The 57,671-nt window shown below is 67.1% G+C and carries 49 protein-coding genes (1 of these 49 running past the window's edge); 33 read left to right on the forward strand and 16 right to left on the reverse strand.

The window, feature by feature from the left end; genetic code table 11:
- The 23 genes from SX243_03165 to SX243_03275 form a co-directional block, all read left to right on the forward strand.
- The coding region (locus tag SX243_03165; GenBank protein MDY7091948.1) for a sugar nucleotide-binding protein at positions 1-328 on the forward strand (328 nt) is incomplete at its 5' end.
- 3 nt (positions 329-331) lie between these two features.
- Positions 332-1,303 (forward strand): GDP-mannose 4,6-dehydratase, encoded by a 972-nt coding sequence (locus tag SX243_03170; GenBank protein ID MDY7091949.1) that lies wholly within the window; start codon positions 332-334, stop codon positions 1,301-1,303.
- Between the two features lie 62 nt (positions 1,304-1,365).
- Positions 1,366-2,298 (forward strand): GDP-mannose 4,6-dehydratase, encoded by a 933-nt coding sequence (locus tag SX243_03175; protein MDY7091950.1) that lies wholly within the window; start codon positions 1,366-1,368, stop codon positions 2,296-2,298.
- Positions 2,295-3,683, forward strand: coding sequence for a TIGR00297 family protein (locus SX243_03180; protein MDY7091951.1), 1,389 nt, complete (start codon positions 2,295-2,297; stop codon positions 3,681-3,683). Before SX243_03175 ends, SX243_03180 begins: the two co-directional genes overlap by 4 nt.
- Positions 3,684-3,777: 94 nt before the next feature.
- Positions 3,778-4,764 carry a UbiA family prenyltransferase gene (locus SX243_03185; GenBank protein ID MDY7091952.1) on the forward strand — a complete coding sequence of 329 codons (987 nt, stop codon included), beginning with the start codon at positions 3,778-3,780 and terminating at the stop codon, positions 4,762-4,764.
- A 105-nt stretch (positions 4,765-4,869) separates the two neighbouring features.
- Positions 4,870-5,460, forward strand: coding sequence for a YkvA family protein (locus SX243_03190; protein MDY7091953.1), 591 nt, complete (start codon positions 4,870-4,872; stop codon positions 5,458-5,460).
- A gap of 264 nt (positions 5,461-5,724) precedes the next feature.
- Positions 5,725-6,381: a cytochrome c3 family protein gene (locus SX243_03195; protein MDY7091954.1), complete on the forward strand. Its 657-nt coding sequence runs from the start codon at positions 5,725-5,727 to the stop codon at positions 6,379-6,381.
- Positions 6,382-6,397: 16 nt separating this feature from the next.
- A complete protein-coding gene (locus SX243_03200) occupies positions 6,398-9,625 on the forward strand; it encodes a TAT-variant-translocated molybdopterin oxidoreductase (protein ID MDY7091955.1) in 3,228 nt (1,075 codons plus the stop codon).
- On the forward strand, positions 9,612-10,991 hold the full coding sequence (nrfD, locus tag SX243_03205) for an NrfD/PsrC family molybdoenzyme membrane anchor subunit (GenBank protein ID MDY7091956.1): 1,380 nt from the start codon (positions 9,612-9,614) through the stop codon (positions 10,989-10,991). Before SX243_03200 ends, nrfD begins: the two co-directional genes overlap by 14 nt.
- Positions 10,991-11,539, forward strand: coding sequence for a DUF3341 domain-containing protein (locus tag SX243_03210; GenBank protein MDY7091957.1), 549 nt, complete (start codon positions 10,991-10,993; stop codon positions 11,537-11,539). The genes nrfD and SX243_03210 overlap by 1 nt, the downstream gene beginning before the upstream one ends.
- Positions 11,529-12,368, forward strand: coding sequence for a cytochrome c (locus SX243_03215; GenBank protein MDY7091958.1), 840 nt, complete (start codon positions 11,529-11,531; stop codon positions 12,366-12,368). Before SX243_03210 ends, SX243_03215 begins: the two co-directional genes overlap by 11 nt.
- Positions 12,368-13,561, forward strand: a complete 1,194-nt coding sequence (locus SX243_03220) for a hypothetical protein (GenBank protein MDY7091959.1) — start codon at positions 12,368-12,370, stop codon at positions 13,559-13,561. The genes SX243_03215 and SX243_03220 overlap by 1 nt, the downstream gene beginning before the upstream one ends.
- Positions 13,554-14,066, forward strand: coding sequence for a hypothetical protein (locus SX243_03225; protein MDY7091960.1), 513 nt, complete (start codon positions 13,554-13,556; stop codon positions 14,064-14,066). Before SX243_03220 ends, SX243_03225 begins: the two co-directional genes overlap by 8 nt.
- Positions 14,063-14,962: an SCO family protein gene (locus SX243_03230; GenBank protein MDY7091961.1), complete on the forward strand. Its 900-nt coding sequence runs from the start codon at positions 14,063-14,065 to the stop codon at positions 14,960-14,962. Before SX243_03225 ends, SX243_03230 begins: the two co-directional genes overlap by 4 nt.
- 1 nt (position 14,963) lies before the next feature.
- Positions 14,964-15,965: a cytochrome c oxidase subunit II gene (gene coxB, locus SX243_03235; GenBank protein MDY7091962.1), complete on the forward strand. Its 1,002-nt coding sequence runs from the start codon at positions 14,964-14,966 to the stop codon at positions 15,963-15,965.
- A 4-nt stretch (positions 15,966-15,969) separates the two neighbouring features.
- Complete coding sequence (ctaD, locus tag SX243_03240; protein ID MDY7091963.1) at positions 15,970-17,595, forward strand: cytochrome c oxidase subunit I; 1,626 nt, start codon at positions 15,970-15,972, stop codon at positions 17,593-17,595.
- Positions 17,588-18,310 carry a cytochrome c oxidase subunit 3 family protein gene (locus SX243_03245; protein MDY7091964.1) on the forward strand — a complete coding sequence of 241 codons (723 nt, stop codon included), beginning with the start codon at positions 17,588-17,590 and terminating at the stop codon, positions 18,308-18,310. Before ctaD ends, SX243_03245 begins: the two co-directional genes overlap by 8 nt.
- Before the next feature lie 64 nt (positions 18,311-18,374).
- The gene (locus SX243_03250; protein ID MDY7091965.1) at positions 18,375-18,677 is read left to right on the forward strand and encodes a cytochrome C oxidase subunit IV family protein; all 303 of its coding nucleotides are present in this window, start codon (positions 18,375-18,377) and stop codon (positions 18,675-18,677) included.
- 141 nt (positions 18,678-18,818) lie between these two features.
- Entirely contained in the window at positions 18,819-19,376 is a 558-nt protein-coding gene (locus SX243_03255; GenBank protein MDY7091966.1) for an HD domain-containing protein, read from the forward strand.
- A 100-nt stretch (positions 19,377-19,476) separates the two neighbouring features.
- The gene (cyoE, locus tag SX243_03260; protein ID MDY7091967.1) at positions 19,477-20,412 is read left to right on the forward strand and encodes a heme o synthase; all 936 of its coding nucleotides are present in this window, start codon (positions 19,477-19,479) and stop codon (positions 20,410-20,412) included.
- 5 nt (positions 20,413-20,417) lie between these two features.
- The gene (locus tag SX243_03265; GenBank protein MDY7091968.1) at positions 20,418-21,095 is read left to right on the forward strand and encodes an SCO family protein; all 678 of its coding nucleotides are present in this window, start codon (positions 20,418-20,420) and stop codon (positions 21,093-21,095) included.
- 111 nt (positions 21,096-21,206) lie between these two features.
- Positions 21,207-21,950: an alpha/beta hydrolase-fold protein gene (locus SX243_03270; protein ID MDY7091969.1), complete on the forward strand. Its 744-nt coding sequence runs from the start codon at positions 21,207-21,209 to the stop codon at positions 21,948-21,950.
- Positions 21,951-22,444: 494 nt separating this feature from the next.
- The gene (locus SX243_03275) at positions 22,445-23,998 is read left to right on the forward strand and encodes a di-heme oxidoredictase family protein (protein ID MDY7091970.1); all 1,554 of its coding nucleotides are present in this window, start codon (positions 22,445-22,447) and stop codon (positions 23,996-23,998) included.
- Positions 23,999-24,129: 131 nt separating this feature from the next.
- Here SX243_03275 and SX243_03280 read toward each other — a convergent pair whose 3' ends face one another.
- A complete protein-coding gene (locus tag SX243_03280; protein ID MDY7091971.1) occupies positions 24,130-24,873 on the reverse strand; it encodes a DUF1499 domain-containing protein in 744 nt (247 codons plus the stop codon).
- Between the two features lie 242 nt (positions 24,874-25,115).
- Here SX243_03280 and SX243_03285 point away from each other — a divergent pair, with 242 nt between their 5' ends.
- Together SX243_03285 and SX243_03290 are read left to right on the forward strand one after the other, a co-directional pair.
- Positions 25,116-26,033, forward strand: a complete 918-nt coding sequence (locus tag SX243_03285) for an alpha/beta hydrolase (protein ID MDY7091972.1) — start codon at positions 25,116-25,118, stop codon at positions 26,031-26,033.
- A 68-nt stretch (positions 26,034-26,101) separates the two neighbouring features.
- A complete protein-coding gene (locus tag SX243_03290; GenBank protein MDY7091973.1) occupies positions 26,102-26,575 on the forward strand; it encodes a methylated-DNA--[protein]-cysteine S-methyltransferase in 474 nt (157 codons plus the stop codon).
- 20 nt (positions 26,576-26,595) lie between these two features.
- Here the strand turns inward: SX243_03290 and SX243_03295 are convergent, their stop codons facing one another.
- Positions 26,596-27,672, reverse strand: a complete 1,077-nt coding sequence (locus SX243_03295) for an HD domain-containing protein (protein MDY7091974.1) — start codon at positions 27,670-27,672, stop codon at positions 26,596-26,598.
- Between the two features lie 196 nt (positions 27,673-27,868).
- Here SX243_03295 and SX243_03300 point away from each other — a divergent pair, with 196 nt between their 5' ends.
- Both SX243_03300 and SX243_03305 read left to right on the forward strand, forming a co-directional pair.
- A complete protein-coding gene (locus SX243_03300; protein ID MDY7091975.1) occupies positions 27,869-30,424 on the forward strand; it encodes a VWA domain-containing protein in 2,556 nt (851 codons plus the stop codon).
- 67 nt (positions 30,425-30,491) lie between these two features.
- The gene (locus SX243_03305) at positions 30,492-31,142 is read left to right on the forward strand and encodes a hypothetical protein (protein MDY7091976.1); all 651 of its coding nucleotides are present in this window, start codon (positions 30,492-30,494) and stop codon (positions 31,140-31,142) included.
- 6 nt (positions 31,143-31,148) lie between these two features.
- On the opposite strand, the gene SX243_03310 is transcribed toward SX243_03305, so the two are convergent.
- Positions 31,149-34,280: a tetratricopeptide repeat protein gene (locus tag SX243_03310; protein MDY7091977.1), complete on the reverse strand. Its 3,132-nt coding sequence runs from the start codon at positions 34,278-34,280 to the stop codon at positions 31,149-31,151.
- A gap of 479 nt (positions 34,281-34,759) precedes the next feature.
- Between SX243_03310 and SX243_03315 the strand changes: the two genes are divergently transcribed.
- The 6 genes from SX243_03315 (at position 34,760) to SX243_03340 (ending at position 39,742) form a co-directional block, all read left to right on the forward strand.
- Positions 34,760-35,308 carry a hypothetical protein gene (locus tag SX243_03315; protein MDY7091978.1) on the forward strand — a complete coding sequence of 183 codons (549 nt, stop codon included), beginning with the start codon at positions 34,760-34,762 and terminating at the stop codon, positions 35,306-35,308.
- Between the two features lie 245 nt (positions 35,309-35,553).
- Positions 35,554-36,924 (forward strand): exodeoxyribonuclease VII large subunit, encoded by a 1,371-nt coding sequence (gene xseA, locus SX243_03320; GenBank protein MDY7091979.1) that lies wholly within the window; start codon positions 35,554-35,556, stop codon positions 36,922-36,924.
- The gene (gene xseB / locus SX243_03325) at positions 36,921-37,181 is read left to right on the forward strand and encodes an exodeoxyribonuclease VII small subunit (GenBank protein ID MDY7091980.1); all 261 of its coding nucleotides are present in this window, start codon (positions 36,921-36,923) and stop codon (positions 37,179-37,181) included. The genes xseA and xseB overlap by 4 nt, the downstream gene beginning before the upstream one ends.
- A 319-nt stretch (positions 37,182-37,500) precedes the next feature.
- Positions 37,501-37,983, forward strand: a complete 483-nt coding sequence (locus SX243_03330) for a DUF427 domain-containing protein (GenBank protein MDY7091981.1) — start codon at positions 37,501-37,503, stop codon at positions 37,981-37,983.
- Between the two features lie 39 nt (positions 37,984-38,022).
- Complete coding sequence (locus SX243_03335; GenBank protein ID MDY7091982.1) at positions 38,023-38,931, forward strand: DMT family transporter; 909 nt, start codon at positions 38,023-38,025, stop codon at positions 38,929-38,931.
- A gap of 25 nt (positions 38,932-38,956) precedes the next feature.
- Positions 38,957-39,742, forward strand: coding sequence for an exodeoxyribonuclease III (locus SX243_03340; GenBank protein MDY7091983.1), 786 nt, complete (start codon positions 38,957-38,959; stop codon positions 39,740-39,742).
- A gap of 57 nt (positions 39,743-39,799) precedes the next feature.
- On the opposite strand, the gene SX243_03345 is transcribed toward SX243_03340, so the two are convergent.
- The 13 genes from SX243_03345 to SX243_03405 form a co-directional block, all read right to left on the reverse strand.
- A complete protein-coding gene (locus SX243_03345; GenBank protein MDY7091984.1) occupies positions 39,800-40,303 on the reverse strand; it encodes a hypothetical protein in 504 nt (167 codons plus the stop codon).
- Positions 40,304-40,320: 17 nt separating this feature from the next.
- The gene (locus tag SX243_03350; protein ID MDY7091985.1) at positions 40,321-43,653 is read right to left on the reverse strand and encodes a DUF6519 domain-containing protein; all 3,333 of its coding nucleotides are present in this window, start codon (positions 43,651-43,653) and stop codon (positions 40,321-40,323) included.
- Between the two features lie 11 nt (positions 43,654-43,664).
- Positions 43,665-45,698, reverse strand: a complete 2,034-nt coding sequence (locus SX243_03355; protein ID MDY7091986.1) for a phage tail protein — start codon at positions 45,696-45,698, stop codon at positions 43,665-43,667.
- Complete coding sequence (locus SX243_03360) at positions 45,695-48,442, reverse strand: putative baseplate assembly protein (protein ID MDY7091987.1); 2,748 nt, start codon at positions 48,440-48,442, stop codon at positions 45,695-45,697. Before SX243_03360 ends, SX243_03355 begins: the two co-directional genes overlap by 4 nt.
- Positions 48,439-51,081 carry a putative baseplate assembly protein gene (locus SX243_03365; protein MDY7091988.1) on the reverse strand — a complete coding sequence of 881 codons (2,643 nt, stop codon included), beginning with the start codon at positions 51,079-51,081 and terminating at the stop codon, positions 48,439-48,441. Before SX243_03365 ends, SX243_03360 begins: the two co-directional genes overlap by 4 nt.
- A 3-nt stretch (positions 51,082-51,084) precedes the next feature.
- Positions 51,085-51,441 (reverse strand): GPW/gp25 family protein, encoded by a 357-nt coding sequence (locus SX243_03370; GenBank protein ID MDY7091989.1) that lies wholly within the window; start codon positions 51,439-51,441, stop codon positions 51,085-51,087.
- A 25-nt stretch (positions 51,442-51,466) separates the two neighbouring features.
- Positions 51,467-51,790: a hypothetical protein gene (locus tag SX243_03375; protein ID MDY7091990.1), complete on the reverse strand. Its 324-nt coding sequence runs from the start codon at positions 51,788-51,790 to the stop codon at positions 51,467-51,469.
- Between the two features lie 40 nt (positions 51,791-51,830).
- On the reverse strand, positions 51,831-52,346 hold the full coding sequence (locus tag SX243_03380; GenBank protein ID MDY7091991.1) for a phage baseplate assembly protein V: 516 nt from the start codon (positions 52,344-52,346) through the stop codon (positions 51,831-51,833).
- Positions 52,343-53,470 carry a hypothetical protein gene (locus SX243_03385; GenBank protein ID MDY7091992.1) on the reverse strand — a complete coding sequence of 376 codons (1,128 nt, stop codon included), beginning with the start codon at positions 53,468-53,470 and terminating at the stop codon, positions 52,343-52,345. The genes SX243_03380 and SX243_03385 overlap by 4 nt, the downstream gene beginning before the upstream one ends.
- Positions 53,471-53,476: 6 nt before the next feature.
- Positions 53,477-53,875, reverse strand: a complete 399-nt coding sequence (locus SX243_03390) for a LysM domain-containing protein (GenBank protein ID MDY7091993.1) — start codon at positions 53,873-53,875, stop codon at positions 53,477-53,479.
- Positions 53,872-54,528 carry a hypothetical protein gene (locus SX243_03395; GenBank protein ID MDY7091994.1) on the reverse strand — a complete coding sequence of 219 codons (657 nt, stop codon included), beginning with the start codon at positions 54,526-54,528 and terminating at the stop codon, positions 53,872-53,874. The genes SX243_03390 and SX243_03395 overlap by 4 nt, the downstream gene beginning before the upstream one ends.
- Positions 54,525-55,997: a DUF4157 domain-containing protein gene (locus SX243_03400; GenBank protein MDY7091995.1), complete on the reverse strand. Its 1,473-nt coding sequence runs from the start codon at positions 55,995-55,997 to the stop codon at positions 54,525-54,527. Before SX243_03400 ends, SX243_03395 begins: the two co-directional genes overlap by 4 nt.
- Positions 55,998-56,278: 281 nt before the next feature.
- A protein-coding gene (locus tag SX243_03405; protein ID MDY7091996.1) for a DUF4157 domain-containing protein crosses the window boundary here: on the reverse strand, positions 56,279-57,671 show its 3' portion. It continues 350 nt past the right edge of the window; the window shows 1,393 of its 1,743 coding nt (coding positions 351-1,743); its start codon lies beyond the right edge, outside the window — the gene reads right to left on this strand; the stop codon is at positions 56,279-56,281.

Here is a 57,671-nt window from a genome sequence, read left to right on the forward strand (position 1 = left end):
GGACGATCAGGTGGGTGGCCCCACCTACACCGTCTATCTGGCCCGCGCCCTGGCGGATCTGGCGGCCACCGACGCCGCCGGCATCGTGCACTATCAGAATCAGCCGCCGGTTTCGTGGTTCGGCTTCACCCGGGAGATCGTCCGTCTGTGGAATCCGGAAGTGGAGGTGGTGCCCGTGACCAGCAACGAATTTCCCCGCCCGGCGCCCCGTCCGGCGTACTCCGTGCTCGACATCAGCCGCTTTGAACAGCTGCTGGGGCGGCCGGCGGAGTCCTGGAGTGCCGGTTTGGCCGAATACCTCGCGACCCTGCGGGCAAGGAGCAATTGACCGATGAAAGCCTTGATCACCGGGATCACCGGTTTCGCCGGCTCCCATCTCGCGGAGCTGCTACTCGCCGAGCATCCGGAAGTGGAGCTCTATGGCATCTACCGCTGGCGCAGCCGCACCGAGAACATCGACCACCTGATGGACCAGGTCGACATGACCGAGACCGATCTGCGCGATTATTCGTCGGTGCACAAGGTGCTGGCGGCGGTGCGGCCGGACGTCATCTTCCATCTGGCGGCGCAGAGCTACGTGCCGTCCAGCTGGTCGGCGCCCACCGAAACCCTGACCACCAACATTACCGGCCAGACCCACCTCTTCGAGGCCATCCGGGCTCTACAGCTGGATCCGGTGGTGCAGATCGCCTGCTCCAGCGAAGAGTACGGTCTGGTCAAGCCAGAGGAGACGCCGATCCGGGAGACCAACCCGCTGCGGCCCCTGTCTCCCTACGCCGTCTCCAAGGTGGGTCAGGACTTGCTGGCGTACCAGTATTTTCAGAGCTATGGCCTGAAGGTGATCCGCACCCGCGGCTTCAACCACACCGGTCCCCGGCGGGGGGAGGTCTTCGTCACCTCTAATTTCGCCAAGCAGATCGCTTCCATCGAGGCCGGCCTCCGGGAACCGGTGATCCGGGTGGGCAATCTGGAGGCGGTGCGCGACTTCACCGACGTGCGGGACATGGTGCGCGCCTACTGGCTGGCGGTGACCCGTGGCAAGCCCGGCGAGGTCTACAACATCGCCACCGGCGACGGCATCACCATCCGCGAGCTCCTCGACCGCCTGCTCGCTCTGAGCACGGCGGAGGTGCGCATCGAGGTGGATCCGGAGCGTCTGCGGCCTTCGGACGTGGAGATCCTCATCGGAGACAGCTCGAAATTCCGGGCTGACACCGGCTGGGAGCCCAAGATACCCTTGGATCAGACCCTGCAGGACATCCTGAACTATTGGCGCGAGCGCCTGGCGAAAGAGGCTCAGTAAATGCTCCTACGGAGCGGATCGGGATTGACCCAGTCTGGAATGAGCCCGTCGAGAGTCGGCCAATGGAGCATGGGCTCGCCATGCGCTTCCTGATCACCGGCATCAGCGGCTTCGTCGGCTGCCACCTGGCTCGTCATCTCGTCGATAGCGGGGCGGAGGTGGTGGGCACCTGCTTGGGGGCGTGCCCGGAGCTGCCCGGGGTGAAGGTCTACGATGCGGATCTCCTCGATCCGTCGGAGCTCGCCCGGGTGGTGGAGGAGGCGAACCCGGAGGTGGTGGTGCACCTGGGGGGGCGAAGCCACGTCGGGGAGTCCTGGAAGAAGATGGCGGAGCATTTCCAGGTCAACGTGCTGGGTACCGAGAACCTGCTCAAGGCCGCCGCCGGCCGGCGGGTGGTGTTGGCGTCCAGCGCCGAGGTCTATGGCCGAGTGCCGGAGGCTCAGCAGCCCATCGGGGAGGAGCAGCCGCTGGCGCCGCGCACCCCGTACGCTCTCACCAAAGCCGCTGCCGAGCGCCTGGCCCTGGGGGCCGGTGCGGTGGTGGTGCGCTCGTTCAATGTCGTCGGTCCCGGGCAGGCGCCGCAATTCGCCCTGCCGGCCTTCACCGCTCAGCTGGCGGCCATCGAAGCCGGGCGTCAGGAGCCGGTGCTGAAGGTGGGCAACCTGGGAGCGCGGCGCGATTTCGTCCACATCGCCGACGCCGTCAGAGGCTATCGCCTGGCGGCGGAGCGGGGCGAGAGCGGCGGTGTTTACAACCTGGCCACCGGCGTTGACCACAGCGTGCGGGAAGTGCTCGAGAAGCTCATCCAGGTCTCCGGTCTGAAGGTCGACGTGGAGCAGGATTCGCGGCGGGTGCGGCCGGTGGATGTGGCGCTGCTGCGCGGTGACAGTCGCCGCCTGGAAGCTTTGGGATGGTCGGTGGAGTTTGATCTGGACCGAGCGCTGGAAGATTTGTGGGCGGCGCGAACGCTGCCGGTGCTGGAGGTGCCGCCATGAACGCTGACGGTGGAAGCGCGGACGTGGCGAGCTTGGGCCGCGCTAGCTCGGGCCTGAGCCGGGGCGAGGTGCTGCGCAAGCTGGTGCATATGTCGGTGGGTTTCATCGCCTTCGCCGTGCGCCCTCTGGGGCCGATGCTGGCCGCCCTCTGCGCCCTGGCAGCGCTGCTCTTCAACCTGCTGATCCTGCCGCGCATCGGCGGCCGGAGCCTGTGGCGGGAGGCTGAGACGGCGCGGGGCATGTCCTTGGGCATCGTGTTCTACCCGCTGACGGTGCTGATCCTGATCCTCGCCTTCCACCAGCGGCTGGAGGTGGCTGCAGGGGTTTGGGGCATCCTCGCTTTCGGCGACGGTATGGCCTCGCTGGTGGGCATGGCCCTGGGGCGCCACAAGCTGCCCTGGAATCCCGGCAAGAGCTGGCTCGGCTCGCTGGCCTACGTCTTCTTCGGCACCCTCGCCTGCGCGGTGTTGGTGCAGTGGACCGCTCCCGACCGCTACTCCCTCGTCTTTGCGCTGGCGATTTCCTTCGGTGCCGCTCTCTTCGCGGCCATCCTCGAGTCCCAGCCCCAAGGCCTGGACGACAATATCGGGGTCCCGCTGCTCACCGGCTTGTGGCTCTACTGCTTGTTGCTGGCGGAGAATACCTGGGCGAATCTGCTGCAGCCGGACATGGCCTCGCAGCTGGCCATCGCGGCGGCGGTCAATCTGGTGCTGGCGCTGGCGGGCTACGCTGCCCGCTCGGTCAACCTGTCGGGAATGATCGGCGGCTTCCTCATCGGCACCGCCATCTACGCCTGCCTCGGCTGGCAGGGCTATCTACTGCTCTTGACCTTCTTCATCCTCGGCACCGCCTGCACCAAGCTCGGCTATCGGCGCAAGGCGGAGCGCGGTCTGGCCCAGGAGGGCGGAGGCCGCCGCGGTGCTCGCCATGCGGTGGCCAATACCGGGGTCGCCGCCGCCTGTGCTCTCTTCGCCCTGATCACCCCCAACACCGAGATCTTCGCCATCGCTTTTGCGGCGGCTTTCGCCACCGCATCGGCGGATACGGTGTCCAGCGAGATCGGCCAGCTGTGGGGCCGCCGCACCTTCCTCATCACCAATCTGCGGCCGGTGCCGCCGGGCACCGAGGGGGCGGTGTCGTTGGAGGGTACCCTGGCGGGGCTCGCCGGGGCGGCGCTGGTGGCGGTCTTGGGGGCGGTGCTGGGGCTCTTCGGCCCCGGCGCGGTCTTGGTGGTCACGGTGGCGGCCTTCGTCGGCACCACTCTGGAGAGTCTCGCTGGCGCGACCCTGGAGCGGCGCGGCCTGCTGGACAACGAGGCGATCAATTTTCTGAACACCCTGGTGGGGGCCCTGACCGCGGCGGCGCTCGTCCCGCTGTTACCGTAAGGCCGCTGCTACCCTGAGGCCGCTGCCGCCTTGAGGCCTTTGCCGCCTTGAGCCTGCAACCCCGCCCGCTGATTCGAGACTTCGAGGATTCGTCGTGAGCAAACTCCAGAGCTATCTCCGCTTGGCCCGGCCGTTCACCCTCTTGCCGCCGCTGCTGGGCATCGTGTCCGGCGCCGTCTGCGCCTTCGGCTCGGTGCACAACCCCGACCCCCAGAGCCGCCTGACTCTGTCGGTGGTGCTGACGGTGGCGCTGGGCTCGCTGTGCGCCAGTTTTCTCAACGCTGCCTCCAACGCCATCAACCAAATCTACGACCTGGAGATCGACCGCCTCAACAAGCCCGACCGGCCGCTGGTCACCGGCGCCCTGAGTCTGCGGGAGGGGTGGATTTTCACCTGGGTGATGTATGTGTTGGCGCTGGTGCCCACCTGGCTGGTGGTGGTTTACCCCTACAACACCTGGTCGGAGAAGCTCGGCGCTCCCCTGGCCTACCACGAGACCTTCTTCATCTACCTGGCGGGGCTGGTCTTCACCTTCGTCTACTCCGCCCCGGTGGCGGGCCGCACCAAGGCGCGAGGAGTGTGGGCGAATCTCACCATCGCCATTCCCCGGGGGGTGCTGCTGAAGGTGGCGGGGTGGGCCATGGTGGCGCACATCTTCCACTGGGAGCCCTGGTTCATCGGCGCCATCTTCGGCATCTACCTCATCGGCGCCTCGGCGACCAAGGATTTCGCCGACATGGAGGGGGATCTGGCCGGCGGCTGCAAGACCCTGCCCATTCTCTATGGGGTGCGCAAGGCGGCGTGGATGATCAGCCCGTTCTTCGTTCTGCCCTGGCTGCTGTTGCCGGTCGGAGCCTATATGCCCGATCCCCAGAACCCGGAGCATCCCATCCTCACCGGCAACGCGCCTTTCCTGGTGATGTTGGGGCTGTTGCTCACTGTGTGGGGGGCCTACACGGTGTACTTGCTGGTGCGCGATCCGGATTCGCTGGCGCGCACCGAAAATCACCCCTCCTGGACCCATATGTACTTGATGATGATGGCGGCCCAGGTCGGTTTCGCCGTTGCCTACCTGCTCTGAGCCCAAGGCTCTAAGCCCGAGGCTGCAGGGTCACTACCTCGCCCCCGTTGGGTGTCGACGGCGAGGGTTGGGTACAATGTCGGCGCCAAGAAGGGAATTACCGAGATGAGTCAGCAAGACGGGAGCCAGTGGCAGGAGGGCGCGCCGGAGGCGCGACTGGAAGGCGAGCTGGTGGATCCGGAGGTCCGAGGCCTGCCGGAATCGGAGCGCCTGTTGAGCTTCTACGACCGCCTGCGCCAACGCATGCTCGACGCCGCCGAGGGCCGCGCCGGCGAGAAGGGCCAGCGGGCGGCGGATTTGCTACTGGTGGTTCCGGATGTTTTCCTGCTCCTGGTACGCATGGTCCTCGACCGGGAAGTGCCGCGGGGCACCCGCAACCTCATTGGCGGGGCGCTGCTCTACTTCCTCGTGCCCATGGATCTGTTGCCCGAGGCCTTCATGGGGCCTTTGGGGTTCACCGACGATCTGTTGCTGGCGGCGGCGGTGCTCAGCGCTGCCATGGGGCCGGCCCTCGAACCCATCGCTGAGCGCCATTGGAGCGGTCGCCCGGGGGTGCGTAGAGCCCTCGGGGATGCCGCGGTTTCCGCCCGGGCGCTACTCGGCGAGCCCATCCTCAAGCGCATCGGTCGGCTCCTCGAGCGCCGAGGCATCGATCTCGATGAGACGGTCGACAGAAAGAAGGCCGAGGTGCGGTGAGGGTGGCTTAGCGACAGCCGGACGCCTTTTTCCGGCCGGTGCGGGTTTCGGCGGACGGCCGGATGCTCTACAATTCACCGGACCGCTGTTGAAGGCTGCCCCCGCCCGATGCTGGTCCGGGGGGCATAGGCTCTCGAGGAGGCTGGAAATCCTCAGGGTTTGTGCTAGAGTGCCGGCTTGTGAAACTTTTCACAAGGTCTTCGGCTCGGCCTGTGGCCCGAGTTCGGGAGACCGAGATCAACGAGAAATAAAGGCAGAGCAGTTATGGCCCAGATCTTCAAGCGCAGCGCCAATGCGTTGGCCCTGGCGAGCATCATCCTTGGCGGGACGCTGGTCGTCGGCACCCTGCTGTTGGTGTTCAAGCTGGCCCAGTCGCCGTTCATGACCGATCAGGGAGTGGTGATCAACCAGCCGGTGCCCTTTAGTCACGACCACCACACGGCGGTCTTGGGCATTCACTGTGGGTACTGTCACACCTCGGTGGAGAAGTCGGCCTTCGCCGGCATCCCGCCCACCGAAACGTGCATGAACTGCCACAAGCTCATCTGGAACGACAGCCCCATGCTCGAGCCGATCCGCGCCAGCTATCGCGACAACGAGCCCATCCGCTGGGAGCGGGTCAACGACCTGCCCGACTTCGTGTACTTCAACCACAGCATTCACGTCGCCAAGGGCATGGGCTGCAACACCTGCCACGGACAGATCAACGAAATGCCTCTGGTCTTCCAAGCGGAAACCCTCCAGATGAATTGGTGCCTCGACTGCCACCGCAACCCTGAGAAGTACGTACGGCCACGGGAAGAGGTTTACAACATGGACTGGGAATTGCCGGCGGGAGTCACTCAGGCGGAGCTGGGAGCCGAGCTGGTGGCGGAATACAACATTCAGCCGCAGGACACCTGCTCCACGTGCCATCGATGATTGCGGGGAGATGACCTTGAACGATCAGGAACAGAAATACGGCGAGCCGGCGGCCCCCGGCCGCGAACCGCGCAAGGCCTCACCCCTGCGCATCCTGCCCGAAGAGGCCCGTCCGGAATCGCCCGCCGCGGATGCGGCGCCGCGGCTGAGCTCCGCCACCGTGCGTGAGAGCCTCAAGGGAAAGAGCGGTCGCAACTACTGGCGCAGCCTCGACGAGCTGGCGCAGAGCGACGATTTCCAGGAGATGCTGCACCGGGAGTTTCCCCGGCAGGCCTCCGAGTGGGACGAGGGCGTCAGCCGGCGCCGCTTCCTTCAGCTCTCCGCCGCCAGCCTGTCGCTGGCCGGTCTCACCGCCTGCACCCGCCAGCCGTCGGAACGCATCGTTCCCTACGTCAAGCAGCCCGAGGAGATCGTTCCCGGACGTAGCCTGCACTTCGCCACCGCCTCCGTCGGGGGCGGCGGCTATGCCGTCGGCGCGTTGGTGGAGAATCATCAGGGCCGCCCCATCAAGGTGGAGGGCAACCCCGACCACCCGGCGAGCCTGGGCGCCGCCGGCGCCACCGACCAAGCGAGCATTCTCGATCTCTACGATCCGGATCGCTCGCGCAACGTTTTGCACCTGGGCCGGGCCAGCCAGTGGGCCACTCTCACCGCCGCCCTCGAGCCGCTGCTCGGGGCTCAGCAGGCGGTCGGCGGTGAAGATCTGCGGATTCTCACCGGCGGGGTCACCTCGCCGACCCTGGCGGCACAAATGGAGGCCGTGCAGCAGCGCTTCCCCTCCGCCCGCTGGCATCAGTGGGATCCCGCCGTCGGCGTTGCGCGGGAAGGCGACCGCCAGGCCTTCGGGGACGGCGTCGAGACCCACTACGACGTCAGCAAGGCGCAGGTCATTCTGTCTCTGGATTCGGACTTTCTGAGCGAGGGGCCTGGGCACCTACGCTACGCTCGGGACTTCGCCGCCAGCCGCAAGGTTCACGAGAACGACGGCAAGATGAGCCGGCTGTATGCCGTGGAGAGCACGCCCACCTCCACCGGCGCCGCCGCTGACCATCGTCTGCCGCTATCCGCTGCCGAGGTGGGGCGCTTCGCCCTGGCGCTCGCCGCCGAGCTCGGCGTGGCCGGAGCTCGCCAGCCAGCCGGCGGCTTCTCGTCGCCGGAGGCGGAGGCCTGGGTCCAGGCTGTGGCGGAGGACCTCCGCGCTCACGGTGGCAGCAGCCTGGTGGTGCCCGGCGCCTACGCTTCGCCGGCGCTCCACGTCATGGCCCACGCCATCAACCAGGCTCTGGGCAATGTCGGCACCACGGTGGTGGTCACCGAGGCGGTGGCGGCCCAGCCCGCGGGGGGTGCCGGAACCCTGGAAGAGCTCGTCGCGGACATGAACGCCGGCAAGGTCTCTCTGCTCTTCATCCTCGACACCAATCCCCTGTTCACTGCCCCGGCGGGCCTCGGCTTCGCCGACGCCGTGCAGAAGGTGGGGATGCGGGTGCACCTGGGGGCCTATGCGGACGAGACCGCCGAGTACTGCCAGTGGCATGTCCCCATGTCCCACTGGCTGGAGGCCTGGAGCGACGCTCGGGCCTACGACGGCACCGCGAGCATCGTTCAGCCCCTCATCGAGCCGCTCTATGAGAGCAAGTCCATCCACGAAATGACCGCGCTGCTCACCGGTGAGACCGGCTACTCCGGCTACGAGACCGTGCAGCGCTACTGGCAGGCCCAGGGCATGAGCGAAGCCGCCTGGCGCAAGGCGCTCCACGACGGCATCGTCGAGGGCAGCGCACTGTCGCCGCGGGGAGCCGCGGTGCAAGGAGCTGCCGTGTCCCGCGCCGCCGCCCAGCTGGAAGAGGCCTCGCCCGCCGGGGAGGGGAGCCTGGAGCTCACCTTCCGGCCCGATCCCTCGATCGTCGATGGCCGCTACGCCAATAACGGCTGGCTGCAGGAGGTGCCCAAGCCGCTGACCAAGCTAACCTGGGACAACGCCCTGATGATCAGCCCGGCGGATGTGGACCGTCTGGGGCTGGCGGGGGAGATGGACGAGTTCCACGTTCTTCCCCAACAGCTCCACGGCGATGAGAAGAAGGCCCAGCACCTGCTGGAGGCCAGTGGCAAGATGGTGCGGGTGAGCGTCGGCGACCAAAGCCTCGAGGTACCCCTGTGGGTGCTGCCGGGGCAGGCCGCGGGCACCGTCACCCTGCACCTCGGCTACGGCCGCCGCCGCGCCGGCGCTGTCGGCACCGGCACCGGCTTCGACGCCTATCAGCTGCAGGGAGGCGAGTCCCCCTGGCACCGCTCCGGGGTCACCCTCGAAGCCGCCGGCGGCACCTACGACCTGGCCTCCACCCAGCGGCACAGCAACATCCCGGTGGAGAGCGAGGAAGCTCACGACCGGCACCTGGTGCGCACCGCCTCCCTGGCGGACTTCCTCGAACATCCGGAGATCATCGAGGAGATGGGCCACGCCGAGATGGCCAAGCACAGCTTCTACGAGGGCTTTGAATACAACGACTACCGCTGGGGCATGATCATCGATCTCAACTCCTGCCTCGGCTGCAACGCCTGTGTGGTGGCCTGCCAGGCGGAGAACAACATCCCGGTGGTGGGCAAGGAGCAGGTGGCCCGGGGCCGCGAGATGCATTGGATGCGCATCGACCGCTACTACGAAGGCGGGGTCGACAATCCGAAAATGCACCAGCAGCCGGTGACCTGCATGCAATGCGAGCAGGCGCCCTGCGAGCTGGTCTGCCCGGTGGCGGCGACGGTGCACAACCAGCACGGCCTCAACGACATGGTCTACAACCGCTGTGTCGGCACCCGCTACTGCTCCAACAACTGCCCCTACAAGGTGCGCCGCTTCAACTTCCTGCTGTACAACAAGTCCAAGGATCCGGTCACGGCCATGGCCCGCAATCCGGAGGTCACGGTGCGTTCCCGCGGCGTGATGGAGAAGTGCACTTACTGCGTGCAGCGCATCACCAACGCGCGGATCGACGCCGAGGTGGAGGGCCGCCGGGTCGGCGGGGACGAGATCAAGACCGCCTGCCAGCAGAGCTGCGCGGCGGACGCCATCGTTTTCGGCGATCTCAACCAGGACGACTCCCGGGTCGCCCAATGGAAGGGGTCACCGCTCAACTACAGCTTGCTCGAGGAGCTGGGCACGCGGCCGAGGACCACCTATCTGGCCAAGCTGCGCAATCCCAACCCAGCGTTGGAATCGGAGGAGGGGAGCCACGATGTCCGTCACTGATCAGACGCTCGCGGCCCGGCCGGCGGAAGAGCCGCTGCTGGGGCCGGGGCACGACGCCGGCACCGTCACCGACGGCATCGCCGGCGTAGTCTTCGGCCGCACCCCTCTGTGGTGGCTCGGCGGCTTCCTCATCGCCGGCGCGGTGATGATGATGATGCTCTACGCCATCGTCTACCTGCTGCTGGTGGGTACCGGGGTTTGGGGCCTGAACATCCCGGTGGGTTGGGGCTTCGCCATCATCAACTTCGTCTGGTGGATCGGCATCGGCCACGCCGGTACCTTGATCTCGGCGATTCTGCTGCTGCTCAACCAGAAGTGGCGCATGTCCATCAACCGCTTCGCCGAGGCGATGACGCTCTTCGCCGTGGCCTGTGCCGGCATGTTCCCCATCCTGCACACCGGCCGTCCGTGGCTGGCGGTGTACTGGCTGCTGCCCTACCCCAACAGCATGGGCCTGTGGCCGCAGTTCCGCAGCCCGCTGATGTGGGACGTCTTCGCCGTCAGCACCTACCTGACCATCTCGCTGCTCTTTTGGTACATCGGCCTGATCCCCGATCTGGCGACCATGCGCGACAGCGCCAAGAACAGCATCCAGCAGCGCATCTACGGCCTCTTCGCCATGGGCTGGCGCGGTTCCGCCCGGCACTGGCACAACTACGAGTCGGCCTACCTGCTCCTCGCCGGCCTGTCCACTCCGCTGGTGCTCTCGGTGCACACGGTGGTGAGCTTCGACTTCGCCGTCGGCCAGCTCCCCGGCTGGCACGCCACCATCTTCCCGCCGTACTTCGTCGCCGGCGCCATCTACGCCGGCTTCGCCATGGTGCTGATCCTCGCGATCCCGCTGCGCAAGCTCTTCCACCTGGAAGACTTCATCACCATCCGGCATCTGGAGAATATGGGCAAGGTCACCTTGGCCACGGGCCTGATCGTGGTCTACGGCTACATGGTCGAGCTGTTCATGGCCTTCTACAGCGGCAACCAATACGAAGAGTTCATGATGCTCAACCGCATCACCGGCCCCTATCAGGTGCAGTGGTGGTCGCTGTTGCTGTGCAACGCCTTGGCCCCGCAGCTGCTTTGGGTGAAGAAGTTCCGCACCTCGCCGCTGATGCTCTTCATCGTCTCTCTCTTCGTCAGCGTCGGCATGTGGCTGGAGCGCTTCATCATCGTCGCCACCAGCCTGCACCGTGACTTCCTGCCTTCGTCCTGGGACCTGTACGCCGGGACGCGCTGGGATTGGGCCCTGTATATCGGGACCATCGGCTTCTTCCTGGCGCTCTTCTTCCTGTTCATCCGATTCGTCCCGGCCATCTCGATCTTCGAGATGCGAACCTTGCTGCCCAAGACCGAAAAAGGAGACGCCTGATGCACGCGGCTCAGGAGATCCCCAGGGTCTACGGCCTGATGGCGGAGTTCGACACCGCCGACGAGCTGGTCGAGGCCTGTCACCAAAGTCATGAGGCCGGCTACCGCAAGCTGGACGCCTACTCGCCGTTCCCGGTGGAGGAGGCCTCCCACGCCCTCGGTCATGACAAGAGCCCGATGCCCCTGTTGGTGCTGTTGGGCGGAATCGTGGGCTTTTTCACCGGCTTCGGCCTGCAGTACATCACCTCGGTGTTCGTCTACCCGATGAATATCGGCGGCCGGCCGTTCAACAGCTGGCCGGCGTTCATTCCGGTGACCTTCGAGGTGACCATCCTCATCGCCGGTGTCACGGCGGTGGTGGGAATGCTGGCGGTCAACGGCCTGCCCCGGCCTTACCATCCGGTGTTCAACCTCGAGGCTTTCAAGCGGGCGTCGCGGGATCGCTTCTTCCTCTGCATCGAAGCCGAGGATCCGCAGTACGACCGCCAGGGGACCGAGGAGTTCCTGCGCAGCCTGAATCCCAGGGAGGTTTCAGAAGTTGAGAACTAGAAACACCAACGCCCGCGTCCGGCTTTCCCGGCGCCTGGGTGTCGTGGGCCTGGCTCTGTGTCTGACGGCGGCGGTGGGCTGTCGTCAGGACATGCACGATCAGGCCAAATACGAGGCTCTGGAGGCCAGCACCTTCTACGCCGACGGCAAAGCCGCCCGCGATCTGGTGCCCAACACCGTGCCCCGCGGCTTCCTGCGCGCCGATCAGGCCTATTACACCGGCCTCGATGCCTCCGGCCAGGGGATTCCCGGCTTTCCCATGGACACCCTCAAGGCCAATTGGGGTGGCAATGCGGACGAGCTCAGCGATCAGGAGTTCACCCGCGTCGTGCTGCGCCGCGGCCAGCAGCGCTACGGCATGTTCTGCACCCCCTGTCACGGACGGGTGGGGGCCGGAAACGGCATGATCGTCCAGCGCGGATTCAAAGTGCCCACGTCGTTCCATGACGAGCGGCTCCGTACCTCGCCGCCGGGCTACTTCTACAACGTGATGACCGAAGGCTTCGGGCAGATGTCCAGCTATGCCCGGCAGATCACGCCGGAAGACCGCTGGGCCATCGCGGCCTATGTGCGGACGCTGCAATTCAGCCAGTCGGTGCGCACGGCGGATCTCAATCCCTCGGACCTGCAGCGGCTGGATGAGCCGCCCGCCGCCGACGACCACGGCGCCGGTGGCCATGGTGCCGCCGGCTCTGATTCCGGGGGGCACGGTGCCGCCGGGGGTGATCATGGCGCGGCGGGGGATCCTGCCGCCGAGGACCCGACCGCCGGTAATCACGGTGGCGACCACCAAACTGATGCCCAGGCGGGCGTTCCTGCGGGGGAGTAATGAGCCAGTCAAGCATCGATCTGACCGCGGAGAACTTCCAGGCGCCCAAATCCCTGGACCGGATCCAGATGGTCGCGTTGGTGGTGGGCATCGTCGGCGTTGCTGCCGCCGTCTTCGGCTACACCCAGAACCCGGACCAATTCTTCCGCTCTTACCTCAAGGCCTACGTCTTCTGGCTGAGCATCCCCCTCGGCTGCCTGGGCTTCCTGATGCTGCAGCATCTCTCCCAGGGTGCCTGGGGGCTGATCCCGCGCCGCCTCAACGAGGCCGCCGGCGCCACGCTGCTGTTGTTGGCGCCTCTGTTCATCCCCATCTGGTTCGGCCTGGAGAATATCTTCGCCTGGGCCCGCCCGGAGGTGATGGCGGAGAACCACCTCATCGCCAAGAAGGCGTGGTACCTGGATCCCGAGTTCTTCCTCCTGCGGGTGGTGATCTACTTCGCCGTCTGGTTGTTGCTCACCTTCGCCCTGCGGCGGCAGTCGAATCGCCAGGACAAGGGAGCGACGAAGCAGCAGATTCACACCATGCGCAACATCAGCGGGCCGGGTCTGGTGGTCTTCGTGGCCCTCGCCACGTTCGTCGCCGTGGACTTCCTGATGTCCATTGACGCCGAGTACTACTCGAGCATCTACGGTGCCTACTTCCTGATCTCCTGCGCCATCGCCGGGATGGCCTTCCTGATCCTGATGGAGAGCCATCTGGTGCAGCGCGAGCCCATGGCGCCGGTGCTCACCAAGCGCATTTTCCACGACCAGGGCAAGCTGCTGCTGGCCTTCACCATGGTGTGGGCGTACTTCTGCGTCTCCCAATTCCTCATCACCTGGCAGGGCAACCTGCCGGAAGAGGTCAAGTGGTACGAGCACCGCTTCGCCGGCGGCTGGGATTATGTTGCCGTCGCCCTGGCCCTGACCCACTTCGCACTGCCCTTCCTGCTGCTGCTGTCGCGGCCGCTGAAGCGCAACAATCGGACTCTGTCGGTGGTTGCGGTGCTGCTGCTGGTGGTGCATTGGATGGACTACCAGTGGCAGGTGGCGCCGCACTTCCACCACCACGCGACGGTGTCCTGGATCGACTTCGCCACCATGGCCGGCATCGGTGGGCTGTGGCTGTGGTTCTTCGTGCTGTTGTTCAAGCGCCGCCCCATCCTGTCGTACAACGACCCCTATCTGCCGGAGGCCCTCGACCATGCATGACTCACACACCGGGTCCAGCACCGAAGTCTTCGACGGCGAGATCAGCTATAAGCAGATCATCCAGTTCATGGCCTACCTGCTAGTCCTCACCGCCATCACCTTCGTTCTCATGTGGTGGATGCTCGAGGGCATGCGGAGCCGGCTGGCGAGCAACGACCCTGCTCCGTCGCCGATTCCGGAAGCCAACCAACCGCCGGAGTCGCCGGGGCCGCAGCTGCAATTCTTCCCGCCGGTGGCGGATATCGACCGGCTGCACGCCTGGGAAGACGAGCGCCTCGAGTCCTACGCCTGGGAGAACGAGGAAGCCGGCGTCGCACGCATTCCCATCGAGCGCGCCATGGAGATCATGGCCGAGCGTGGCCTGCCCCGAGCGGGCGAGGTGGACGACGTGAGCGCTGAGCTCTTCGGGGATCGGGCGGAGATGGCCACGGAGGTTTCCGGGGCCGGCGCCTCTTCTTCGGACGAAGGGGACGCTGCCCCAGAGAGCGGGGGTAGCGCTCAGTGATCCGTCGCCTTCTCATCGCGCTGGTGCTGGTGACGCTCGTCGTCGCCCTGCCCACCGTTGCCCAGCCGGCGCAGCCGGCGGCCAGCCGCGCGACCACCCCTGCCGACGCCCGCCAGGCGACTGCCAGCCAGATGCCGCCGGAGCTGCAAGGGGTGGGCTTTGAGCAGCGGCTGGGAGAGAGCCTGCCGTTGGATGCCCGGTTTACCGATGAAAGTGGCGTAGCGGTGACCCTCGGGGAGTACTTCGACGACCGCCCGGTGGTGTTGGCGCTGGTCTATTATGATTGCCCGATGCTCTGCGGGCTGGTGCTCAACGGCATGGCGTCGAGCCTCAAGGCGGTGGAGCTGACCCCCGGTGAGGACTTCGAAATCGTCGTGCTGAGCATCGACCCGGGGGAGACGCCGGAGATGGCGATGGAGGCCAAGACCAGCACCGTCGAGCGCTATGGCAAGGCCGACACCGCCGGCGGCTGGCATTTCCTCACCGGTGAAGAGGAAGAGATCCGCCGCGTGGCGGACGCCGCGGGCTTCACCTACCGCTACGACTCGCGCACGGATCTCTACGTGCACGCCGGAGGCCTCTTGCTGGCCACCGCCGACGGGCGTGCGGCACGTTACTTCTACGGGGTGGAGTATCCACCTCGCGACGTTCGCCTCGGCTTGGTCGAGGCGTCGGACAACCGCATCGGCTCGCCGGTGGATCGGGTTCTGCTGTTCTGCTTCCAATACGATCCTTCCACCGGCAAGTACAGCGCTGCAGTCCTCAACCTGATCCGCGCCGGGGGCTTCTTGACCCTGCTGGTGCTGGGCCTGCTCATCGGTCGCATGATCCTGCGTGAGCGGCGCCAGCGTCCGAGGTCGGACAACACCGCCAAAAGCAACCTAGGAACAGCCTGACATGGACATCTTCGAGAATTTGCCTCTGTTCCCCGAGGCGGCCTCCACGGTCGCCGGCAAGGTGGACGCCCTATACTTCTTCGGCATCTTTTTGTCGGCGTTCTTCTCCCTGGGCATCGCCATTGTCCTGGTGGCCTTCGCCATCAAGTACCGGCGCCGGTCGGAGGATGCCTTTGGCGTGCCGGAGAAGACCTCGACGCCGCTGGAGATCACCTGGTCGGTGATTCCGCTGATCATCAGCCTCTTCCTCTTCGCCTGGGGAGTCCATGTCTTCCTGCAGCTCAATCGGGTGCCACCGGATGCGGTGGAGTACACGGCGGTGGGCAAGCAGTGGATGTGGAAGTTCAAGCATCCGGAAGGGAACCGCGAGATCAACGATCTGCACATCCCGGTGAACACGAAGATCGTCATGAAGATGACCTCCGAGGACGTCATCCACAGCTTCTTCGTCCCCGCCTTCCGCGTCAAACAGGATGTGCTGCCGGGGCGCTACACCACCGTCTGGTTCGAAGCCACCAAGCCCGGCGTCTACCACCTCTTCTGCACCGAATTCTGCGGTGCCGAGCACGCGCAGATGATCGGCAAGGTCTACGTCATGGAGCAAGGCGACTACGAGGCCTGGCTCGGCGGCCGAGAGCCCGGTGAGACGGTAGCCTCCGGCGAGGAACTGTTCCAGAATCTGGCCTGCATCACCTGCCATCGTGGCGACTCCGGTTCCCGGGGCCCGCTGCTGGCGGGATTGGACGGCGGCGAGGTGCAGCTGGCGGACGGCCGTACCCTGCAGCGCGACGACGAATACCTGCGCGAGTCGATCCTCAATCCTCGGGCCAAGATCGTTCAGGGCTACGACGCCCTGATGCCTTCCTACCAGGGGCAGATCACCGAGGAGCAGCTGATGGCCTTGATTCGCTACGTCAAAGAGCTCAACCAAACGTCGGATGAAGCCGACGCAGTGACCACCGCGGCGGTGGCGGACGACGCTGGTGCCGCCGAAGAGGGATAGAAGAATGAACGACAAGACGCCTCCTGGCTATCCCACGGATACCTATCTGAACGCCGGCCACGGGCTGAAGTCCTGGTTGCTGACCACCGATCACAAGCGCATCGGCCTGCTGTACCTGGCCAGCATCAGCCTCTTCTTCCTGCTCGGCGGCCTCTTCGCCGTCGGCATCCGGCTGGAGCTCGCCACCCCCATGGGCGACCTGGTGGAGCCCCAGACGTACAACCGTCTGTTCACCATGCACGGGATCTTGATGGTCTTCTTCTTCCTGATTCCGTCGATTCCGGCGGTCTTGGGCAATTTCCTGATCCCGTTGATGATCGGCGCCAAGGATGTAGCCTTCCCGCGCCTCAACCTGGCCAGCTGGTACATCTACACCATTGGCGGTCTGTTCACCCTCTGGGCGCTGGTCAACGGCGGTGTCGACACCGGTTGGACCTTCTACACGCCGTTCAGCACGGTGTTCTCCCAGACCCACGTGATCAGTGCCGCTTTAGGTGTATTCATCACAGGATTCTCATCAATCCTCACGGGCCTCAACTTCATCGTCACCATTCACCGAATGCGGGCGCCGGGGTTGACGTGGTTCAAGCTACCGCTGTTCATCTGGTCGCATTACGCCACCAGCCTGATCCAGGTTCTGGGTACGCCGGTGGTCGCCATCACCATCGTCTTGGTGGCCCTGGAGAGAACGCTCCATCTCGGAATCTTCGATCCGTCGGTGGGCGGGGACCCGGTGCTCTTCCAGCACCTCTTCTGGTTCTACTCCCATCCCGCGGTGTACATCATGATTCTGCCGGGCATGGGCGTGATCAGCGAGATCATTTCGGCCTTCTCCCGCAAACGGGTCTTCGGCTATAAGTTCGTCGCCTTTGCCAGCCTGGCCATCGCCATCCTGGGCTTCTTCGTGTGGGGCCACCACATGTTCGTCAGCGGTCAGTCCGCCTACGCCGGCACGGTGTTCAGCGTGCTGACCATGTTGGTGGCCATCCCGTCGGCGGTGAAGGTCTTCAACTGGACCGCCACCCTGTACAAGGGCGCCATCTCCTGGGATACGCCGATGCTCTATGCCCTGGGCTTCATCGGTCTGTTCACCATCGGCGGCCTCACCGGCGTGATGCTCGCCACCATGGGCATCGACGTGCACGTCCACGACACCTACTTCGTGGTCGCTCACTTCCACTATGTGATGGTGGGTGGCGCGATCCTGGCGTTCCTGGCGGGCATCCACTACTGGTGGCCCAAGATCTGTGGCCGTCTGTACCCGGTGTTCTGGTCGAAGCTGGCGGCCCTCACCATCTTCATCGGCTTCAACCTGACCTTCTTCCCGCAGTTCCTGCTCGGCTATATGGGCATGCCGCGCCGGTATCACGTGTATCCGGAGGAGTTCCAGGTGCTCAACGTGATGTCCAGCGCCGGCGCTACCGTGCTCGGTGCCGGCTACCTGCTGCCGATGATCTACCTCGGCTACTCCTGGTTCTTCGGCGAGCGTTGCTCGCAGAATCCCTGGGGCGCCCGCGGACTCGAGTGGGAGACCGCTTCGCCCCCGCCCACCCTGAACTTCGACGAGATCCCCACCTTCACCGGTGAGGCCTACGACTACTCGCCGAAGAAGGAGGCTCAAGTTGTCTAGCGCCCACGCCGGTCTTTTCCATCACTTCGATTCCTACGAGCAGCAGCGCCAGTCTGCCTCGTTGGGGATGTGGCTGTTCATCGCCCAGGAGATCATGTTCTTCGGTGGTCTATTCACCGCCTACTTGGTCTACCGGCTGAGCAACCCCGCGATCTTCGCCGTCGCCAGCTCGGAGCTGGAGATCAAATGGGGCGGGATCAACACCGCCGTTCTGATCCTCAGCTCGCTGACCATGGCGCTGGCGGTGCGTATGGCGCAGCTGGGCAAGGCGAAGAAGATCGTCGCCTTCCTGGTCGCCACGCTCATCCTCGGCGGCACTTTCGTGGGCATCAAGTACATCGAGTATTCGGGGAAGTGGGAGCACCACCTGGTTCCCGGTGAAAACTTCAGCTTTCATCTCACGGAGAAAGAGATCGGGGCCCTGGAGTACGCCGGATACGACCTGAGCGACCCCAAGGACTACCATCACGTGCAGTCCCGGGCGGAGCTCTTCTTCTCCATCTACTTCGCCATGACCGGCCTCCACGCGCTCCACATGCTCATCGGCATGGGCATCCTCATCTGGCTGATCAAGCCGGCATGGCGAGGCAAGTACGATGGCAACAATCACAACTTTGTCGAAGGCTTCGGACTGTACTGGCATTTCGTCGATATCGTCTGGATCTTCCTGTTCCCGCTGCTCTATCTGCTGGGACGGCATTTGCCCCACGCTTAGACGCGAGCCGTAATCGAAGAGCCCTGAAACTGGAAAGAGCCTAAAACTGGAAAGAGGATCCGCCATGTCCGTGCACATTTCACCCACCAGCACCTACTTGAAGGTGTTCTTCGCCCTCCTCGTGCTCACCGCCCTGACGGTGTGGGTGGCGTTCTTCGATTTCGGCGCCCTCAACGACGTCATCGCGTTGGGCATCGCCCTGATCAAAGCCACCATCGTGGTGCTCTTCTTCATGCACGTGAAGTGGGGCACTGGTTTGATCAAGCTGGTGGTGGCCTCCGGCGTGGTGTGGCTGCTGGTCCTCTTCGCCTTCACCCTGTCGGACTACCTGACCCGGGCGATGCTCTACACGGCACCTCCCATCTAGAGCTGCCGGTCTAGGGCCGCGGGTTGCTGTGTGCCGCCTGCAATCGGTGGCTTTGGAAGCCCGAGCCCTACAGAGCCTGCCGGCCCCCGCTTCTGGCTCGACCGCTCTCGCAGCGCGTCGAGCCAAAGCCTTTTTGAGCCCATGAAACCCAACGAATCCCTCCTCGATCTCCTCCTCGAAGCCCAGATCTTGGATCGGGTGCCGCGGAGCGGCTATTTTCTGCGCGGAGTGCCGGAAGGGGAGAGCGTCACCGAGCACAGCTGGCATGTGCTCTTCTTGGTTTGGGTGTTGGGCAGTCGGGTGCCGAATCTCGATCTCCAGCGAGCGATGGAGATCGCTCTGGTCCATGACCTGGCAGAGGTTCGCATGGGGGATTTGCCCCGCACCGCCACCCGGTATTTCGACGACGGGGCCAAGGCCCGGGCGGAGACCGCTGCCCTGGCCGACATTCTGGCGCCGCTGCCGGCGGAGAGCCGCGAGCTCTTCGACGAGTACAACGCCGCCGCCTCCCCCGAAGCACGGCTGGTCAAGGCCTGCGACAAGCTTCAGCTGATGATCAAGGTGCTGGCCTACGAGGGATGGGGATCCCGGGGGCTGGAAGAGTTTTGGCACAACCCCGCCAATTTCCCCAACGACGAGTTCGATTCGGTGGCGGAGGTGGTCGCTGCTCTCCGGGCGCGTCGGGAGCAACAGGCCTGAGTCACCGCCGAGCCCCGGCCGGGATCGGATAGACTACAGAGCGGCGTAGCCTGGAGGCAGGTCGCGTCGTCGCGCAAGAATCAAGGGAAGGAATCCCATCATGCAACCAGGTGAATCCATCGAGGCCCACGCCGTACCCGCGGAAAGCGTCGCCCAATCCGTGACAGAGCACTCCGCGAGCCTCTTCGCAGACCTCTCTGAGCTCACGCGATTGCGCCTCAACATGATGGTGGTGCTCACCACCGCCATCGGCTTTGCCATGGCGGTGGGGGACTCCTTCCCGGTGATCCTCTTCCTGCACACGGTCATCGGCACCACTCTGGTAGCCGCCTCGTCCTCCGCCCTCAATCAGGTGCTCGAGCGGGATGTGGACGCGCGCATGCGGCGTACCGCCAATCGCCCCATTCCCTCCGGCCGGATCAGTCCGGACACCGCCCTGGCGGTGGGCGTGGGCATCGCCATCCTGGGGCTGGTGCAGCTGACCTTCGCGGTCAACGCCCTCACCGCGCTCTTGGGGGCCGCAACGCTGGCGGGCTATCTTTTCGTCTACACGCCCCTCAAGCGGGTCAGCTCCCTGGCGACGGTGATCGGCGCGGTGCCGGGAGCCATTCCCCCGGTGATGGGGTGGACCGCTCTGCGGGGTGAGATCGGCGCCGAGGCGCTGGTGCTCTTCACCATCCTCTTTCTCTGGCAGCTGCCCCATTTTCTGGCCATCGCCTGGGTCTATCGCAGCGACTACGCCCGGGGTGGTCTTCCCATGCTGCCGGTGGTGGATCCCCAGGGTTCCCTGACCTCCCGCCAGATGGTGCTCTACTGCTCCGCGCTGCTGCCGGTGAGCCTGCTGCCGACGGTGGTCGGGCTCACCGGGCCGGCCTACTTTCTGTGCGCGACGATCCTCGGGCTAATCTACCTAGGCTACAGCTTCGCCTTCGCCCGGGAGCACTCCAACCAACGGGCTCGCCAGTTGATGCTGGCGTCGGTGCTCTATCTGCCGGCGCTGCTCACGGCGATGATGCTCGATCGCCTCCTGGGCTAGATTCCATGACCGAACCGGCGGCGGCCAGCGCGGACCCTCCCGGCGGACCCGGGGAGCCCTCCGGCGACGCCATTCCCTGGCGCCGTGTCCTTCTCTGGGGTTTGCTGGTAGCGGCCCTGCTGGCGGTGCTGGCCGTGGCGCTGCTGCCCGAAGGCGGCTCGAGCACCGACGCGGAGCTGCCGGTGCTCGCCGAGGTGCCCGACTTCCAGCTGATCAACCGCGACGGTCGCACCGTCCGCCGTGGAGATCTCCTGGGCCAGCCCTGGATCGCCGACTTCATCTTTACTCGCTGCGGGGTCAGCTGCCCGGTCATGACCGCTCGCATGGCGCAGATTCAGGAGCAGGTGCCCGCCGGTACCGCCCGCCTGGTCTCGGTATCGGTGGATCCGACCCACGACCGGCCGCCGGTGCTCCAGGAGTTCGCCGAGCGCTGGGGGGCCCAGGACCACTGGCTCTTCCTCACCGGTGAGGCGGACGCCATCTACCGCCTCATGCGCGACGGCTTCATGCTCGCTGTCAAGCCGCCCACAACCCCCGAGCAGGCTGCTTCTCCCGAGCCCATCTCCCATAGCACCCGGCTGGTGCTGGTGGATGCCCAGGGCCGCATTCGCGGCTACTACGATGGCATGACCGCCGGCGACGAGGAGCGGCTGCTGGCAGACCTGGACCGCCTCGCGGACTAGGAGCCTACTGAGAAACTCGCGCCGCTGCCGAGGGCGTAGTAGGCTCGTCGGGTTTTCCCACCCTCCGCCGCCTCGGCGGAGCGAGCCAACGCCACCCTCGGAGAGCGGAGCATGAAGCGTAGACACGAGTTGATTCCCAGCCAGAGCCTGGGCCGTCCGATTCACCTCTGGTGCTATGGCCATTGGGGCTGGCCCCTGCTGGTCTTTCCGTCGGCGGCGGGAATGGCCCACGAATGGGATGCCCAGGGCATGGTGGAGGTTCTGGGAGACCTCATCGAGGGCGGCAAGGTCAAGCTCTATTGCACCGAGAGCAACGTGGCGGAAGCGTGGACCCAGAAGCACCATCACCCGGCCTGGCGGATCCAACGCCACCGAGCCTTCGAAGCCTACGTGACCCACGAGCTGGTCCCGTGGATTCGCCATGACTGCGCCTCCGCGGAAGTTCGCATCGCCACCGCCGGCTGCAGCCTCGGTGGCTTTTACTCCGCCAACTTCGCGCTCAAGTTTCCGGAAATCTTCCAGTGGGCGCTGTGCATGAGCGGGCGCTACGACATCACCCACTTCACCGATGGTTTCCAGAACCTCGACGTCTACTTCAACAACCCCATGGCCTATGTCGCCAATCTCGACGGCGAGGCGCTGGAGCGAGTGCGCCGTCTCGCCCACTTGGTGCTGGTCTGTGGTCAAGGTCCGTGGGAGGAAGGCTGCATCGAGGAGACCCACCAGCTAGCGGATCTGCTGCAGGCGAAGGGCATCAGCCATCAGCGCGATATCTGGGGGCATGATGTCGCCCACGATTGGAATTGGTGGCGCCGGCAGGCTCGCTATCATTTGCTCAACGCCTTGGGTGGCTAACAGCCCGTGGCAGAAGTCGAGCCGCGCTACGAGCGGCCCTTCTCCACCGAATCTTCGTTCGAAAACCTCGCCGATACCCGCATCGCCTGCGGTTTTCCGGCCTTGATTCGACGAAGAATCGCTCGCTCTCGCTGGCGTCTGACTTTTGCCACGGGCTGCTAAAGGGCTGCGACGGCGCCACTTCTGCCACAGGCTTTGCCGCGCCTAGGTTGCGCCCCTCGGGCCTTCCGTTCCAGGTTGCTATTCAGGCATCGAGTCTCTACAATCACAACACTTAGGTCTCGTATTGCTAGGGTCCAATCAGTGGAGGTGTATGCGCTCTTCCCAAGAGCCGCTGCCCAAACCCTAACGTGTCGGTTGCGCCCATCAGGGCCGACCATCCCTCATAGACTTGCGGCCGGTCCTCCCGAGCGACCATCGACCGGCTCTTCTGTTGTGGGTCTTTTTGAGCGAAGGAGGATTCCGTAATGAGTTTCAAGGCCCTTGGATTCGGCTTGTTAGCCGTTCTCGTGGTGACCATCGCCGCGCCGGCTCTCGCCCAGGACTTTGTGCCTGGCATCGAGGTCTCGGTGCCCGAGCATATGGAGGACGGGGAGGAGTTCGAAGTCCCCATCCAAACCCTCAACGCCCATGGCGCCAAGATCTTCAGCGCCATGTGGACGGCCCAGGAAGGCGGCGGCCGGCCCCAGACGAAGGGTACCGGCGGCGCGCTGGCGGACCCGGACTCGCCCCTCACCTTCCCGCGCAATTTCAACCGTGTCTCGGCCCCCGACGCCAACTCCTGCGCCGGCTGCCACAATCTGCCCCGCACCGGCGGCGGTGGGGACATCGTGGCCAACGTCTTTGTGCTCGGCCAGCGTTTCGATTTCGCCACCTTCGATCCCAACGACGTGATCCCCACCCGTGGGGCGGTGAATGAGGGAGGGAGCATTTCCACTCTCGACGACCTGGCCAACAGCCGTGCCACCCTCGGTATGTTCGGCTCCGGTTATATCGAGATGCTGGCGCGTCAGATGACCACCGAGCTGCGCGAGCAGGTCGCCGCGGTGCAGCCCGGCGAGACGGTCGCCCTGATGACCAAGGGCGTTTCCTTCGGCTCCGTCAGCCGCGGCATTGACGGCACCTGGGACACCTCGGGCATCGAGGGTCTGCCGCCGAGCAGCTCCCGGAGCGCCGGCCCCGACAACCCGCCGTCGATGATCATCAAGCCCTTCCACCAGGCCGGTGCGGTGATCTCGCTGCGCGAGTTCAGTAACAACGCCTTCAACCACCACCACGGCATGCAGTCCACCGAGCGCTTCGGCCTCGAGGCGGACTTCGATCAGGACGGCTTCGTCAACGAGCTCACCCGCGCCGACATCACCGCCGTTTCCGTGTGGCAGGCCACCCTCGAGGTGCCCGGCCGCATGATCCCGAGCTACCGGCCGCTGGAAGAGGCAGTGCTGGTGGGCGAGGCGAAGTTCGCCGAGGTCGGCTGTGCCACCTGTCACGTGCAGGAGCTGCCGCTGGACAATTGGGGTTGGTTCTACACCGAGCCCAATCCGTTCAACCCTGCGGGCAATCTGAAGTTGGGTGAGGCGCCGACCTACGAGGTCAACCTCAACAGCAACACCCTGCCCCAGCCCCGGCTGCGGGAGGAGAACGGCATCACCTGGGTGCCGGCCTACACCGACCTCAAGCTCCACGACATCACCAGCGGTCCCGACGACCCCAATCGCGAGACCCTCAACATGCAGCACCCCGCCGGTTCGGACGAGTTCTTCGCCGGCAACGGTTATTTCCTGACCAAGAAGCTCTGGGGCGCCGCCAACGAACCGCCGTACTTCCACCACGGCAAATTCGTCACCATGAGGGAGGCGATTCTCGCCCACGCTGGCGAGGCGCAGGACTCCACCGATGCTTTCCTGGCTCTTTCCGACTACGAGCAGGGCAGCATCATCGAGTTCCTCAAGACCCTGCAGCTGCTGCCCAAGGGCACCGAGTCGTTGATCATCGACGACCAGGGTCGCCCGCGCCAGTGGCCGCCGGCCTGGGCCAGCAACAACTGATTCGGGCCCACAAGAGCGGGGTCGATGCATTCGATCCCGTCCCGCGGCTTGATTGAACAAGGCCGGTTCGCTTCCCGCGAGCCGGTCTTTTTCTTGTCGGAGAGTCTTCCGATCCCGGGGGAGGGGCGCCGTCAGAGGGGTTGCTCGATGCTCAGACTCTCGGCGAAGCGCTGAATGTGGCGGGCGTTGCGGCCCATATCGCTGACGCCCTCCCGGGCGGTGGCGCGGAGGTCGAGGAGGGAGCCGCCTTCCGTCGGCCGGATGCGCACCACGATGTCGTCCACCAGGCGGAAGACCGTCGAGGTGTGGGTCGCTTCGAAACGGTTGCCGTCTTCGGAGCGCCATTCGACTCGCCAGCCAAGGCTCTCGGCGGTTTCCAGAGCCGCCTCCAGCGCCCGGTCCCGATCCCCGGCGAAGAAGATGGGCTCCGCCAGCTCGGGATAGCCTTCCTGCTGGCGCTTGGCGGTGTCTTCCAGCCCGTGGGGATAGCTTAGATCTCGGTCACGGTTGGCGGGGATTTCCGCCGCGTGGACGAAGACCGGCGGATCCTCCAGGTCGGTGGTGAGATCGTGGATGGGGGGGAGCTGTCCGGCCCGGGCGCCCAGGACCGCCGGGATCAGCAGCATCAGGGTGCCGACGGCGGTGCCGGCGATGGCCAGGTTGCGGTAGGCCCCGGCGCCCTTGCGCAGCAGCGCCGCCAGCCCCAGCAGAAGCCCCGGGAAGCCGCTCAGAATCAGTGCCACGCTGGCCAGACTGAGCCCGGTGAAGGGGCGGAGGATCCCCAGATGGGCACCGGCGGTGGCCACCAGGGCGGTGACGCCACCGGCGAGTCCGCAGGCGAGAGAGGCACGGGCGACGGTCTTTTCTGCAAGCATGGGCTGGGCTCCTTGGTGACGGTTGCGGTCGCTTGGATCCTATAATTTTCGCAGCCGGGCCTGCTGTGAAGCCCCGTGGCGCCGGTAGCTGTCGCCCACAACGAACCTTTCTTGACAGCTGCTCACACGGGCCATAACTTGCTCCCGGAGCTCAGCCCGCATCCTTTCAGCCCAAGACCTGAACAAGGAGCCCCATTCTGTCCTCTCCACTAAAGCTCTTCCTGGCCCTGGCCAGCGTCGTCGTGCTGCTCTTCGTCGGCTCGGCGGTCTTTTTCTACAGCAATCCGGTGGGGGTGAGCCTGTGGATGACGCGCCGGGCGCTGGGTAGCAGCGGGCTGGAGCACCGCACGGTGGACGGTCCCCGGGGTGAGCAGAGCTTTTGGGATGGCGGTCAGGGGCGGACGCTGGTCCTGCTCCACGGGATGGGGGATCAGGCGGGGGCCTGGGCGCGGGTGGCGCGGTCGTTGACTCGGGACCATCGGCTGGTGGTGCCGGATCTCGCCGGTCACGGGGAGAGCGAGCCACGGGACGGCGCCCTGACTCTGGATGATCTGGTCGCTTCTCTGGACGCCGTCTTGAGCGCCCCGGACATGCCCGAGGAGGTGGTGCTGGTAGGGCACTCACTGGGCGGTTGGATGGCGGTGCGCTACACCTTGGAGTACCCGGAGCGGGTCGAGCATCTGGTGCTGGTGGACAGCCTGGGTCTGGCGCGCGACCTGGGGAGCCCGGATCCGGGAAATCCGGAGGCGGAAGCCATCACCTTCCTGCCGTCGAACCGCCAGCAAGCGGCGCGGCTGGTGGAGGCCCAGGGACCGCCGGAGACGCGGCCCCTGGCGGATTTCGTCCTCGACGATTTGGTGCAGAAGATCCGCCAGGGCCCTATCCGCCGACTCTTCCGCAGCCTGCAGCCGGAGGATTATTTGACTCCCAGGAGCGTCGGCGACCTCTGGCCCTCGGCGGTGCCGGTGGACCTGGTCTGGGGCCGCCAGGACGCGCTGCTGCCGCTGGACTACGCCGAGGCGTTCCAGCGGCTCTTCCCCGACGCCGGCCTGCATCTTCTCGGTGGCTGCGGCCACATTCCCCAGCGCCACTGCCCCCAGGACTTCCGCCGCGTGCTGGCGCGGGTGCTCGCCGAGGCGGAGGTCCCCAGCAGCCCATGAAGCGCTTCGCCTGCCTCCTCGAGTCTCCTTGTGGTCCGCTGCTCTGCGCGGTGGATGAGGAGGGTGGGGTGATCGCCATCCGGTTCGCTCGAGGCCGGGACGGTGCCTCGCTATGGGCTCGGGAGGACGCAGAGGCTGCCGCCGTTGGCGACGAGCTGATCCTCGACGAGGAGGCCACCGCGCCGTTGCGCGACCAGCTAGAGGAATATTTCAACCGCCGCCGCCGCCGCTTCGAGCTCCGTCTCTCGCCCTCCGGCACGCCCTTCCAGCAGGCCGTATGGCAGCAGGTGGCGGCGATTCCCTACGGCGAGACCCGCAGCTACGGCGAGATCGCCCGAGCCATGGGCCGGCCCAAGGCCAGTCGGGCGGTGGGTGCGGCCAACGGTGCCAATCCCTTACCCATCGTCGTGCCCTGTCATCGAGTGATCGGCACCGATGGCTCCCTCACCGGTTTCGGCGGTGGTTTGGACGCCAAGGTGCTGCTCCTCGAGCTGGAGGGGATTCGCTCCCCGGGCGGCGAGCAGCTGTCGATGTCCTGGTAGGAAGGTAGCGGAAAAAGGGCTCAGTCTTCTTCCTGCGAGGCCGCGACCGCGGTCTCCACGGGCTCCTCGCTCTCGGCCTCGTCTTCCGTCTCGGCTTCGGAGGAGCTCGCCGCTGCTGCTTCGATTCCCGGTAGCTCGTCCGCCAGGTCGCCCAGGTACATGTAGCGCCCCATGCCGCGGAGGAATTGCACCGGCTCCCCCTCGTCCCGGGCGATGGCCAGCTGGTTGAGCTTGGAGTCCAGGTCGTCGATGAAGTGCAGGGCCACGGCCTCGGTGGTCATGGGTTCCACCGGGGAGCCGTATTCCTTGCGCCCCTGGTGGGACAGAATCAAATGCTCCAGGTGCAGCTGGAGGTCCGCCGGAAAGCCCTCGATGGCGGCGCAGCGCTCGCGCAGCAGGTCACGGCCCAGCACCACATGCCCCACCAGCCGGCCGACGGGGGTGTAGTCGTTGGCGGGCATGGCCCCTAGCTCCTGGAGCTTGCCCAGGTCGTGGAAGAGCACCCCCAGCAGGACCAGGTCCCGGTCCAGATCCGGATAGTGTTGGCAGATCTTCAGCGCCAGCTCCGCCATCGAGGTGGTGTGCTCCAGCAGCCCGCCGCGGTAGGCGTGGTGCATGGTCTTGGCGGCGGGATGCTCGCGCAGGGCCTCGCCGTAGGTGCGGAGGGATTCGAGAGCCAGCTGGCGCATCTCCGGCCGCTTGAGATTTTCCTTCAGAACCCCCTCGAGCCGAGCTTGGAGATCGTCGATGTCCTCGCGAGTAGACGGAATCAAATCGGCTTCGTCAAAACCGTATTGCCGGTCGCTGTCCTGGACCCGGCGGCATTGGTCGACATTGAGCTGAAGCTGATCCCGGTAGCTGCGCACCGCGCCCTTGAAGGCGACGAAGTCGTGGGCGTCGAACTCACCGTCCATGGCGGCGCTGCCGGCCCATACTTTGCCCGAAATATTGCCGGTGCTGTCGGCGAGCTGTAGATCCAGATAGTCGCGGCCGTTGCGGTCGGTGCGGCGCTCTTTGCGGGCCAAGAGGGCGAATCCCTGGACATAATCGCCCTCGCTCCACTCGCGGATGGTCTTGTTGCGTTGGGTTTGGGACATCGGTTCTCCTTTTCGGCCATAGTATGGCCCATCGGTCGGAGGTCCAAACCGATGGCCCGGATCGAGGGCTGGCATCGTCTATGCACATCAAAATTCGAATGTGCCGGGCACAAACGCCACCGCAGCACCGGAACCTGCCGCGCGGAGGAAACTTCCGGGAGCCGCCGCCGTTTCTAGTAGCAGAATTGGAGTCACCATGAACCGACCGCTGACGATCCTCTCCCTGGCCGTCCTCTTCCTCGTCGCCCTCGCCGCCGGAGCCGAGGAGGTGTCGCCCGTTCTGTGGCCCGAGGAGCAGCGTGCCTTCTTCCAGGACGGCCCCGCCTATTTGTTGGAGCCGGCGGAGCGGGATCGTTTCGCCGCCCTCGACGAGGCGGAGCGGCAGCGGTTCATGGAGGAGTTCTTGGACCGCGACCCGGTGCCCGCGACGCCGGAGAACGAGCTGCGGGAAGGGATCCGGCGGCGGCTTCTGCTGATCCGCAACGAAGGGCTCCTGCCGTCCGACGACCGGGCGCAGCTGCTCTTCCTCCGCGGTCCGGCGGACGAGCGCAAGGTCCTCGACTGCGGCTCCACCTTCAAGCCCGTGGAGCTTTGGGGCTACGGACCGGAGAAGGGGCGCCGCTTCGCCGTGCTCTACCAGCCGGATCCGGCGGAGACCTACCGCCTGTGGTTGCCGACGGAGTCCAAGCGAGTGCTCTACACGCCGGAGCTGCAGTACTTCCTGGAGCAGTGGGAGGAGCTGCGGGGGTTCATCTTTGGCAAGCGCTTCGACTATCAGCTGTGCGAAGAGGCCAAGCGGGTGGACCGCATCACTGGCGTCGACGGTCTCTTCGGCTACGAGAAGGACCGCCCCACCGACGCCGACATGATGCGCTTCCTGGCGCCGCCGGACGATCTGGCGGCCTGGGCTCGCCGTGCCGCCGCTACCGCCGTGGAGCCGCCGCCGGAGGAGCTGCCGGTGGAGCAGGTGGAGCTGCTCTTCCCGGAGTGGGAGGGCCAGCGCATCGTCACCCGGGTGGTGGTGCGACTGCCCCAGGACGTGGAGCTCGAAACCGCCGAGGCCGCCTCCGAGGGCGAGTTGCTGGACGAGGAGCCGGAGCAGGAGATCGAGCTCACCGCCACCGGTCTGTTGGAGCAGGACGGCCAGCCTTTCGAAGATTTCCGGGTGCGCTACACCCTGCCCGCTCCGGAGGAGCCGCGGCCCATCGCCTTGGTGCTGGAGCGGCCGCTACGGCCGGGCTTTGAATTTCTCCTGCGGCTGACGGTGAAGGACGAGGTCGGCGGCGCCGAGCAGATCATCCGCCGGGGCTTCCGGGTGCCCGACGTGCCGGAGGCGGTGGAGGAGGCGGAGGTGCCCGAGGCGTTGGTCATCGCCCTCGGCCAACAGCTGGCGGAAGAACCCATGGCGGGCGCCGACAGCCTGGTCCTCGTGCCGCCGGAGGTGGATGTGGCGCTGGGCCTGTGGCGGGCGGAGGTGCTGACCACTGGCGACCGCATCGCCAAGGTGGTGTTCTCGGTGGATGGCCAAGTGCAGCTCACCCGCACCCGGCCACCGTATAGCGTCGAGCTGCGGCTCAGCGACTTCCCCTCGGAGCAGGTGGTGCGGGTGGAAGGGTTGGACGAGGACGGCGAGCTGGTGGCGGCGGACGAGGTGATCATCAACCAGCCCCGGGGCTCTCTCAACGTGCGCATTACCGATCCTCCCCGAGGGCGCCAGAGTGCCGGCGAGGTCCAAGCCCGCGCGCAGATCGTGGTGCCCGAGGGCAAGCGGGTGGAGTCCGTCACCTTTCTGGTGGACGACGTGGTCCAAGCGACCCTCGACCGGCCCCCCTGGGAGGCGATGGTGACCGCTCCGGAGGACGCCGAGCTCTCGTACCTGACCGCGGTGGTGGAGCTCGACGACGGCGCCCGGGCGGAGGACGTGCGCTTCCTGCGCAGCCCGCAATACCTGGAGCAGGTGGACGTCAGCCTGGTGGAGCTCTACACCACGGTCACCGACCGCAATGGGAGTCTTGCGCGCGGGCTCACCGCCGACGATTTCGAGGTCTTCGAGGACGGCCGCCGGCAAGAGATCAAGAAATTCGAGCTGGTGGAGAACCTGCCCCTCACCGTCGGCATCACCATCGACACCTCCGGCTCCATGAGTGAATCGCTCTTCGAGGCCCAGCAGGCGGCGGTGGAGTTCTTGGAGAACATCGTCACCCGGCGAGACCGTTGCTTCGCCCTTTCCTTCGCTACCCGGCCGGTGATGCTCATGCCCCCCACCAACGACGTGGATGCGGTGGCCCGGAGCCTGGACGGTTTGGCGGCGGTGGGGAACACCGCTCTCCACGACGCCCTGGTGCACAGCCTCTACTACTACCGCGGAGTCACCGGCCGGCGCGCCTTGGTGGTGCTCTCCGACGGTGACGACACCGCTTCCAACGTTCCCTTCCGCAACGCCCTGGAATATGCACGGCGCTCCGGCGTGGCGGTGTACACCATCGCTTTGGATGTGGGGACCCTGGACCTCAATATCCGCAACAAGCTGCGCGATCTGTCCAGCGAGACCGGCGGCCGGAGTTTCTTCGTCAAGGACGCCGAGGCGCTGCGCTCGGTGTACGCGGAGATCGAGAGCGAGCTGCGGTCCCAATATCTCGTGGCCTACGCTCCGGACCGGGCCCGGGGGACCGGGGGCGGATACCGAGAGGTGGAGGTGAAGGTCAAGCAGCGGGGTCTCAAGGCCCGCACGACCCGGGGCTACTATGAGTGAGCTTCGAGAATCGATCGCGACTGCGCCAAGGCGCCCTGGGCGCTTTTGGCTGGCCGCCCTCGCCCTGATGGCTCTGCTGGTGACCCCGGCGTTGTACTCCCAGACAGGGGCCGCCGGTTCTGAAGGCCGGTCTGATAGTCAGTATTTTGAGTTCGAGGGCGTCAACGGCCTCTACAGCAACCCCGATCCACCCATCAACCCGGTGCGCCAGGGGAACTTGACGGTGACCCTACGGTCTCCCAGCAACCAGGTGCGATTGCACAGTCACCGCCTGCGGCTGGTGCCCCTGGAGGGTGGAACCCACGGCGCGTTCCTGGACGTCGAGATCGAGGGTCAAGGGGACGTGGTGGCGGATCTCGCGGTGTCCGGGGCCGTCACCCAGCTCGACGACGAAGTGGAGATTCCCCGCCAGCGTCTCCATCTCTTCGGGGAGATTCGGCTGCAGAGGGAGGCCGAGGGCTATCGGGTGATTGCCGTAGAGCTCCAGCCCACGGTACGGGTGGAGGTCCGAAGCCGCTTGGCGGGATCGCTGGCGAGCACCTGCCGGGGCTTCAGCCGCATCCTGCCGTTGGCGATGGACTGCGACGGGTTGGAGCAGGCTCTGGCCCGAGCGGCGGTGCCGCTGCCCGGCCCCGGCGAGACTTTCCTGCTCCCGGACCGGTTGCTCAGCGACCAGGACCGGCGGGAGTTGGACCGCTACCTCGGCTTGAGCGGCTGAACCCGGCTATCCCGGCAACGACAGCTGGTGGGCGGTGGCGGCGTTGACGATGGCGGCGTTCTCCTCCACCTGAAAGAGAAAGCGATTGCGCTGCTCGGGCTTCAGGTGGGTGGCCTTGCGCATCAGCTCGGCGTAGGCTCGGCGTAGGTGGCATAGGGGGTCCGGCCGGTCTTTGGGATTCTGGGCCTTTTCGAGCCAGGCGTGCCCCTGGTAGAGCCGGAAGTACACCAGCTCCCGCCGGGCCAACGGTCGCAGCTGGTCCTCCTGCTCGTCGTAGAGCCTGCAGATGCGCCGGATCTCCGCTTCTTCTCCCTCCTTCAACGCGCGCTCCAGCTGCAGGCTTTCGCACACCAGGACGGAGCTGATCTGTTCCAGTTTGTGGTAGAGGGTGAGCGCGGCGTTGAGGTGGGTCCGCGCCTGGTGGAAGTTCTTCCGCCGCAGCTGGATCCGCCCGAGCAGCTGGTCCACGTCCGCCAGATGCACCGTGCCCTGGCGCAGGCTGAGGGCGAAGTGGGCCTTGCGGGCTTCGCTCAAGGCCTCGTCCAGGCTGCCCAGATCCAGCCGGTTGGCGGCCACCCACAGCCGCGCGATGGATTCGCCGACGGTGTCGGTGAGACCCTGGCGCAGCTCTAGGGCTCGGGCCAGCGGCAGGGTTGCGGAGGTGTACTCGCCCAGCCGGTTGAGCACCCGGCCGCGGCCCAGCAGCGCGTAGCTCAGCTCCCCCGGATCTCCCAGAGCCTCCAGCAGCGGTTCCGCCTTGGTATAGCGTTCGAGGGCGGTGCCGTAGTCACCGTGGGCCAGGGCGGTGGCGCCGAGAGCGGACATGGAGGCTCCCAGCTGGCGTTCGTTGCCCTCTTTTCGCCGGAGCTTCAAGCCTTCCTGGTGCAGCTCCTCGGCGTCGTCCAGCCGGTCCTGATGCAGCGCGATATTGCCCAGATGGAAGAGGCACGAGGCCGCCTGGCTCAAATGGTCTTCGCTCCTCAGAACCGGCAGCAGCTGCTCGAAGAGGGTGCGCGCCTCATCGTGCCGGTTCTGGCGGGTGAGCAGGCGACCGAGCTGCAGGAGCAGTAGCGCCTGACGTCCCGAGTCTTCCTCCACCACCAGCTCCAGCGCCCCGCGAAGGGTCTTCTCCCCCTCCTCGAGCTTGCCCTGCTGGATGTCCAGCTCGGTTTTCAGGCTGGCGAAGGCGAGGCCCTTGCGCGGCTCGTCAGCGGCCAGTTCCATGGCCCGCGGCAGCTCGTCCGCGAAACGGTCGAGGCGTCCCAGGCGCCGGGCCAGGGGCAGCATGCGCCACAGCAGCTGGAGCTCGTGGGGAGCCCCTTTGCCTCGCCGCCGCAGCGCTGCCAGCTCCGCCGCCAGTCCATCGAGCAATCCTTTGGCACCGACCTTCGGGGTCTCGCTGCCACTGAGCTCGAAGATCAGCTGCAGGCCTTCCGGGCTGCCGGTCACCAGTGAGTAGGCTTGCCACCGGGCTTGGGCGTTGTCCGCATTCGCCGCCAGCACCGATCCCAGCTGCCGGCGCAGCTCCTGGCGGGTCTCGCTCTCCAGCGTCGCCTCCAGGGATTGGGCGATGGCGGGGATGGTGAACCCCACCCCCCGACCCCAGGGGCCTTCTTCCCGTTCCAGCCATCCTGCGGCGCGGTAGGGCGCGTGCCATTCGTCGCTCAGGGAGTACCCCAACTCCTCCGCGGCGGCGGCCACCAGCGCCGGGGGCAAGGGCACCCGCACCATCGACAGCAGGCGCATTCCCATGGATTCCCCCAGCGCCTCCAGCTCCGCCTCCACGTGCTGGACCAGCCGCGGTGAAGGCTCGTAGTGCAGATCCTTGTTGCCGCCGAAGAAGAAGCTGCCGTAGATGCGCCGCAGGTGCCGGAGGTGGATCAGCTTGATCAGTCCCTCCTCCAAGGCGAAGGCGCAGCCGTGGGCGTCGGCGAGAAAGCGCCGCTGCACCGGCACCGGCATGGTCAGGCCGTCGAAGAGGTTGGCGGCGAGCTCTTCCATGGGATTGTGGCCCAGGGGCGGCACGTTGATCTGAGGAGTCTCGGTCCACGGCTGAGGCCAGGGATGGCCGCTGCGGGCGATGAGCACGAAGTAGAGGTTGCCGTGGTCGTGGAGCTGCTGGATCAGCTCGATGAGCAGCACCAGATCGTCGGGCTTCGCGGTCTGTAGATCGTCGAAGATCAGCCGCAGGGGGGCGCCGAGCTTGCGGGCGCAGGTCTTGAGCGCGCTCACCAGCGTCGGCTCCAGGTCGGCGTCCCGGGGCAGTCGCTCGCCGGCGGCGAGACTGTTGAGCAGGGCTCCGGGCTCGCTTTCCGGCACGCTGGTGGCGAGGTCGAAGGGTTGGTTGGAGCGGGCCGCCAGGCGCAGCAGAGAGCGCAGCAGGTCGAGTGCCAGGGGCGGCGCCGGAGCGCGCGGCGTCGGCAGGTTGGTCCACACCACGCCCCCCGGCGCCGGCAGAGTCTCCCGAGGCTCGCTACCGGGCCCCAAGACTTCCCAGACCAGGCGGGTCTTGCCGCAGCCCAGGGGGCCGCTGACCCGCACCACCGGCTGCGCGGCGAGGCCGGTGAGGATCTTCTCCATGGCCGGGCGGGGCACGAAGCGCACCTGGCGGCCGAGCAATCGTGGGTTGCGCCAGGGCTCGCCGCGGCGCTCTTGATCCACCAGCCGGAAGAGGGTGATGGCACCGCCGGAGGGGCGCCGGTAGTCACCGACGGCGGTGCAGGAGCGGGTCGCTTCCACCCGGCTGGCGGCATAGCCGGTGAGATAGACGAATCCCCAGGAGACTTCCGGGGGATTCTCCTCCAGCTCCATCAGCAGGGGGTCGTCGGAAGGCTCCCAACTGTTGCTGTAGCCCAGGATCTCTCCTGGAAGCACCAGGGCGGCGGCCTTCGTCGGGTCTTCCCCGCCGCCTCGGCGCTGCAGGGAGGTGAGCAGCTGCTGGGCTCGTTGCAGCGCCAGCTGTACCTCCCCGGCGTCGCCGATGAGCGGGCGCAGGGCGAAGAGCTTGGGGCTCAGTCGATAGAAACCGTCCAGGGAGTCGGGGTCGATGCTTTTCAGCGCTTCGGTGCCGGCGGCATCGGTCCATAAGAAGATCAGCACCGCCGGCAAGCGCAACTTGGGCGAAGGGCGATTCAGCATTGGGGGAGCCTCGCTATCGATCCGGTGTCTCTATCCCTCTGAAAAGGGAGCCGCTAGCAGGCGGCGACCACGGGATTTCCGCGATCACCGCTGGTGGTAGGGTGCGAAGAATGGTACGCGCCGCGTCGTCCGCCGCATATTCCTTTCCAGCTTCGGGAGTTCCGTAGCGATTCAATGTATCGCAATCTTTCTTTTCGCGCACCTGGGGGGTGGCCGCCGCCGCCTTGGGGTCGGGACAACGGTCGCGATTGCCCTGCGGACTCCGGCGTCTGGTAAACTGAAACATCCGCCACGGCGAGCCGCCGTGGCCAGACCCCTTCCGCCGCTGCGATCCTCGATGGCAGGTCTCCCGGAGAACCCGACACAAGGCTCCCCGACGCCGCTCCCCGCGGTGCCCTGAGCCCCGGAGCCGCCCGCTCGAGGTGGCTGGATACGAGAGGACTCGGCGTGGAAGGCAGCACAACCCGGAGGAAGATTGCATGAGCGCTCGACGCTTGATGAACCATCTGTACTACTTCACCATCGAGGACGAAGGCATCCTCGCCGAGGTGATCAACCGCATCGATAAAGAAACCTACGCCATCGCCTACAAGGTGGACGGCACCGACGATGTCTTCGTCACCACCCGGGACACCAAGGACGCCATGGACCGCAGCGACGTCCCCTACAACCTGTTGGCGGAAGAGGACGGCTCGCGCATCTGGTTGCTCCACTCGCCGCTGTCGCGGGAAGAGCTGATCGAGTTCGAGGATTCCCTCAAGGCTCTCGCTCTGGCCTATCGGGCCATCGCCATGGCCTGCGTCGGGGTCAATGGTGAGGGCAACCTGGGCTTCGATCTCAGCGATGGGCCGAAGCGCTTCACCTACTTCACCGCCCCCGCCGGTCACACGTTCATCTGGCGTTTCTTCACCGAGAAGAAGGAGGCCCAGGAGTTCCTCGACAAGCTCACCATGGGGGACGAAGAGTCCATGGATTGGGCCGAGAACATCCCCCTGGAGAGCAACACGGAGCTCAAGACCTACCACTGACGCCCGAGAGCCGAGCTGCCGCGAGGGTGACCCGTGACCCGTGCTCCGCGCCCAGCTCCTTCAGGGCACCAAAATCCCTAGTCAGTCACTATCTCCAGTCTGCCGACGTAGCCAGGCTGCCAACGTAGCCAGGCTGCCAGCATCCACGGTTCCCCTAGTTCGAGAGCCCGTGCTCGAGAGTGCGTGTTCGACAGCCCCAGTCCGAGAACCCCAGTGTGAGAACCCCAGTCCGAGAACCCTGAGCCATGAACCCCTCCTTCAGCGAGCCGACTTACCCCGTCTCCGCCCTCTGCGGTGACATCAAGGACCTGATGGGGCAAGCCTTCTCCTCGCTGTGGGTGGTGGGGGAGGTCCAGCGAGTCAAGCGTAGCCAGCGCGGCCACGTCTACTTCGAGCTGGTGGAGAAGGGCGATCGGGACCAAATCGTCGCCAAGCTCGACGCGGTGATCTGGCGCGGTGACTTCGCCCGGGTGCGCCGGCAGCTGGCGGGCTCTCAGCAGGAGATCGTCGAAGGGGTCGAGATCCGCTGCTTCGGCGGCGTGGACTTCTGGCCCCCCGGGGGGCGGCTGCAGCTGGTGGTGCGGGAGGTGGACCCGGTCTTCACCCTCGGCCTGCTGGAACAGCGCCGGCGGCAGACCTTGGAGCAGCTCACCAAGGCTGGTTTGCTGGAGCGCAACCGCGGACTGCCCCTCCCCGAGCTGCCCCTGGATCTGGGTCTCATCACCTCCGAGGGCAGCGCCGCCTACCACGATTTCCTCAGCACGCTGCGGGAGAGCGGCTACGGCTTTCGCGTCACCTTCGTCCACGCGGCGGTGCAGGGACGGGAGGCGGAGGGGCAGATCGTCTCCGCCCTGACGGCCCTCGCCGGTGCCGGCGCCGAGCTGGTGGTGTTGATCCGTGGTGGGGGCTCGCGCAGTGATCTGGCGGTTTTCGACACCCGGCCGGTGGCGGAAGCGGTGGCCCAGGCGCCGTTCCCGGTGGTCACCGGCTTGGGCCACGAGATCGACCAGAGCATCGCCGACCGAGTCGCCCACACCGCCCTCAAGACCCCCACCAAGGCGGCGGAGCTGTTGGTGGAGCAGGTGGCGGTGGCGGAGGATGCGGTGCTGGATCTCCGCCGGCGCTTGCGCCGGGAAGCGTTGGAGCCGGTGCGCCGAGCTCAGCAGCGTGTCGATCGGGCGGAGCGCGGCCTCAAGCTGGCCCACGGCCGCCTGCTGGCCACCGCCGCTCGGCTGGACGAATACGCTCGCCTCATCGCCCGCCTGTCTCGGGACCGCCTGCGCCGCTCCCGGGAACGCTTGGCGGACACCGCCGAATCTCTGGCCGTCGCCGCCCCCCGGCTGGTGGCGCGCCGGAGCCCGCGGCCACAGGAGATCGTGGAGCGCATCCTCGCCGCCGCCCGCGCTCGCCTGACCCAGGCCCGCACCACCGTCGACGGCCACCGCCGGTTGCTGGCGGGTCTGTCCCCTCAACGCATCCTGGAGCGGGGCTTCAGCCTGACCCGCACCGAGGACGGCCGGCTGCTGCGGGATCCCGCCCAGGCCCCCGCCGGCAGCCGCCTCACGACCCAATTGGCCCGCGGCACGGTGTCGAGCCGCGTGGAGGAAGAATCATGACCGACCAAACCGAGCTCCCCACCTCGCCGGCCTCCGAGGCCGCCGCCGATGAACCCACCTTCAGCGAAGCCCTGGAGGCCCTCGAAGGGATCTTGGAGCGCATCGAAGGCGAGGAGATCGACCTCGATGAGCTCGCCACCGAGCTGCGCGAAGGCGCCCAGCTCCTCGACCTCTGCCGCGCCAAGATCCGCCGTGCCGAAGTGGAGGTGAGCCAGATCGTGCAAAGCCTCGACGAGTCGCCGGAGGACGAGGACTGATCTCAGGCAAGGCGGGGCCCCCGGGCCGTCCGTGAGGAGCGGCCGGGGGAATCTCTGAAAGGCTATTGATGAATCGTGCTCGGCCCGGTGCACGCACAGCGCCGGCGGCGACGAGAGAACCCTGTGGTCCAGGCTGGACCTATTGCCCTGCGGAATGTGGGCGTTCGGCTTCGGGGGGTCCTCATTAGGGAAGGAGTTCCCAGGCTCTTCGTTTGCCCCCCCTGGTGGGCCTCTGCGGGGAAAGAAACTCGTGCAAGGGCTGCTGGGACGAGGATGGACGATTCCTCGGCACTGCGAGCGGTGCCGGTAGGCTCGATTCATGAGCGACACCCATCTGCCGCGAGAATCCGTTTGGGACTACCCCCGTCCGCCGCGCCTCGAGCCCACCTCCCGCCGGGTGCGGGTGGTCTTCGCCGGGTGCACGGTGGCGGAAACGCGCAACGCCCTGCGGCTGCTGGAGACCAGCCATCCGCCGACCTACTACCTGCCGCCCGGGGACGTCGACCAGGACCTCGTGGTGCCGTCCCAGCGGCGTACCTTCTGTGAGTTCAAAGGCACCGCTCGCTACGTCGGTCTCCGAGCCGGTGACCGCCGGGTCGCCGACGCCGGCTGGTTCTACCCTGATCCCACCGCCGCTTACGAGGCCTTGCGGGATCACCTGGCTTTCTATCCCTCCAAGGTCGACGCCTGCTTCGTCGATGATCATCGGGTAGAGGCTCAGGAGGGTGACTTCTACGGCGGCTGGATCACCCCGGAGATCGTCGGTCCGTTCAAGGGCGGGGCGGGGACCTGGGGCTGGTGAAGAACCCACCGCTCTCTTTCCCGTAGTACCCTGCCTTCCATGGAAGGAACCCTCCCGGGAGCGAGGCCTCGGCCCTGGCTCCCCGCCGTTCTCACGGCGCTGGCGATGATCGCCTTTGCGGGCAACTCGCTGCTCTGCCGTGTCGCTCTACGGGATACGCAGATCGACGCCACCAGCTTTACGACGCTGCGCCTGGTGTCGGGAGCCCTGATGTTGGCGCTGTTGGTGCGCGGGCGCGGTGCGCGCGCCGCCGGGAGGGGTAGCTGGCCTTCGGCGTTGGCACTCTTCGCCTACGCCGCCGGCTTTTCTTTCGCCTATCTCAGCCTGACCGCGGCCACCGGGGCGCTGCTGCTCTTCGGGGCGGTGCAGGCGACCATGATCGGTCATGGCCTGTGGTCCGGAGAGCGCCTGCGGTGGCTCCAATGGGTGGGGCTTCTGCTGGCCCTCGGCGGTCTGGTGGGGTTGTTGCTCCCAGGGCTTTCGGCGCCGCCGCTGGTAGGGTCGTTGCTGATGCTCGGCGCCGGCGTTGCCTGGGGCGTCTACTCGCTGCGCGGCCGCGGCGCCGGCGACCCCACCCGGGTGACGGCGGGCAACTTCCTGCGCGCCGCCCCCATCGCTCTGGGGTTGAGCCTCGTGATGCGGGATCACATCGCCTGGGATTGGGCGGGGGGCGGCTACGCTCTGGCCTCGGGAGCCCTCGCCTCGGGCATCGGCTACGCCATCTGGTACGCGGCGCTGCCGTCCCTCAAGGCCACCCACGCGGCGACGGTGCAGCTCAGCGTTCCGGTGCTGGCGGCGTTGGGAGGCATCGCCCTGCTAGGGGAGAGCATGACCGGGCGTCTGGTGCTGGCCTCCGTGGCCATCCTCGGGGGCATCGCCCTGGTGGTGTTGGAAAAGCGGCCGGATTCCGCTCAACGTGGTATCCATAGCCCTGACGACGAAGGCTGAATCATCGGGAAGGAGAAGGTCAACCGTGCGGATCGTGTCTTGGAATGTCAACGGAATTCGGGCCTGTGCCCGCAAAGGGTTCGGGGACTGGCTGACCGAGGAGTCGGCGGAGATCGTGGCGCTGCAGGAGGTGCGGGCGCGGGAGGAGCAGGTGCCGGAGGAGGTCAGCTGCTTGGAGGACTGGCACGCCCATTGGGTTCCCGCTGAGCGGCCCGGCTACAGCGGCGTGGGATTGATGACGCGGCGGCCGCCGGATGCGGTGGAGACCTCCCTGGGTGAAGACCGTTTCGACGCCGAGGGGCGCTTTCAGCTGGCCCGCTTCGGCAAGCTGTGGGTGGTCAACGGCTACTTCCCCAACGGCAACGGCACCAACCGCGATCTCTCGCGCATTCCCTACAAACTCGACTTCTATCGCCGGGTCTTCGACCTGCTGGAGCCCGCCCGGGAGCGGGGAGAGCCAATCCTGGTGATGGGGGACTTCAACACCGCCCACCAGCCCATCGATCTAGCGCGGCCGAAACAGAACGTGAAGACCAGCGGCTTTCGCCCTGAGGAGCGGGAGGAACTGGACCGCTGGCTGCAAAACGGCTGGACCGACACTTTCCGGGTCTACGAGCAGGGCGAGGGCCACTACAGCTGGTGGTCCCAGCGCAAGGGTGTGCGGGAGAAGAACGTCGGCTGGCGCATCGACATGATCCTCGCCTCCCCCGGCGCCATGGAGCACCTGCGCGGTGCCGCCATCCACCCAGAGGTGATGGGCTCCGACCACTGCCCCATTAGCGTCGACGTGGATCCTGCCATCTGCGGTTGAGGACCATCCGCGGCTGCGGGCGCACCCTACCGCGACGGGCCGCTTCAAGGGACCGGCTCAGGGTTGGCGCAGGACCTTCTTGGCCTCGTCGAGGATGATCTCGGCGCGGCCTTCCGAAGCGTCCAGAATCTTCGCCAGCCGCTTGGGTTCGAGCTTCACCAGGGCGCCGACAGTGCCGATCTCGGCCTCCTCCAGGCGTTGGGCGAATTTGGCGCCGATGCCTTGGACCTCCTTTACCGGGGTTTCGGCCCCCCCCTTGGGCCGGTGGCCACCGCCTTTCGCAGCTTCCTGAAGCTCCTTCAGCTCTTTGCGCAGCTTCTTGGCCTGCTGGCGGTTGCGCTCCAGCGTGGCGTCGTAGCGTGCGATGGCCGCCTCCCGAGCTTGCTGCGTCTCCTCCAGCCGCGCCTCGATGCGTTGGAGCTGCGCCTCCTTGGCCTGGATCAGCAGCTTGGCTGGAAGTCTGCCGGCCTGCGGCTCGTGGGCCGCCTCCAGCTGCTCCCGAGCCTGGACCAGTAGGTCCTGGTGTTGTTTGAGAATCTCGCCCAGATCGATGGTCGCCATGGTCTCTCCTGATCGGCTCAGTTGAATTGATTGAGCTCGCCAAAGTTGAGGGGGAAGGGGTTCCAGCGGATGACCGGGCCCTGAAGGAAGTTGCCCAGGAGGACAGTCCGGCCGAGGTGCTCGAAGTCGAAGGATGCGGCCACCGGGAACGAGGCCACTTGATTGCTCTGCACCGTGGAGCGGGACGCCGCCAGATGGACGGTGACGGAGTCGGACTGCAGGATCGTGTCGCCGACGGTGGGGCCACCGGCGGCGGGGTTGGCCAGGTGCAGACATTGATTGTCCGAGAAGGTCACCCAATTGAAGCCGAAGCTCAGCTGCTCGCTCACCGGCAGCCGGAGCACCGAGACCAGCGCCTGGGGCGCTGGCCCGACGAAGGAGTTGCCTTCTACCAGGGCCCTGCCGAAGCCGATGACCAGGTCGTTGGTGGTGTAGATGGGGGCCCCCAGCAGCACCAGCGCCCGGTGGTCGAAGGCCAGCCCCAGCTGTTGAGAGTTGGTGTATTGGATGCGGTTGTCCTGCACGGTGCAGGTCATGGCCCACAACACCACCCCCCCGACGGCCTGGGAGAGGACGACCTCACCGTTGGGCGAGATGCCCGTATCGAGGACCTCGCAGTTCTGGAAGTGCACCTGTCCGGCGGGGTCGTCGCACAGCGCGGCGACGCCCACCGCGGGCAGGCCCGAGGGCTGATAGGAGCAGGCGGTGAAGCGGTTGCCCTGGAGGGTGGTCTGTCCGCTCAGCAGGATGCCGGCGAAGCCCGGTCCGGCCTGATCCGCCACCTCGTTGCCGGCCACCCACAGGGTGTCCTCGTCGAGGGCGACGACCCCGGTCCAGCCCGTCTGCAGCCGGTTCTGCTCCAGCCGGTTGCCGCTGCCTCCATAGGTCGTCAATCCGAAAGTGCATTGTTCGAGGCGGTTCCCCGTCACCGTGGCTCCCGCCGCGCTGAACAGGACGATGCCCGCCCGCAGCGCCTGAGCGTCGCTGAACAGCCGGTTGTCCCGTACCTCGACATCGTCGGCGCCGTGAATCCAGATGCCGTCGAAGGCACCTTCCAACCGATTGCCGACGACCACCGCTCCTTCCCCGAAGCCCTCGTCGGGCGTTCCCTCGTAGCCCACCAGCACGGCCAGGGCGAAGGCTGCCAGGTCTCCGCCGGAGGATTCTTGGGGTCCCCACAGCAGGTTGTTCTCCAGCCGACCACGGCGCCCGGTGAGGCGGATGCCGCCGTGGCGCGGCGAGGGGCAGCCGATGCGGTTGTCGCGCACCACGCAACCGCTGCCCGCCACGTCGATGGCGAAGGCCTTGATGCCGAGGTCCCCCAGCTCGCTGCTGCGTCGGATGCGGTTGCCGGCGATGATCGAGCCGCCGCCGGTGTGCTGAGGAGCCTCGGACACCGGGGCTTTGTCCAGACGCACCGCCAGGACATAGCCCTCGATGCGGTTGTCCTCGATGATGCAGGGCCCGTAGGCGTCTTCGATGAGAATGCCGATCCAGCCCCGATCCTCCTGGTCGTCCGGGGGCATGGAGAGGCCGCAGCGGCGGATGGCCACGTGAGTGGAGTCGGTGTCCAGCCAGATTCCGACGAAGACGTTCTCCACTCGGCAGTCTTCGATGCGCAGATCGATGCCGCGGCCGATGCGCAGACCCACCGCGCCGGAGGGTTCGGAGACCGCGGCTCGACAGCCGATGAGCTGCGCTCCGTCGGTGCTTTCCAGGTCGACCAAGGGCAGCAGGGCGAGGGAGTCGGCGTCCTGCGGCGGGACCTCCAGCAGGAAGTCGATGCCGGCGATCTCGATGCCCTCCAGGTAGGGCCCTGGTGTGCCGGTGCGCAGCAGCGGCAGCGCCTCGGCGGAGCGCACCACGGTGCCGGCGCTCTCGCCGTGGAGGGTGACGTTGCTGCGGCCGATGATCACCGTCTCGGTGAGGGTGTGGATCCCGGCCTTGAGACAAACGCAGCCCCCCGCCGCCGGCAGCGAGTCGATGGCCGCCTGAATGAGGTCGGTGCCCGGTTCCACCACCACCGTGCAGCAGCCCTCGCCGCTCTCCAGCTCGGTGAGGGGGCAGAAGACGGGCCGGCAGTCCTCCGGCGTGCCGACCCAGGAGCCGCCGGCGAAATCCGCCAGCGCCAGCCGGCAATAGTGGTGCTGCACGCCCGCCGGGCTCAGCGATGCCGGAGCGCCTGCCTCCTCGGGCCATTCGATGTCGCCAGTGAACTCGCCGATGAAGGCCCGGGCGGGGATCCACCACCAGTCGCCGGTGCGGTAGGTGCCGGGGGCAAAATCCACTTGGATGCCGCTCTCCAGGGCGGTCCAGCTGTCGTCATCGTCGTTGGGAGCCTGGACGATGGGCAAGGCACCGCCGGCGCCCCGCATGTCCCAGCGCCGCACCTTGGGATGGCGGTCCGCCGGTCCCGGGGCACCGGGAGCGGCGCTCAAGGGTAGGGTGTTGTCGATGGGCTGGCCGGCGATGCGGAGAAGCTGACCGTGCTCTCCGTTGAGCTCGTCGCGGTCGTCTCCCACCTCGACCCAATCATTCTGAGCAAAGCCCAAGAGCTCGTCCCGCCCGAGGCTCTTCACCGTCACCTGCTGGCCGTTGGTGTCGAGCCAGGAGGTGACCACCGTGCCGTTCTCCCGTGACCACTTGAAGGTGGGTTGGGGACCGGCGCCACCGAGCTCGCCGCCGCGATGCACCTCCACCCGGTAGAGCTGGTTCTCCAGCCGCGTGTAGCCGGCGGATTCGGGGACCACGCAAGGCCCGCCCTCGTCCCCGGGGCGGGTGCGGGCACGCATGCGGCCGGTGGGGGCGGCGGTGACCCGATCCCACGCCGCCAGCTCGTCCTCGCACTCGGAGCCGTCGGGAACCCGTACCCACTTGACCTGGGCCACGGTGCGGGTGCGGGTGGTGGTATCCGGTCCGCCGAGGGCGGTCTCGCGGATCTCTTCGTCCTCCAGCGCCGTCACGTGCTGTTCCCACACGTCGAGGTAGATCAGGTAGCGACTGCTCTGGTCCGGATCCTGGTACGCGGGAAAGTCTTCCTGAGCGGTGAGAGGCAGGACGCTCTCTCCCTCCGGAGCCGTCGCTTCGCAGAGGATGCCGTTGACCCAGATGCGGCCCGGGGTCACCGTCAGATCGCCGCCGTCGTTCTCGACCTTGAAGCCACCGCCGTGCTCGTCCTTGGGGGCGCCGCAGCGGCCGATGATGTCGGAGAAGCCCTGCTCGCGCAGCCGGTCCCCGATGTCGATCTGCTCGTTCCAGTCGGCGTCCAGCTGCACGCGTCCCTGCTGCATGCGGACGCTGCTATAGCCCTTGGCGGGCTTGAAGGTGGAGCGGGTGAAATCGCCTTTCATGGTCGTTCCCTTCAGGTGACGTAGAAAATGCCGGCCTCCAGGCCGACGGGGAGATATTCATCGAGGCGGGTGCGCAGGTTGTCTTCCCGCTGGGGTGTCCGAAGAGGCTGGTAGACGCCCATCTCCGACTCGTCGTCGGCGCCCCGCAGGATTTCCTCGGGGCCGCGCCAATGCAGCTGGCAGTAGGCCGGGTGGCCATAGGCCAGAGAGGTGAAGATGGGCCGCACCTGGGCGGTGAGGAGCTCGCCCTGGGCGGCGGTGACTCCCTCCGGCAGCTCCGGCTGGCATCGGAAGCGTCGCGGCACCCGCGAGCCATAGGGCACGAAGGAGAACCGGACGCAGCCCTGCTGGCGGCGCTGAGCGGTGACCGGGCCGAGGAAGAGGGTGTTCTCCCCCAGGGTGAGCTGGCGGGTGCTCACGGTGCCCACCACCGTGCACTGGGAGATGGACACCGGACCACCGAAGTCCGCCCCGGCGGCCCCGCCGTAGGCCGGAGCCTCGGGGTTCCCGGCGTCGAGGATCGACCCCACCAACCGCACTTCGGTTTCGTCGGCGGTTTCCACCGCGCCGAGGATCGAATCCTCCACCAGCACCTCGCTCTGGCCGCCGGGGACCACCAGGCTGGCGGCGCCGGGGTCCGTCGGCAGTCCGTCGTCGCCGAAGCCGAGACCCGGCACCAGGGTCGAGTGGCGCAGGGTCAGGCGATCCAGGTTGCCACCGGCGTGGAGAGCGCCGCCGGCGATCACCAGGCCGTTGATCTCGAAGGCGCTGCCGGCTCCGCCGGTGACGTTGAGATCGCCGGCGAGGAGGAGGGTGGGGCGCTGGCCCTCGGCGGCGCGAATCTCCAGGCGGCGGCCGGCGGGGATGGCGGCGGTGGGGGTTTGGCGGTAGGTGCGGCTGTCGTGGATCTCGATGACCGCGGAGGGGCGCCCGGCGGCGATCCAGCCGCCCAGGGCGGCGTCCGGGGAGGCGAAGGCCTGTCCTTCCCCCACCGTCAGCACCACCTCGCCATCGATTTGGGTGAAGCTCTCGCTGCGCGGGTAGGGGCCGCCCCCCAGGTCCGCTGGGAAGCCGTAGGCGTAGGTCACCTGCACTCCGTCCAGAGCATCCGCCGGCTCCTCACCCTCGGGGAAGACCAGGCGTCCCAACACCGGGTCGATGCCCACGGTGCCGGCCTCCGGGTCGCGGCCCCACTGCTCCAGATTGCACGCTCCCAGTGCGGCGGTTTCCACCGGCGTACCGTCCTTGAACACACGCAGACTGCCGGCGGCACCGGTGAACGGCTCCGGTCTGTGGTGCAGGGCCCGGCGGCGGATGGGGGTGGGGACGTTGACCTCTTCGGCGACGTGCTCCGGTCCGGTTTCGGTGAGGGACAGGTGGAAGAGGGGGGCGTCGTGACCCAGGGCGCTGAAGGTGAAGCAGCGCCCCGCCTTCCCTGGCACCGCGACGGGATGGGCAGTGACCCGGGCCAGGGGATAGGCTTCCAGCCGCCACAGCCACAGCCCCACCGAGGGAATGTTGTAGCGCCCGCGGCGGGGCGGTGCGCGGCGGACCTCGGCGGTGTGGGCGACGCGGTCGAAGGGGCCGTCGAGGTGCTCCAGGGGATCCGCCCGCCGCAGATCCGGCGTGCGGTGGTTGGTGGGGCGCAGGTGGTTGAGAAATTGCGTCGTGGACAGCAGCTGGAAATACTCCACCACCCGCGCAGCGGGCCAGCCGGTGACGTCCCGGGCCAGCTGCTCGAGGACCGCCGCAGTACCCTTGCGCCGACGGTAGCCGATGGTGTGGGCGACCTCGGCGCGCTGGGATTCGCCGGTGGGGGCCAGGGGTCGCACGCCGATGAGATCGCCGAGGTAGGGCACCGCCCATTCGCTGCAGGTTTCGACGAACCAATTCTCGTACAGGCCGGCGATATCCGCTTCGACGACCTGCGCCTCCCGCGCCAGCAGCGCTACCAGATCGCGCAGGGGATAACCCTGCTCGGCGTCGCGCTGGCGATAGACGGCGGGAAGGAGGCTGTAGAGCCGTTCCGTGGTGTAGAAGCTCATGGCATCTCCTCCAGGGTGATTCCTTGAGGTGCCAGGGTGAGGAGCTGAGCACCGAGAATGGGGCGTTCTCCGGCGCCCGGCACCGCCGTGCCTAGGCGCGCCGGCAGCGCCAGCAGGCGTCCTCCTCCGCCGAGACCCCCGGAAGGACCGCTGAGCGGCGGATCGTGGCGAAGGTCTTCCAGGTCCACCGCCACCACTCCCGGGACTCCCTGGGCCGCCGCCACCACGTCGCTGGCGGCGACGGGCTGCACCAGCTCCCGGGCCGAGAACGAGAAGCCCTCCTCGAGAGCCTCCCGGACGGCGCCGTGGACGACCTCCGGCAGGTGGTCGGCATGCACCTTGACCCGCAGCCGGGTGGCAAAGACCAGACCTTCGAAGGGGCTGATGACCAGCGGCTGGAAAGGGTCCCGCAGGCCGTTCATGGCCTCCCGCAGGGTGGTGAGGAGCTCGGCGTCCTCTTCCAGGACGGTGCCGTCGGCGCTGGCGATGGTGACGTGGACCACCCGCTGCCGGCCGTCCCACAGCCAGTCGGACCGCGCCTTGCCGACGCCGGAAAAGCTGCGGGCGAAGCTCTGGAAGTCCTCCAAGGAAACGATGCGGTCGAGGGTGAGCACCGTCAGCGGGGCATTGCGGCGGGCGCCGTCGCGGCTTTCCGGATCCTCGGCGCCGCGGGCGGGGACCGGATTGGTGACCCCGGTGACCCCCAGCGGCCGGGTGGCGAGCATGCTGATGCGGCCGGCGTCCAGGTGTCCGCCGAGGCCGATGCCGCTGCGGTAGACGGCGGTGATGTTCTCCACGCCGGTGGGCAGCCGGGCGCCGCGGCGTCCGTCGCCGAAGAGCACCCGGGTGGTGCCGTCGTCCTCCCGGCGCAGGACGTAGCTGCGGTCCCGGGCACCGAGGCGGTAGAGATCCGGCGACTCGTGCCAGCGCACGCCGTTGACCCGCACCTCCAGCGTGCTCTCGCCGCCGCTGGCGGTGGCGGCGGAGGTGTAGGTCAGCGGTTTGTGCTTGAGGGCGAAGCGCTGGAAGGGTTGGGAGGCGTCGCCGCTACCCAGCACCTCCCGGCGGCTTTCGCCGTGGGTGGCGCGGGCGAGGTTGGCGTTGAGGGTCACCGTGGTGCGCAGGTAGCGGTGCTCCAGCTCCTCGGTGAACTGCAGCCGAGTGATGCCGCGGGTCATCACATGCCGCACCTCCGCGAGCACCCGGACCTCCGTCTCCTCGACTCCCGGAAGGTCGGCGCGTTCACCGGTGAGGGCCACCCGCTGGCCATTTTCGAGCCCCAGGGCGTAGCCGTCGAGATCGACGGAGAGACCCTCCACGTCGTCCTCCACGGGGACCTCCGCAAGCTCCAGACGCTGACTGGCGCCGTAGGCGGTGGCGGTGCGGAACTCGAAGATGGCGAGGCCACTCTTGGTATCGAGCTTCAGTCGCGTGGCCTTGCCCGAAAGCCCGAAGTCCGAGTGGGATTGCTCGTTGACGCTCTCCACTTTGTATCCCCGCGCCGTGCTGGTGCTCGCCTCCTCGAAGACCACCCAGCTGCCGGGGAGGATCTTCGGCTGCCCTTGATCGAGGTAGACCACGCGCTCGCTGGAATCGATGAATCCTCCCTGGCTCCTGCGATTGATGTCCTGTCGGTGACCCTCTCTCCAACGGCGGGGGTAGGGCGCGGCGGGGTTCTTCCTCCTATTGCGCCAATCCTCCGGCAGCGAGCCCCAGCGCGGCGCGTTGTGGCCGAAGAAGCTTGCTTTGAGGGGCAGGGCGTAGATCTCCAAGGCGGTGGACGGGCCCGGCCGCGGGCGCTCGTCGAGATAGTCCGCCAGCTGGGTCTCGTTCCAGCCCAGGCGTTCCAGCCGCGCCGCCAGCTCGGCGCCGGTCCAAGAGCCCTGGGAGGTGATGTGGGTGGAGACGTTGGCGTGGTCGAAGGGGAGGGGCCCTGACGGAGGAGGATTCCAGGCCACCGGCACCCCTAGATAGGCGGGGTTGATCACCGTGCCGGAGGGATCCACCGGCAGCACCGTCACCTCGGTGCGCCCCGCATCCTGGGACGCCGGCGGAGGCTGGATCTCCCGCACCGTCATCACCCGCAGCGCCTCCCGCTGGTCTCCCTGCACCGCCAGCAGCCGCTGGCCCGCTTCGAGGCCCAGCCCGGTGCCTTGGAAGGCCAGCTCCCGGATCGGCCCCTGGATCCACTGGGTCTCCTTCTGTCGCGGCAGAAGCGCGTTCCAGTCGGCGCGGGCGGTGATGACCTCGACGGTCTCGAAGCTTTGGGGCAGCTCGTCCTGGCCCGGGATGCTCTGGGCGCGGGTGCCCACGGGGATGAAGGCCTCGGGCGGAGAGCCTTCCGAGTCGTCGGCATCGAAGGCCAGATAGGTGCCGGCGGCGACCCCGGGGCGCAGCTCGTAGCCGATGGCTCGGGCGAGCTCCAGCAGCGAACGGCGCTCGGCGGCGGTGCGCAGGTAGCCTTCGTTGGCCAGCCGCTCCTGGTAGAAGGTGAGGACGTCCAACAGCGTCGCCCAGCCGTCCAGGAGGGCGACGGTGAGGTCGTCGTCGCGGCGGGTGGTGAGGCTGCGCAGCGCCGGGTGGCCGGAGACCCCGGACAGCATGGATGCTTTGAAGCGGCCGTGGGTGCCCACCCGGTAGTCGAGGGCGGCGAGTCCGGGGCGGTTGTCGATCACCACCGGTGTGCGATGGGCGAGCCCGTCACAGCAAGAGCAGCGGGTCCGCAGGCGGTCGAGGTCGCTCATGCTCCGCCTCCCAGCCGGAAGACGAGCCGGCCGTTCTCCGGGAAGTTGGGGTCATTGTCCAGCTGGGCGATCTCCAGCCGGCCGATGTCGAGCACTCCTTCGCCGATCTCCCCCTCCGGTGGCCGGCCCCAGCGCCGGAAGCGGCGCACCGTCACCGACGCCACGCCTTCCACGGCGCTCGCCGCCGCCACGATGGGGGAGAGGTAGACCGGCTGTTGGAAGGTCCAGGCGTCGGGATGGAAGAAGCCCCGCCGTCCGTCTGGCAGCAGGCGGTTGCTGAATACCCGCCGCAGCTCCCGCCCGACGTCGGTGCGCAAGTAGCCGTCCCGCAGGCAGATGCCCAGCTCCACGTCCAGCGGCACGAAGCGCGGGCCGTCCACTTCCAGGTCGTAGCCGGCGAGGCGGAAGAAGCCCAGATGCTCCCTCAGCCGATCCTCGAAGGCGCTGTCCACCGCCAGCCCGCCCTTGCGGTCCACGGTGACGAAGACCGTGTACCAGCTGCCGGTCCAGCGGAAGGTGGCGGCGGCGCGATCCACCTCCGGATGGCGCTCGGAGACCTCGGCATAGTCCGCCGCGGTGACCGCCCGCAGCTGTTTGCGGAAGGCTTGGGGGGCGTATTGGCGCACATCCTCCAGGGGCTCCGGCGCCTGGCCTCCGGCTGCCGGCAGCGGGTTGCGCACGCCGCGGATGCCGCCCTGGGTGGTGACCACCTGAGTCAGGGCGTCGGCCCCCAGATTGCCCACCAGGCCGTTGCCGGCGCGGTAGCGGGGGGAGAAGACGGTGCCGGGCAGCGGTCGCCGGCCGTGCTCTCCATCGCCGAAGCGCAGCCGGGCGCGGCGATCCTCTTCCATCTCCACCACCAGCTCGCGGGCGAAGGCGCCGCTCTCCAGCAGGTCTCGCCGGGGCTGCCAGACTTCGCCGTCGGCCACCAAGCGCAGTTGGGGCTTCGCCTCCGCCGGCCCGAAGTCCGCCAGAGTCACCGCCGGGGCCAGCACCGCCGGCGGATCAGGGTCCTCCGGGTGCGAGAAATAATCCCCCGGCAGGGCGGCGGCGAAGGTCAGGGCGGGCTCCTCCAGCACCGGCCGGTAGGGCGGAGCGCCCTCGGCATCGTCCTCGGGAACCGGGGGCAGGTCCGTGCCCTGGAGGCTATGGCCGTGATCCGCCGGCACCAGATTGCCGCGGGCGACGCTCACCCCTTCGAGGTAGCGGCTGCCGTGGGCGGCGTCGGTGCGGCCGGAGATACAGAGGGGGAAGGGCAGGGCGTCCGCCGCGTCCCAGGTCACCTCCACCACCTCGGTGCCGTCCAGGGGGTCGACTCCCTGCACCGCCCCGGTGAGGCGGACGATGTGGCGGTGGGCCGGATCGGCGTCGGCGGCAGCGCCGGTATCCGGACCGAGGATCTCTTCGAAGAGGAGGAAATCCCCTTCTCCCAGCCCGGAGTCCAGGCCTTCATCGCTCAGCGGCGGCCCCTGCAGCCGGTGGCTGCGCCGGCTCGGTTCCGGGTCGTCCGCGGTGGGCGCCTTGACACCCCGCGTCGGCAGCGGTCCCAGGAGCGTCGCCGCCGTCGCCCCCACCGGCAGGCAGCACTCGCGGTCGCTCCAGGTGTAGAGGTGGATCTCCCCCAGCTCGGGGTGCAGCTCCAAGTCCGCCAGGGTCTCGAAGATCACCGCCCCGGCACCGGCAGCGGCGTTCAGCTGCGCCGGCGGCAAAGTCGCACCCTCTGCCGTCACGGAACGGGTGAGCACCGCCGTGCCCGCGGTGCCGGCGTCGAGGTTGGCCCCGGGGAGCACCGCCCCGGCGGCCCCGGCGCCGACGTCGAAGGCGACGAAGGTGCGGGCGTTGACCCCCTCGTGGAGGAAATAGTCGGTGAGGCGGGCGTGGCGACGTACGGAGGCGCGGCGGCGGGCGGTGCCCAGATAGGCCTCGGTGGCCACCGCGTCCTGGAAGTAGGAGAGGCGGTCGCCGACGTAGGCCATGAGCTCCACCAGGGCCACCCCCAGATCCGCCGGATTGCGCTCCTGCCACTCCGGCGCCGTCACCGACAGGCGGTCGAAGAGCAGGCGGCGGAAGCTGCCGTAATCCTTCGCCAGGTAGTCGATGGGTGGTTCGGTGAGCTCCTCCGGCGGGCAGGGATCGTCGCTCTTGCAGTCGAAGTCCGACGGGCACTCCACCTTGAAGGAGAAGTCCACCGCCGACAGCCGGGGATCGAAGCCCGCCACCGGCGGTACCTCGCCGGTGACCGGCTCCACCAGCACCAGGCGATAGCGGGAGAAGTCGCCCCGGGCGGAGGTGCGCACCATCAGAATCTGCTGGGGCTCGGCCTCGGCGGCGAAGTGGGCGGCGAGGAAATTCTTCTCCTGGTTCGTCACCAGCGACCCGGGAGCGCCGGCGACGTCCGGCAGAGGCATGGCCCACAGGGCCTCGATGGCGGTGACCCGCACGCCTCCCTCGATGCGCACGTTCTCGGCGCTGAGGGCCGGCACCGGGCCGTCCAGAAGGCGCACCGCCAGGAGCTTCTGGGCCAGCGCGTCCGGCGCCTCGGTGTCCAGCACCTCGAGGAAGTCGATGCCGTCGATGCCCGGCGTTGCCCGCACCCGGGCACGCCGTTCCTCGTCTCCGCAGTAGTAGCGTGCGGCCATGGTCTAGGCTCCCAGCTCCAGCTCGGCGCTGTGCTCCTCGCCGGAAGGCAGCAGACGGTAGCGGACGGTGAGCCGCAGGGTCTCCTCTTCGGCCACCACCGCCACGCCCCGCACCTCGATGCGGTTGCCCAGCCATTGGGCCAGGGCCGCCTGCAGGGTGAATTGAAGCGACGCTGCCAGCTCGCTACTGGCGGGGGCGAAGAGCAGCTGCTGAACGCCGCTGCCGAAGTCAGGGCGGTTGACCCGCTCCCCGGGACTGGTGAACAGGAGCTGCTCGATGAGGTCCCGAACGTGGTCCGCCTCGCCGGTGACGGCGGTACGGCCTCCGGAGCCGATGCGGTAGGGATAGTCCAGATTCATCATGGGTTCCTCGTCGTCTGGAGCCTCATTGCCCGGTGACCCGGGTTTGGGTCACCGTCACGATCACCGGCGTACCGGTGGGAGCGCACACCGCCTGGCTGTCGAGCAGCAACAGCGGCTGGCCATTGGAGGTGACGCGGGTGGCGGAGGAGACGAATTGAGCGGTGACGCAGGGGCCGTTGGCTGCCGGCGGCGGCGGCAGAGCGCAGCCCGCCACCGCCCAGGGCGGCCCCAGGGCGACGGTGGGCTGGCCGCTCACCAGCACCCGCGGATTGGGCACCGTGGGCTGGACCTGGCCGCCGTGGGAGCACAGCACCGTGGCGCCGACATGAAGCAAGAATCCGGGCATCGTCGTTCCTCCTAGAGCTCTCCTAGATCACCAGGGCCTCTTAGATCACCACCAGGGCGCCGTTGTTGATGGTGACGGTGGGGCCGGTCATCACCAGGGACGCGCCCTTGCCGTTTTGGATGTAGATGCCGGTGTCGTTGACGATGAGGGTGGCGCCGGTGGTGCTCTTGAGCATGATGCCGCCGGTGGGTCCCGGCAGGTCGCTCACCACCATGCCGTTGCCGAGGGTGGTCTGGAGGGTCAGGGCCGGCACCGCCGGGGGCACCGTCAAGGCCAGCGCCGGCACCTCCGCGGGGGAGCCCCAGAACCCACCGACCCAGATGGGGAAGTCCGGGTCCCCCTGCTCGAACTCCACCCACACCCCGGCGCCGATGGGGGGCACGGTGAACAGGCCGTTCTGGATCCCCGCCGCCGGCAGGCAGGGCATCGCCCAGGTGGACGGCACAAGCGCCGAGACGTCCGGCACCTGTGCCTGGATGCGCCCCTGCTGCATGGGGTCGACGTTGTTGAGCACGGTGCCGCGATATTTGCCGTAGTACTTTTTTTCTTCGCTCATGCCGGTACCTTGGGGAGGGTCGAGATCAATCCGTTGCGGGTGAGGGTGAAGTCTTGTTTGTACTCGCCGCGCTGGAGGCGGTGGGTAACGCTGGAGACGTAGTACAGGCCGTTGAAGGCGGTGCCGGCACCGCGCACGCCCACCAGCCGCCGGGCCTTGAGCACCCGGCCGTAACGCAGCACGTCCAGACTGCCGCTGCCCTGCACCACGTCGGCGGATTCGGCGGCCCGGGTGAGGCCGATGGAGGCGGCGCGCATCGGCGGCATGCGGGCGGTGCCGGAGAGCATCTCCAGCCGTTTGGGCAGCGGCTGCACCAGGCCCAGGGGCGGATTCAGCGGGCCGATGTCGGGCACCGGGATGGGGATGGGGATCTTGGTCAGCTGGTTGTGGACGAAGAGCACCGGCAGGCTCTTCTCCTCGGTGTTCAAGGAGAAGGACAGGGATTCGACGTTGGTGTGGGCGTCCATGTCGGTGTTCAGGGCCGGCTGGGGCGGCCCCACCTTCACCAGCGGACCCCAATAGGCGAAGCTGGTGCCCGGCGCCGGTCCCGGCTCGAGGTAGAAGACGTAGCCCACCTCCTCGGCCAGCTGCTTGATGTACGCGAGGTCCGTGCCTTGCTGGGCGGGGATGCGCTCCACTGGGATGGGCACGTCGGTGAGGATCGGCGGAATCACCAGGGGAACGACGCCGAAGGCGGCATACTTGGCCAGCATCAGCGCCACCCGCGCCATGGCGGGCATGGCGGGGTAGGGCAGGCCGTCGAGCTCGATGTAGTCCATCACCCGGGAGAGGTCTTCGCCGCGCACCGTCAGGGTCGGCCGACTCTCGCCGGATCCAGGAGAGAGCTCGGTCTCGGTGACCACCCCGTCGATGAGCACCTCCGGCAGCCCTCCCAAGGTGGCCACCAGCACCACTCGCAGCAGCGGCGGCACGGCGCCGCCGGAGATCAGGAAGATGGTTTCCAGAGGGGACTTTTTCTCCAGCGAGAAGCGCAGATCGAAGACGCTGGGGCCGGTGGTGGGCACTCGCACTTCGACCTCCGTCAGGGCTTCCACCACGGACCGAGGCGCCGGCACCGGCACCGCCGGTCCGATCATCAAGGTGAGGTTGATGCCCTGGAGCATGGTCTTCTACTCCTGGGGAGTCCCGGGAACGCCTTCCGGCAGGGTGATGCGCAGCTTGCGGCCCACGGGCTGTTCCAGCTCTTCCGGCTGGAGCTCCCGGTGGGCGTCGGCGATGCGCCAGAATTGCTCCGCATCCCCCAAGTACCGGTGGGCGAGAAGATCCAGCCGGTCTCCTTCCTCGACCCGGTGGGTGCCGATGTTGGAGAAGCGCTCCGGCGCTGGGACGAAGCGGCGTTCGAGGTAGACCACCGGATCAGCGCCTGCGGTATCGGAAGCGTCCCCCGGCCGCGTCGCCTGTGGTCGCTCCAGGGTGCGGGTCCCGAGACCGTGGTAGCGGCTGGTGGGAGGGAAGAGGGTGGCTTCCAGGCCCAGGGGCTGGAGGAGCTTTTCCAACGGGTCGCTCATGGGATGCCTCCCAGGCCGAGGGCGCCCAGCGCCGCCGAGGCGGCCCGGTCCGCCAGTCGTTCCTTGGCTTGATGGTGGACGATGAACAGGCTGCCGCCCTTGTGGTCGAAGCCCAGGTCGTCGACGGTGAGCACCCGCAGCCCCAACGAGACCTTGGCCCGCAGCGGGTTGAGGTTGGGGTCGAAGGCCTCCTCGGTGATGGAGAAGCTGGTCAGGCGCACCGGCAGCACCCGTTCCTTGCCCCAGACGAAGAGGGTCAGAGGAGCCTGCATGGGAGCAATCTCCAGCGTTCCCGCCGCCGCCATGGCGTCGTTGGCCAGCAGATCGGCGCTGCGCGGGTAGATCATGATCTCCAGCGCCGCCAGCTGGGGATGAATCCCCACCTCGCCGGCGGTGGCGTCGCCGATCTCCAGCTGGTCGGTGGCGTCGATCTCCGCCTCCAGGGTGAAGGTCTCCACCGGCGGCCCGGTGAGGCGCAGGGCCTCGGAGCGGTTGCCAGCTCCTTCGCCGCCCAGGCTCTTGACCTCCAGGCTGCGCGACAGGGTCACCGGGTTGTATTGCAGCGCGATGACCCGCAGCACCGCGGAGCTGCCGGGATCGATGAGCACCAGGCCGCCTTTGAGCAGCTTGGGGGAGCCGGGGAAGGTGGTCACTTGCCCTCCTCCGGGATGGTCAGGACCTGGCCCTCACGGATCCTGTCGGGATCCTCGAGCTTGTTGGCGTCGACGATGGATTTCTCGCTGACCCCGAAGCGCTTGGCGAGGACGCTGACCTTGTCGTCTTTTTTGACCGTGTACTGGAACGCCTTCTTGGTGGGACGGGCGGATTTTTCCTCTTCCTTCTTCTCTGGCTTCTTTTCTGGGGCTTTTTCTTCTTTCTTCTTTTCCGGGGTCTCGGCTTCGGGCTTTGGCTGTTGCTTGGGGGCTGGGGCAGGTGGGATGGTCAGAACCTGGCCTTCCTGGATGGAGTGCCGGTCTTCCAGGTCGTTGGCTTCGACGATGGCGTCCTCGGTGACGCCGAACTTCTTCGCGATCTTGCTGACGCTATCCCGTGCCTCGACGGTGTAGGTGGTGCCCGTCGCGGTACCTCCGGCGCTTCCGGAGCCACACTTGTTGGATGCGGTTCCCTTGCCGCTCTTGACGACTTCGATGGAGGTCCAATTGCTCGCCGATCCATCGTGGATCTTCTTCGCCTTGTCGCAGCGGACCCGGACGCAGCCATGGGATTTCAGCCCCTTCCCTACAGGTTGTGAATTGTGGAAGCCGAATTCCATGCCGCTGCTCTTGAAGGCGGTGAACCAGGCCATGTTGTATCGCTTCCAGCTGGTGTGCTTTTCGCCGCACTTCTTGCCGACCACATCTTTGCCTTGAGGCGTTGCACTCTGGTTGGGAGTGCACTCGAAGGACTCCTTGCTGCCACAGGTCGTATTGGGTTTCCCATTCTTGAAGATGTCGACCTGGCGGGCGCTGAGGCGGACTCGGATATGGCTGATGTTGTCGCTGCCGGACGCTGCTTTCATGCTGCAGCCGTCGCGCTTGACCTTCTTGCTCTTGCAGAGCTTGCCGGCCTTGATCTGCTTGACGCAGTGGCTCGGACAATAGGAACGCTGGACGGTTGTCTTTGAGCCCCGACGGGACTGCTGCAGCGTGTGGGTGAGCTCGTGGGCCAGTAGTTTTCTGCCCTGTGAGGTTCCCGGTCGGTAGGAGCCCTGGGCAAAGAAAATATTTTGTCCATGGGTGAAAGCCCGGGCTCGGATCGATTGGGCGGCGGCATGGGAAGAGGAGTCGTTGTGGACCCGAACCCTCGAGAAGTCGTGGCCGAAACGACTCTCCATGAAGCCACGAGTTCCGGCATCCAAAGCTTGCCCGCCACCGCTTCCGCCGAGGGCTCGCTGGAGACTTTCTTGTCTCGACCCTCGGGGAGCCGGCGCTCCCGGTTCGAGCTGCGGGCTGACATTCGATTCCTCCATCTCGCGGGCGTTCTCTTCCGTATTCGGCACGCCCTCTTCTTCCTCTTCCTCGGCTGGAAGGGGTGAGTCCTCTTGCCGGGACAGGCCCTGGAAGGTCTTGCCTTGACCGATGCTTGGTGCGGCTGGGGCGATGGATCCGGAGTCTGCGGGCATTCGCATGACTTGATCGGCGACTCGGTCGGCCTCGCGCTCCGAGGGATCCGACGGAGAGCTGATGCGAATCCCGTGGGCACGGCCGGTGAGATCGCCGCTGCCCGAGGAGGCTTTGCGTTGCAGCTTCTTCTTGTTGCATTCCTCGCACTCCCCGCCCGGCCCGCCGCTGCCGCCGCAGTCGCATTGGCGCTCGACCAAGGACGGCGTGACGGAGAGCACGGGAGTCGGCGAGGGGGAGGGCTCGCTGCGGGCTTCCAGGCTGGCGGAGTGGGGTCGGTGGCTCACGGGTTGCCCCCTCCCGAGTTGCTGGGGGTGGAGGTAGGAGTGGAGCCGGAGGGCGCGCTCAAGGCGGAGCGGAACTTCCAGATGTGCAGCGTGGCGGCCCACTGCTTGCCCTCGGCGTTCTTGTCGTTCCACCACTCGTTGGTCTTCTCGTTGATGAATTCGTCGAAGCCGGCCTTCTCGTAGCGCCGGAAGCCAGACTCCGAGCCGCTGGCCTGGTGGAAGTCGTCACCGGGATCGATGCTCCACTGGTCGGCCCAATAGACCTGAACGCTGTTGCCGCGCTTTTCCACCAGCACCGTGACGCTGTGGTAGCCGTTGAACACCGCCATCCCGAAGACGTGCCAGCCGTCCTGATTGCCCACCATGCCCATGATGGTGTCCCAGGCGCTCTGCTTCATGGCAGTGGGCTCTTTGACGCCGTTGGCACCGTCGAATTTGATCTTGGCGCTTTGGGTGGCCAGCCCCAGCTGGGCCATCACCTTCCCCACCTCGGTCATCTTCAGCTTGAGCCCCTTGAGCTTGCCCAGCTCCGCCTTGACGCTGGCGGCGAGGGTGGGGTCGGCGGCGAAGAGCTTAGGCGCCATCTCGCGCACGATGAGGATGCAGTTGAGGCGGTTGGTGGCCTCGGCGTTGGACTTGAAGCGCTTCTGCAGGGCGACGATCTCCTTGCCGGCGAAGGTCTCGCCGCTGGTGTCCTCCTGGGGGCCCTGGATCGCTGTCTGGCGGTTCTTTGCCAGCTCGTCGAGAGCATCCTGCTCGGCGCCCTGGAAGGCACCGTCGAGCTTGTCCTTGCCCACTTCGGAGAAGATCCGGGCCAGCTCGTGGGAGGTGGCGCCGCGGAGCAGGGTGAGGATGGCGTTCTCGTCGTCGTCGCCGGTGTAGCCCAGGAGCATCTCGCGGATGAGCAGAATCTTGCGCTCCACCGACAGGATGTAATTGGCGTCGCCCTTGGCCCAGTGGCCCACCACTTCCCGAGCCATGTTGTCGCTCGCCATGGTGTCCATGGGCTTTTTCTTGTCGTCCAGGTAGGTCAAATAGTCCTGGAGCTGCTGCTCGCTGAAGGTGCCGCCGCCGAAGAAGCGGGCCAGCCATTCCCCGGCGGTCAGCCGCTGCACTGCCGCCGGATGAGCCCGTTGACCGCGGGCTGAGGGCTTTCCGGTGGGAGCCGCCGGCTCTGGAGCCTTTTTCCCGAGCTGGGCCCCTTGTTCCTCCGCTTGCCTTTCGTCGGGGCCGTGATCCGGAGCCACCGGCAGGCGCTCGGGGGTGGAGCTGCCGCGGCCCAGCGGGCGCTGCTGGGTGACGTGGGCCAGCTCGTGGGCCAGCACGCCGCGGCCCTCGGGGGTCTGGGGCCGGTACTCTCCCCGGCCGAAGACGATCTTCTCGCCCACG

This window comes from Acidobacteriota bacterium (assembly GCA_034211275.1).
Taxonomy (GTDB): domain Bacteria; phylum Acidobacteriota; class Thermoanaerobaculia; order Multivoradales; family JAHZIX01; genus JAGQSE01.

Excerpts from the sequence above, each read along its gene's own strand:
- SX243_03170 (MDY7091949.1), top strand. The coding sequence starts at position 332 with ATGAAAGCCTTGATCACCGGGATCACCGGTTTCGCCGGCTCCCATCTC.
- SX243_03175 (MDY7091950.1), top strand. The coding sequence starts at position 1,366 with ATGGAGCATGGGCTCGCCATGCGCTTCCTGATCACCGGCATCAGCGGC.
- SX243_03180 (MDY7091951.1), top strand. The coding sequence starts at position 2,295 with ATGAACGCTGACGGTGGAAGCGCGGACGTGGCGAGCTTGGGCCGCGCT.
- SX243_03190 (MDY7091953.1), top strand. The coding sequence starts at position 4,870 with ATGAGTCAGCAAGACGGGAGCCAGTGGCAGGAGGGCGCGCCGGAGGCG.
- SX243_03195 (MDY7091954.1), top strand. The coding sequence starts at position 5,725 with ATGGCCCAGATCTTCAAGCGCAGCGCCAATGCGTTGGCCCTGGCGAGC.
- nrfD (MDY7091956.1), top strand. The coding sequence starts at position 9,612 with ATGTCCGTCACTGATCAGACGCTCGCGGCCCGGCCGGCGGAAGAGCCG.
- SX243_03210 (MDY7091957.1), top strand. The coding sequence starts at position 10,991 with ATGCACGCGGCTCAGGAGATCCCCAGGGTCTACGGCCTGATGGCGGAG.
- SX243_03220 (MDY7091959.1), top strand. The coding sequence starts at position 12,368 with ATGAGCCAGTCAAGCATCGATCTGACCGCGGAGAACTTCCAGGCGCCC.
- SX243_03225 (MDY7091960.1), top strand. The coding sequence starts at position 13,554 with ATGCATGACTCACACACCGGGTCCAGCACCGAAGTCTTCGACGGCGAG.
- coxB (MDY7091962.1), top strand. The coding sequence starts at position 14,964 with ATGGACATCTTCGAGAATTTGCCTCTGTTCCCCGAGGCGGCCTCCACG.
- ctaD (MDY7091963.1), top strand. The coding sequence starts at position 15,970 with ATGAACGACAAGACGCCTCCTGGCTATCCCACGGATACCTATCTGAAC.
- SX243_03250 (MDY7091965.1), top strand. The coding sequence starts at position 18,375 with ATGTCCGTGCACATTTCACCCACCAGCACCTACTTGAAGGTGTTCTTC.
- SX243_03255 (MDY7091966.1), top strand. The coding sequence starts at position 18,819 with ATGAAACCCAACGAATCCCTCCTCGATCTCCTCCTCGAAGCCCAGATC.
- cyoE (MDY7091967.1), top strand. The coding sequence starts at position 19,477 with ATGCAACCAGGTGAATCCATCGAGGCCCACGCCGTACCCGCGGAAAGC.
- SX243_03265 (MDY7091968.1), top strand. The coding sequence starts at position 20,418 with ATGACCGAACCGGCGGCGGCCAGCGCGGACCCTCCCGGCGGACCCGGG.
- SX243_03270 (MDY7091969.1), top strand. The coding sequence starts at position 21,207 with ATGAAGCGTAGACACGAGTTGATTCCCAGCCAGAGCCTGGGCCGTCCG.
- SX243_03280 (MDY7091971.1), bottom strand. The coding sequence starts at position 24,873 with ATGCTTGCAGAAAAGACCGTCGCCCGTGCCTCTCTCGCCTGCGGACTC.
- SX243_03295 (MDY7091974.1), bottom strand. The coding sequence starts at position 27,672 with ATGTCCCAAACCCAACGCAACAAGACCATCCGCGAGTGGAGCGAGGGC.
- SX243_03300 (MDY7091975.1), top strand. The coding sequence starts at position 27,869 with ATGAACCGACCGCTGACGATCCTCTCCCTGGCCGTCCTCTTCCTCGTC.
- SX243_03305 (MDY7091976.1), top strand. The coding sequence starts at position 30,492 with ATGGCTCTGCTGGTGACCCCGGCGTTGTACTCCCAGACAGGGGCCGCC.
- SX243_03310 (MDY7091977.1), bottom strand. The coding sequence starts at position 34,280 with ATGCTGAATCGCCCTTCGCCCAAGTTGCGCTTGCCGGCGGTGCTGATC.
- SX243_03315 (MDY7091978.1), top strand. The coding sequence starts at position 34,760 with ATGAGCGCTCGACGCTTGATGAACCATCTGTACTACTTCACCATCGAG.
- xseA (MDY7091979.1), top strand. The coding sequence starts at position 35,554 with ATGAACCCCTCCTTCAGCGAGCCGACTTACCCCGTCTCCGCCCTCTGC.
- xseB (MDY7091980.1), top strand. The coding sequence starts at position 36,921 with ATGACCGACCAAACCGAGCTCCCCACCTCGCCGGCCTCCGAGGCCGCC.
- SX243_03330 (MDY7091981.1), top strand. The coding sequence starts at position 37,501 with ATGAGCGACACCCATCTGCCGCGAGAATCCGTTTGGGACTACCCCCGT.
- SX243_03335 (MDY7091982.1), top strand. The coding sequence starts at position 38,023 with ATGGAAGGAACCCTCCCGGGAGCGAGGCCTCGGCCCTGGCTCCCCGCC.
- SX243_03345 (MDY7091984.1), bottom strand. The coding sequence starts at position 40,303 with ATGGCGACCATCGATCTGGGCGAGATTCTCAAACAACACCAGGACCTA.
- SX243_03350 (MDY7091985.1), bottom strand. The coding sequence starts at position 43,653 with ATGAAAGGCGATTTCACCCGCTCCACCTTCAAGCCCGCCAAGGGCTAT.
- SX243_03355 (MDY7091986.1), bottom strand. The coding sequence starts at position 45,698 with ATGAGCTTCTACACCACGGAACGGCTCTACAGCCTCCTTCCCGCCGTC.
- SX243_03360 (MDY7091987.1), bottom strand. The coding sequence starts at position 48,442 with ATGAGCGACCTCGACCGCCTGCGGACCCGCTGCTCTTGCTGTGACGGG.
- SX243_03365 (MDY7091988.1), bottom strand. The coding sequence starts at position 51,081 with ATGGCCGCACGCTACTACTGCGGAGACGAGGAACGGCGTGCCCGGGTG.
- SX243_03370 (MDY7091989.1), bottom strand. The coding sequence starts at position 51,441 with ATGAATCTGGACTATCCCTACCGCATCGGCTCCGGAGGCCGTACCGCC.
- SX243_03375 (MDY7091990.1), bottom strand. The coding sequence starts at position 51,790 with ATGCCCGGATTCTTGCTTCATGTCGGCGCCACGGTGCTGTGCTCCCAC.
- SX243_03380 (MDY7091991.1), bottom strand. The coding sequence starts at position 52,346 with ATGAGCGAAGAAAAAAAGTACTACGGCAAATATCGCGGCACCGTGCTC.
- SX243_03385 (MDY7091992.1), bottom strand. The coding sequence starts at position 53,470 with ATGCTCCAGGGCATCAACCTCACCTTGATGATCGGACCGGCGGTGCCG.
- SX243_03390 (MDY7091993.1), bottom strand. The coding sequence starts at position 53,875 with ATGAGCGACCCGTTGGAAAAGCTCCTCCAGCCCCTGGGCCTGGAAGCC.
- SX243_03400 (MDY7091995.1), bottom strand. The coding sequence starts at position 55,997 with ATGCCCGCAGACTCCGGATCCATCGCCCCAGCCGCACCAAGCATCGGT.